The organism is Micromonospora sp. NPDC048947, assembly GCF_040649495.1.
Classification (GTDB): Bacteria; Actinomycetota; Actinomycetes; order Mycobacteriales; family Micromonosporaceae; genus Micromonospora; species Micromonospora alfalfae.
Window position 1 is genome coordinate 122217 of record NZ_JBEZFO010000003.1, and the last position, 57671, is coordinate 179887.

Below are 57671 nucleotides of genomic sequence, written 5' to 3' on the forward strand. Positions count from 1 at the left end.
GCCCTGGCTGACTCCGTTGACGTCGACGACAGGGGTGTACGCCCCGGCGCCCTCGCCGCTGATGAAGCTGTCCCCGAGTGCCACCGCGGCGGTGGGTAACGCGGCGGACGCGGGTGCGGGCAGCGCGACGGCGGTCGACAACGCGGCCATGGCGATCGTTAGTCCCGCGGCGAGCGCGGTACGCCGGAACCTGGGCATGGGGCCCCCATCCATCGAAAGATGAAAGATTCTCTGAGAGCGCGATCAGATCACCCCGGCGCGACGGGCGTCAATGGCCCGTAACAGATTCGTTCGACGAACGACACGCGCACGTAGGCAGGAGGGTCTACGGCGTCGAGAGTGGACCAGCGCTCCGGGTTGCCGAACCCACCGACCCGCGCCCGCCGGCGCGGAGAGTCAGTGACCGGCCGGGCGGTCGCGGCGGTGCAGCAGGGCCGTGCCCACGGCGTTCAGACCGACACCCCAGACCAGGAGTACGCACAGCCACTGCACCCACCGCAGCGCGCTCATCTGCCCCGAGAACAGGTTGCGCACGCTGCCGAACGGGGTGAGCCACGGCTGCGCCGGACGGAGGGCGTCCACGGCACCCAGCAGCGTGAACAGCCCCAGCGGCAGGATGATCGTGGCCAGGAACGCCACCACCACCGAGCGCAGCAGCAGGCCCAGGCCGGTGCCCACCAGGCCGGCGGCGATCTGCACCAGCACACCGCCCACCGCGGTCGTCCCGGCGAACCGCCACGGGTCGTCGGCGACATCGGCCGGGGTGAGCGCCAGCGTCGCGGCGCAGATCAGCACACCGGCCACGCCGATGACGACCGCTGGCAACCCCACCGCAAGCACTGTGGGCAGGACCGGAAGGCGGACGGGCGACCGGCGCAGGTCATGCACCAGCAGGATGCCGAAGAGCGGGGTCGCGACCGACATCAGGCTCTGCACAGTGCGCGAGAGTTCGGTGAAGCTCCGGTCGGCGGGAGCCGCCGCCGCGACCAGCGCCACGGCGGCCAGCAGCCCCGCCACCAGGGTGCCCACCAGCAGCCACCGTCGGGTCCAGGTGCCGAGGGAGCGCTGCAGGGCGTCGTGGATCGTCGCGTCCATCTCGACCGCCTCCTGATCTCCTCGACCCGGACGGCGTGCACCCCGCGCGCAAACCGGCCGCGATCATGAGCGAGCATATCGGTGACGCTGTCTCTGCGTGGTCCCGTGATCACCCGCCGGCTGTTCGTTGGCTCACGTCCGGAGGGGCGCGCGCGGCGGGTCGCGTAGGTCCTCCAGTGGTTGTCCTAGCCTCGGGCTAGGCTCGCTGCGGCGCGCCACGCCGGCTGATGTCGCCGGTGACCGGCAGCACACCGCCGAGACCGGGGAGTACGACCAGTTGACCGCAGAGCCTGACACCCTGTACGGGGCCGATGACCTCACCCACCTTGAGGGGCTGGACGCTGTCCGCAAGCGGCCCGGCATGTACATCGGTTCCACCGACAGCCGTGGCGTGGGTCACCTCGTCAACGAGATCCTCGACAACTCCACCGACGAGGGTGTCGCCGGTCACGCCAGCCACGTCGAGGTGATCCTGCACGCCGACGGCTCGGTGCAGGTCGACGACGACGGCCGGGGCATTCCCACCGACGTGCACGCCAAGTCCGGCATCTCCGGTGTCGAGTTGGTGCTGACCCGGCTGCACGCCGGCGGCAAGTTCGGCGGCTCCGGCTACAAGACCTCCGGGGGTCTGCACGGCGTCGGCGCATCGGCTGTCAACGCGCTGTCCCGCCGCTTCGACGTGACCGTCCGCCGGGCCGGCAAGGTCCACGCGATGTCGTTCCGGCACGGCGTCCCGGGCATCTTCGACGGCGACGGGCCGGACGCCCTCTTCACCGCCGGCCCGGGGCTCCAGGTGACCGGCGCCATGAAGCGCGGCCAGCGCACCGGCACCTCGATCCGCTGGTGGCACGACGCCCGTTACTTCGAGACCGGCGCTGCGCTCGACGTCGACGCCGTCCGGATGAAGCTCCGCAACACCGCGTTCCTGGTCCCCGGCGTGACCTACCTGCTGCGCGACCTGACCGGCGAGACTCCCGCCGAGGAGCGGTTCCACTACCCCAACGGGCTCAGCGACATGGTGGAGTTCCTCGCCCCGGCCGGCGACCGGCCGGTCTCCGGCACCCTGCTGGTCAACGGCGAGGGCACCTACCGGGAGAACGCCGCCGACGCCAACGGCGTCATGCAGTCCAACGTGCAGCGGCGTGCCGAGGTCGAGGTGGCGTTCCGGTGGGGCACCGGTTACGAGCGCACCGTCGAGTGCTTCACCAACACCATCCGCAACGCGCACGGCGGCACCCACCGCAAGGGGTTCGAGCGGGCCCTCGTCCGTGCGCTCGCCGACGCGATCCGCAACACCCGTGGTCTGCTCAAGGCCAAGGAGGAGCCGCCCACCCTTGACGACGTCCTGGAGGGGATGACGGCGGTGGTGCACGTGCGGATCCCCGAGCCGCAGTTCACCTCGCAGACCAAGGACGAGCTCTCCACCACCGGCATCACCAAGGTTCTCCAGTCCCTGGTCGACGCGCACATCAAGGCCTGGCTGGAGGACCGGCGCACCAAGGCCGAGGCGCGCACTGTCCTGCAGAAGATCGTCGACGCCGCCCGGGTGCGACTCACCCAGAAGCAACAGAAGGACGCCGCCCGGCGCAAGACGGCCCTGGAGGGCGCGTCCATGCCGCCGAAGCTCGTCGACTGCCGGGCCACCGGCATCGACCGTAGCGAGCTGTTCATCGTCGAGGGTGACAGCGCCCTGGGTACGAGCCGGATGGCCCGTTCCTCGGAATACCAGGCGCTGCTGCCGATCCGCGGCAAGATCCTCAATGTGCAGAAGGCCAATCTCCAGCAGGTTCTGGACAATGCCGAGTGCGCGGCCATCGTGCAGGTCCTCGGCGCTGGCTCGGGGCGCACCTTCGACCTCTCCGCGCTGCGCTACGGCCGTGTGCTGATCATGGCCGACGCCGACGTGGACGGCGCGCACATCCGGACGCTGCTGATCACCCTGTTCGCCAGGTACATGCGGCCGCTGATCGAGGCGGGTCGGCTCTACGCCGCGATGCCGCCCCTACACAAGATCACCACCAAGGGGCGCAGCCCGCAGACCGTCTACACCTACACCCAGGCCGAGATGGAGACGACGGTCCGCAAGCTGGAGAAGGCCGGCAAGCAGATCGTCACGCCCATCCCACGTTTCAAGGGTCTCGGTGAGATGGACGCCGACGAGTTGTGGGACACCACGATGAACCCGGCCACCCGGGCCGTCCGCCGGATCACCCTCGACGACGTCGACGCCGCCGAACGCATCCTCGAATTGCTGATGGGCGAGAAGGTCGAGCCGCGTCGCAACTGGCTCATCGACTCCGCCGACCGCGTCGACCGGGATGCGATCGACGCATGAGCGCCGCTTCCGTTCCCGTTCCAGTGGAGAGCTGAGTCATGGCACGCCGTAAGGAAAACAAGGTCGACCTCTCCTCGTTCGACCAGGCCGGCGCGCGGGTCTTCGACAACCCGCTGGTCACCGAGGTCTCCGACTCCTACCTGGAGTACGCGTTCTCGGTCATCCACTCCCGCGCCCTGCCCGACGCCCGCGACGGCCTCAAGCCGGTGCACCGGCGCATCCTCTGGTCGATGTACGAGCAGGGCTACCGCCCCGACCGCGGGCACGTGAAGTCTGCCCGAATTGTCGGCGATACAATGGGAAAGTACCATCCGCACGGCGACACGGCGATCTACGACGCCATGGTCCGCCTCGCGCAGGACTTCTCCCTCAACGTGCCCCTCATCGACGGGCACGGCAACTTCGGCAGCCCCGACGACGGCCCTGCCGCCTCGCGGTACACCGAGGCGCGGATGTCCCGCGAGGCCATGCTGCTCGTCGGTGAGCTGGGCGAGGACACCGTCGACGTCGAGCCCAACTACGACGGGTCGCTGACCCAGCCGACAGTGCTGCCGGCGGCCTTCCCCAACCTGCTGGTCAACGGCGCGTCCGGGATCGCGGTCGGGATGGCCACCAACATGATCCCGCACAACCTGGCGGAGGTCGTCTCCGCGGCCCGCTGGCTGATCAACCACCCGGACGCCACCCTGGACAAACTCATGGAGTTCGTCCCCGGCCCGGACCTGCCCAGCGGTGGGGTGCTGCTCGGCCTGGACGAGGTGCGCAGGGCGTACGAGACCGGCCGTGGCGTGGTGCGGATGCGCGGCAAGGTGGAGATCGGCCCGATCGAGGGCAGCCGAGGCCGTCAGGCGATCACAGTGGTCGAGCTGCCCTACGGCGTCGGCGCGGAGAAGGTCATCGCCGCGATCACCAACGAGGTCACCAAGACCAAGCGGCTGACCGGCATCGCGGACGTCAAGGACCTCACCGACCGGGAGAGCGGCACCCGGCTCGTCGTCGAGTGCAAGGTCGGGGTCAACCCGCAGGCGCTGCTCGCCGACCTCTACCGGTTGACCCCGTTGGAGCAGTCGTTCGGCGTCAACAACCTGGTCCTTGTCGAGGGGCAGCCGCGCACGCTGGGCCTCAAGGCGCTGCTGGAGGTCTTCCTGGCCCACCGGTACGAGGTGGTCACCCGGCGCACCTCGTACCGTCGGCGCAAGCGTCAGGAGCGGCTGCACCTGGTCGACGGTCTACTGATCGCGTTGTTGGACATCGACGAGGTGGTCCGGCTGATCCGGGGCAGCGACGACGCGCAGGCGGCGAAGGACGGGCTGATGAGCCGGTTCGGCCTCTCCGACATCCAGGCCACGTACATCCTGGACACTCCGTTGCGCCGGTTGACCAAGTTCGACCGCATCGAGCTGGAGGCCGAGCAGGAGCGGCTGCGTTCCGAGATCGCCGAGCTGAGCAAGATCCTCGACGACGAGCGGGTGCTTCGGAAGGTGGTCTCCGACGAGCTGGCGGCAGTGGTCAAGCAGTTCGGCACCGAACGTCGGACGACGCTTGTCGACGGTGACCTGAAGGAGGTGCTGGCCGCGTCCGCGCCGGCCGGCCCGCTGGAGGTCGCCGACGACCCGTGTCAGGTGATCCTCTCGGCGACCGGGCTGGTCGCCCGGACTGCGGCCGAGTCGGAGGAGAGCTCTGAGGGGCGTCGCCGCAACGGCCGGGTCAAGCACGACACGGTACGCGCCATCGCGCACTCCACCGCCCGAGGTCGGGTGCTGCTGTTGACCAGCGCCGGTCGGGCGTTCAAGGTCGACGTCCTGCCGCTGCCGGTGCTGCCCGAGCAGGCGGGCACCGTGTCACTGCGTGGCGGTATGTCAGCGGCCGAGCTGGTGCCGTTGGCGGCGGGGGAGACCGTCGTCGGCCTGGCCCCGCTGGGCGGGCAGGCGGAGGGCTCACCGGGGCTGGCGTTGGGCACCCGGCAGGGCGCGGTGAAGATCTGCTCACCGGAGTGGCCGGTGCGCTCCGACGAGTTCGAGGTGATCGGTCTGCGCGATGGTGACGAGGTGGTCGGGGCGACCTGGCTGACCGACGGCACCGAGACGCTGACCTTCGTCACCTCGGAGGCGTCGCTGTTGCGCTTCCCCGCCGGGTTGGTCCGGCCGCAGGGCCTCAAGGGCGGCGGTATGGCCGGCATCAACCTGCCGGCCGGGGCGCGGGTCGCGTTCTTCGGCGCGGTGCGCACCGACGACCCGGGGCATGGTGAGCCGATGGTGGTCACCTCCACCGGCGCGACGGTCAAGGTGACGCCGTTCAAGGCGTACCCGGCGAAGGGCCGGGCGACCGGCGGCGTGCGCGCGCACCGCTTCCTCAAGGGTGAGACGGACGTGGCCGTCGCCTGGGTGGGCCCGCGACCGGTCGGCGCGACCGCCACCGGCGACCCGGTGGAGCTGCCCGCCGCGGACCCACGCCGCGACGGCAGCGGCTTCGCGGTGATGCTCGGCCCGACGGTGGTAGGCCACCTGATCGAACGCGACTGACCCGCCCACCTGCGCCGTCGCCCGGTCATGTCCGGCGTGCCAGGTCGGTCGAAGATCGTGCTCGATCCTGGACGTAGTGGTGTCACCGACGCGGTGATGCCACTCGATCCTGGATCGAGCACGATCATGCGGGGTGGGGCGTCCGTCAGCGCGGTATGGTGGTGCCCTCTGTTGTCGGTGAGGGTCCGGGTGCACCGCGAAGCGCCCCTCAACATGATTTCTTCTCTGTCCGGCGGAGTCGCCGGTGCGGCGTGAGCGCCGCCATCCGGGTCCGGCCGAGGCGTGAGCTTCGGGCCGTCCGCCGTCCCCGGCCACACCGCTGTTGGGGTCACCGGATCGCCGCGCCACTCTGGCCGCTGCACGGCGCGAACCTGGGCACCCTGTTGCGTACGTGCGACGCGGTCGGCGCCTGCCTCGCCGTGCCACCGTTCCGCTGGGTGGACGAGGCCGTGGCCCGAGGCAACACGCTACGGCGGCCGGGCTGCGTCCACCGGGTCGGCAGCCCGCTGCGCTGGCTGGCCGCCGAACGGGCCGCCGGCAGCCGGATTCTCGGGGTGGAACTGGCCGACGAGGCCGTCCGGCTCGGTGATCTGCCCGCCGCTCGGGGCCGTACCGTGGTGCTGCTGGGCCACGAGGCGACCGGCATCCCGCCCGAGGCGCTCGATCAGTTGGACGCGGCGGTGGAGATTCCCATGGTCGGCCACGGCCACAGCCTGAACGTCGCGGTAGCCGGCTCCCTGGTCCTCTACAAACTGGCCGGCCTCCTCTAGTACGGCGCCCGGTCGCCGCTGGAGCAGTGGCGATCAGGCCGGAGAACCGCACGGTAGGTCCGCGGACAACGGTTCTGTCGCGTCCGGACCTACCGTGCGGGTCGCTGGTCACCACGCGGGGTCGGGCCACTCGCGATGATGCTCGGTTGGCCAGACCGCCGGGTTGGGCGAGGTCAGCAGGTGCGGGAGTTGTAGGCGGCCCAGTAGGGGCCGCTGCCCTGCGGCGGGTAGAACCGGTAGTTCCCGTCGGGCGAACGCTGTAGGACGAATTGGTGCGAGCCGTACGGGCTCCGGGATCCCGTCGCCCCGTGGTAGACCACGTACAGCCACCCGTTCTGGTTGTCGTGCTGCACCAGCTTGTCGCCGGCCTTCGTCCAGCTGTTCCGGCCTGCGGAGCCATCCGCTGAGAGGCCCTTGTCCCGCTGGAAGTTCCTCGTCGCGGCATCGGTCTGGTCGCCGAAGACACCGTCGACCCCGGACGAGGGCAGGTAACCATTCGCCCAGAGAATGGTCTGCCAGAGACAGGCGACGTTCGAGTTGCGGTGCGTGGTGACGTTGGTGACGCCTTCGTCATCGAAGTCGTCAGACACCGCGCCGGTGCCATGGACGAACGCCCGGCCCGTGTAAGAGCCGCTGGCCGCGGCCGGCGTGGCGATGGTGACGTTGATGCCGATGGCCAGTGCCGCGCCGATGGCGGGCACCGCGACTCTCTTGAGGACGCGGCCTGTGGATCGGTGCGGCGACATGTATCTCCTCTGGTCGGGATTCACGAGGGCGCAACGGTGCTGGGGCGTTGCGCCGGCCGGCGGTGTCAGACCTGGCGCGACGAGGCGAGGTGGCCTCGCGCCACTGTGGACGAACGGTCCCGTCTGGCCTCGCGTCATCGGCGTGCGACCAGGCCTGGCGATTGGTGCTCTTGGATGAGACGGTGAGGACGGTAGAACCGTCCTCACCGCTCCGGGTCCCCCCATGGAGAAGGTACGGTGGGGCCGGTACAACCGCCGCACAACTCACGCACAGCTCGTCCACTCGCCCGCTTGTCCGGGTGCTGTACGCGCGGCGGCACATGGCAGCGCCCACATGTGAGGTGCCTGGTTGCGTTTCGAACTCCTTGGCCCGTTCCGGGTGTACCGCGACGGCCAGCCGGTTCCACTGGGCTCGGTGAAGCAGCGTCTCCTGCTGGCGACCCTGCTGCTGCGCCCGAATGAGGTCGTCGGCACCAACGAGTTGGCCGCGATGCTGTGGGGCGACGAAGAGCCGGCGTCGGCCGCCGCGAACCTGCGCACCTATGTGCGCGGGTTGCGGCGGTCGCTGGGCGGTGGGGCGACCTGGGACGGGATAACCGCTGCGGCCGGCGGCTACCTGCTTCGGGTGGGCCCGGACGAACGGGACGTGGACCTGTTCGACGCCGCGGCGGCGCGGGGCCGCGAGGCGCTCGCCACCTCCGACCTGGACCGGGCCGAGGCCGAACTCTCCGCCGCGGTGCGCCTGTGGCGTGGTGCACCGCTGGCCGATCTGCCGCTGCGCTCGACGCTGGCTCGGCGGGTGGCGCAGTTGGAGGAACGCCGGCTGCTCGTCGAGGAGGACTACGCCGAGGCGGTGCTGGCCCTCGGCGCGTCGGCCGACGTCGTGCACCGGCTGCGCGGCCTGCTCGACCGGTACCCGCTGCGGCAGCGGGCGTGGGGCCAGCTGATGGTGGGCCTGTACCGCATCGGAGACGTGGCCGGCGCACTGGATGCTTTCCGGCAGGCCCGACAGACGCTGGCCGAGGAGACCGGCCTCGATCCCGCACCCGAGCTCGTCACGCTGTACGACGACATCCTGCATCACCGCCCGGGCCTGACGGCGCAACCGCCAACGGGGTCGGACCGACCGGCGCCGGACACGGGAATGGGGCCGCTCATCCAGCGCCCCGAGCAACTGCCGCGTGCGGTGCCGGAGTTCGTTGGACGTAGCACCGAGCTGGCGGGCCTCGACGGGCTTCTGCGTGGCGGGGCCGAGGGGTCGACGAGCGGCGCCATCTCTGTGGTGTCCGGCATGGCCGGAGTCGGCAAGACCGCCCTGGCGTTGCACTGGGCGCACCGGGTTGCCGACCGATTCCCGGACGGCCAGCTCTACGTGAACCTTCGCGGTTACGACGAAGCTGGCGCGGTGTCCCCGCCCGACGCCCTGTCCGGCTTCCTCGAAGCGCTCGGCGTGCCCCACGCCCGGATACCCTCCGACATGGAGGCCCGGACTGGTCTCTACCGCAGCCTGCTGGCCTCCCGGCGGATGCTCCTGGTGCTCGACAACGCTCGTGACGCCGCCCAGGTGCGCGCCCTGCTGCCCGGTGCGGGCCGCTGCATGGTCGTCGTCACCAGCCGAGACCGGCTGGGCGGCCTGATCGCCGCCGAATGTGCCACGCCGTTGACACTGGACGTGCTCACGGCGGAGGAGTCGAGAAGCCTGCTCGCCAGACGTCTCGGGACCAGCCGGCTCGCCTCCGAGTCGGTGGCGGTGGCCGACATCATCGAGGCCGCGGGTCGGCTTCCGCTGGCACTGTCGATAGTCGCGGCGCGCGTCGCGACCCATCCCACCTTTCCGCTCAGCGCGATCGCCGCCGAACTGCACTCGGCCGAGGCGAGGCTGGACGCCCTGGCCGACGGCGACGTCCGGCGCGTCTTCTCGTGGTCGTTCTTGGCCCTGGGGGCGGACGCGGCCCGGCTGTTCACCCTGCTGGGGCTGCATCCGGGCCCGGACCTGACCACCACTGCGGCCTCGGCGCTCGCCGGTGTGCCTGCCGCTGCCGTCACGCCGATCCTGCGGGAACTGACTCGGCTCCATCTGCTGGCGGAGCACGCGCCCGGTCGGTTCGCCTTCCACGATCTTCTGCGCGCCTACGCGGCCGAGCTCGCACAGTCGTCGGAGCGCGGCGACGAACACGTCGCAGCCCGACAGCGCCTGTACGACCACTACCTGCACTCCGCCTATCCGGCCGCCCGGCTACTCCAGCCGCAGTGGCCCACGATCGAGCCGATGCCGCCGCTGCCCGTACCCGCCAGGCGACCGGTGACCGATCACGACGGCGCGCTCGCCTGGTTCACGGCGGAGCATCGGGTGCTGGTCCGGGTGGTCCGACAGGCCGCCGAGAACGGCTTCGAAACGTACGCCTGGCAGATCGCGTGGGCGCTGACCACCTTCGTGGCGCCGCGCGGCCTCTGGCAGGACCAACTCGCCATCCAAGAGGTCGCGCTGGGCGCCGCGGAGAAGATCGACGACCTCGCCGGTCAGGCCGTCGCCAACCGCCTGGTCTCCCGCGCGCTGATCCGACTGGGCGACCGCACCACTGCCGAGTACCGGCTCAAGCGCGCGCTTGAGCTGCACGAACGTCTCGGCGACCCGATCGGCCAGGCCCAGACGCTGCACAACTACTGCGAACTCTGCTACCTGGACGGCCGGCTGGACGAGGCGCTCGCACACGGTCGCGAGGCACTGCGGCTCTACCGGCTGGTCGGCAATCACGCGGGCGAAGCCCGGACGCTCAACGCGGTCGGTTGGCTTCTCGCCACCACCGGCGACTACGTCCAGGCCATCGCCAGCTGCACCGAGGCCCTCCACCAGCAACGACGGACCGACGACCGCAACGGTCAGGCCGCGACGCTGGACAGCCTCGGCTTCGCCTACGACCGCCTTGGTGAACGCGACCGCGCGGCCAACTGCTACGAGCAGGCGATCACACTCTTTCGCGACTCCGCGGACCGGTATCACGAGGCGGAGACCCTCATCCGACTCGGAGACACCCGGGAAGGGATGGGTGACCGGAACGCTGCCGCTGCCGCGTGGCGCCTGGCCGCGCGAATCTATGAGGACGTGGGCGACCCCGCAGCCGAGGAGGTCCGCCGCCGCCTCGAACGTCTGATTTCGCCCTAGTCAGGGGCCACAGTCAGGCGACGTTGTGGGGGCGGAACTGGACGCTCACCCGGGGCCCCACGGGGCGGGTGGTCTTGGGGATGGCGTGTTCCCAGGTGCGTTGGCAGGAGCCGCCCATCACGATCAGGTCGCCGTGGCCCACCGGGAAGCGCAGGCTCTCGCCACCGCCGCGTGGGCGCAGCAGCAGCGGTCGGGGTGCTCCGAACGACACGATCGCGACGACCGTGTCGGTGTGCGCTGAGCGGCCGATGGTGTCGCCGTGCCAGGCCACGCTGTCGCGCCCGGACCGGTAGAGGCACATGCCGGCGGTGACGAAGGGTTCGCCCAACTCGGGCGCGTAGTGCCCGGTGAGCGCGGCCCGCGCGGCGGTGAGCACGGGGTGGGGGAGTGGTCTCGCGCCGTCGTACCAGCAGAGCAGGCGGGGCACGTCGACCTCGGAGTCGAACATGGTGCGCCGTTCGGCACGCCAGGGCACCTCGGTGAGCAGTGTGTCGAGGACCGTGTCGGAGCCGCGCACCCAGCCCGGGAGGTGGTCGACCCAGGCGCCCCGGCTGAGCTGGTGCCGGCGGATCTGGCCGGGCAGCGGCCCCAGGGTCGGCCCGGCGTCGGCCAGGTCGAGCATCGACGGCTGGTAGGCGGCCTGCGTCATACGGCCACCCTAGCAGCACTTTCGTACACCCGTGCTAGCGGTGAATCGTGCGGGCCGGCTGCTTCCCGGCAAGATCGTGCTTGATCCTGGATGTAGTGGCCTGCCGCGCCTTCGTGGGGACTGTTTCCAGGATCGAGCGTGATCTTGGCCTGCCGCGCGGTCAGCCCGGGACGGTGGCGGCGCGGACAGCGTCGAACACCGCGTCCACCACCCGCGCCCGGCCCTGCCCGTCGACGGTGGACCAGGCGCGCGCGGCGAGGGTCGCGCGCCGCTGCGGCGAGCTGAGCAGCCCGTGCAGGGTCCGCGCCGCCGTCGCGCGGGCGGCGCGTCCGGCGACGCCGGCGGCGGTCAGCTCCGGCAGCTCGCCGAGGCCGGCGGCCAGGCCGTGCCGCACCACCCGGGTGTACGACTCACGTTGGTTGTCGACCACGCAGACCAGTGCGCTGGGTGCGCCGAGGCAGCAGAGTTCCCAGGTGGACGTGCCGGCGGCGCTCACCACCAGGTCGGCTTCGGTGATCAGTGCCGGCAGCGAGGTGGTGGGCGGGACCGGTCTGATGGTCTGCCCCCGGCCGGGGACGACATCGTCGACCTCCGCCTCGATCTCGGGTCGCCCGACGATGACCGTGAGGTCCATCGGGTGACCGGTGGCCGCCAGCACCCGGGTCAGGACCGGGGCCGCGCCGACCGCGTCGGTGCCGCCGAAGAAGGCCAGCACCCGGGGGCGACCGACCGCCGCAGCGGGTGGGGCGACCGGCGGCCGGGCGCTGATCACGGTGTCACGCAGCAGGGCGTATCCGCTCCCGGCGAGCAGCCGGCCGGGCAGGGCCGCCCCGGACCTCAGCCCCGGCAGTTCCGCTCCAGGCCCCAGCCTGGGCAGTTCCGCCCCGAAGTTCTGGTCGAGGTAGAGGTCCGCGACCTGGCCTCGGCTGTCGCCGTCGATGATGGCGAGGGTGTAGACGCCGGCGGCGCGCAGGGCGCCGGCTCCGGCCGGGTCCAGTTCGTAGGAGTCGAGGACCAGCACGTCCAGGTGGTGTCGGCGGGCCGCCTCGACCAGTTCGGTCGCCGAGTCCGGGCCGGGGAGTAGCGGGATGCCCCGCGCGGCCAGCTCCGCGGTTGCCCAGTCGAGCCGTTCGACGGTGCCGAACACTGTGACGTCGGCGCCCCGGGCGAGGAACTCCTCGGCGAGCGCCAGGCAGCGGACGAGGTGGCCGACGCCGCGCCGTGGTCCGGCGTCGCAGCGGAACCCGACCCGCAGGGCGCTCAGGACTCCTCCAGGTGCTTCTGTCGTACGTCGGCGTTGAGTGCGCGCAGCCGGGGCTGACCGTCGAGCCAGTCGGCGAGCTTGGCCAGCGGCACGCTGACGTCACCGAAGTGGTCGATGATCGCGCTGACCAGCGCCCAGTCCTGCTCGGTGTCGAGGGTGAGCCGCAGCGCGGAGCGGTCCGGGGTGAGCGTCACCCCGAGCACCCGGAACAGCTCCGGATGGGTGTACGCGTACGAGGTCACGTGCACCCGGTGGTGGTCGGTGGCGAGCCGGCCCAGCGTGCGCAGCGTCTCCGCGCGGATGATCTCGACGTCCAGCCCTCGGGGCAGGGTCCGGGCGATCGACGTGCTGGCGTAGTCCAGCCCGGGGACCGCCCGGTACACCGACGCGACCACTGTGATGATCTCCGGGTCGAGCAGGGGGCAGTCGGCGGTGAACCGCATGACGGCGTCTCCCGGGTGCGCCGCGAGGGCGCCCACGAACCGGTCCAGCACGTCGTCGACCGGCCCGCGGTGGCACGGTACGTCGAGCCGCGCGCACTCGGCGGCCACCGCGTCGTCGACCGCGTCGGTGCTGGTGGCGACGACCAGGTCGGCCAGGACGCCGCTGTCCTGGGCGGCACGGACGACCCGGCCCAGCACGGAGCGTCCGGCGAGCGGGCGGAGCACCTTGCCGGGCAGTCGGGACGAACCCATCCGGGCCTGCACGATGCCGACGATCCGTGGCCCCGCGGCGGTTCCGGGCGGCGCTATGCCGGTCACTGCTGCTCCTCCTGCTTCGGGGCCAGCACCGCGGTGGCCCGACGCTTGGCCGCGCGGGCACCACGCTTGGCCAGCCGGGCCGGGGTGATGGCGAGCCGACCCACCCGGTAGCTGAGCGACCCGCTGAGCAGGCCGATCGTCGTCTCGGCCCGGCGTAGCGCCCGTTCCCGCGAGGTGAGCAACTCCTCGGTCCACGCGGTCAGCGCGGTCAAGCGGGTGAGTTCCTCGCGCTGGCGCAGCCACGCCTCGCGTAGCTGCTGGTAGCTGTGCCCGCCGAGCGGCGGGTCGGTCGGCGCGACGGCCTGTAGTTCGGTGGCGAGGCCGACAGTGGCGTCGCCGTCCAGCCCGTGCAGCGCGGCGGCGATGGCCGCCTCAACCTCGACCGCCTCGCTGACTGTCGCCCGGTCGAGGTCGTGGCCGGCGAGTCCGCCGAGCACCACTGTCAGGCCCGCGATGTCGAGAGTGGACGACCACGGGTGGGCGTACCCGCCGGTGAGCAGGCCCGCCGCGAAGCGCCACAGCCCGCGGGCGAGCACCACGTCGCCGGGCAGCTCGGCGGTGGCCCGCCAGCTGGGGTCGAGCACCGCGTACCGCTCGCCGTCGACCACCACGTTGTCGGTGCCGGCCAGCGCCGCCGCGCCGGCGATCCGGCCGTCGCTGTCGGCCTGGTCGGCGAGCCAGCCCGCGTACCCCCGCAGCAGCGCGCGCACTGTGGCCAGGTCGCGGCGCAGGGCCGCGTCGAGCAGCAACGTACGCAGCAGCCGGCCGGACGGCACCGGTCCGGACAGCGCGTCGGCGTCCCGGTACGCGGCCTCGCGGCTGGCGAACGGCGCGACGGCCGGCGTCGTCGCGTCGGTGGGCGGGACGAGTCCCCAGCACCAACCGGAGGGGCCGTGCAGCACCTCCAGCACGCCGATCCCGGGACGACCGGTCTGCACCAGGGCCACCGGCAGGTCCGCCTCAACGGTCGGCGTGGTCGGGTCCGTGGGTTCGGCGGGCCGGTGGGCGAGGGTCAGCCAGCCCGGTGCGAGGTCGGCGGCGCGCCCGGCGTGCAGCGCGTCCACCGCGAGCCGGGCCGGGTCCTGGAGCACTGTGGCGCTGGTGAAACCCCCGGCGCAGGCGCCGTGCAGCACCGCGTCGAACAGGCCGGAGCCCGCGTCCCGGTCGAGGTGGTCGGCGTCCAGCAGCGCCGTCGGGGTGCTGACACCGGGGTACGCGGCCCAGCACGCGGCCGGCCGTAGCCCTGCCGCGCCGAGCCGCTCGCGCAGTTGGTCCCGGTTGGCCGGGTGGGCCCGGTCCAGCACGCCGCCGATCACCCAGGAGGAGTCGTCGCGGCGGGCGTACCAGGGGGTGGTGTCGACCAGCCGGTGCAGGCCCAGGGGGTTGTCCAGGCGCAGCAGCAACGCGCCACCCGGTCGCACCGCGGCGACGAGTCGCGCCAGCACACCGTCCCAGCCGAGCCGAATGCCCTCCACCGACTCCACCGGGTCCAGCCCGGCAGCCGCGATCACCACGTCGTACGTCTCGTCGTCGGGCAGCCCGGCCGGACCACCCACCACCACGCGGGCGGCCCGGTGCGCCAGCGCCACCGCGTCCGGGTGGCTGCGCAGCAGGCAGGTGACCTCGGCGTGGGTGAGCTGGTCGAGCAGCGCCGGGTCGTGTGGACCGGCCACCAGGACCCGGGCGCCGGGCGGGACCAACCGGGCTGCCAGCGCGGCGAGCGGCCCACCGTTGGCCAGCCGTTCCTGCGGCAGATCCGACCAGGCCAGCATCTCGCCGCCCGGCAGGGTGATCCGGTCGGCGGGTGCCGTCTCAGTCGTCACTGTCTTCCTCTTCCTCCTGGAGGTTCACCCAACCGAGCAGTTCGCGGAGCTCGGCCGGCGTGCAGCGGTGGTCGGTACCCAACTCGGCGCGGGCGATCTCGACAGCGGTGGGCAGGTCGACGGTGGTGCCGTGCAGCTGCGGCCACTGCCGTCGGATCCGAGCGGTGCCGCCGAAGGTCGGGTCCTCGTTGGACAGGATCATCGGGTCGCCGTAGACCGCCGGCTCGCACCCGGCCGCGATGCCGTAGAAGATCGCGCTGGTCAGCCGGTTGGAAGCTACCCGGCGGTGACGGCGCAGCTCGGTGAGCTGTCGGTCGAGGAACTCCGGATCGGTGTCCTTCCACCAGTGTCCCCGGTAGCCGTGGCAGATCACCCGGAACCCGGCGCGCTCGTAGAGCCGGCGCACGTTGCGCATCCGGTACTCGTGCCAGTAGAGGCAGACAGTGACCGGGCCGGGCTCGGTGTCCTGGATGAGGGCGATCAGTTTGCGGTGGTCGCCCTTGACGTGCTGACCCTCCCAGCCGTGGAACGGGTACCAGATCGTGCCCTTCCGCTCTTCGACAGATGGTTCCTCGGGTCGCATGGCCAACAGGTAGCTGAACGGCGCGCCGATGACGACCACGTTGCGTCGCCCCACCGACCAGGCCCGGCGGCGGGTCTGCTCCGACCAGAGCAGGCTGGGGGTGCGTTCGGCGTACGGGTGGCCGGGGGCCAGGCCGTCACCGATGTTCCAGCCGTGCTGCACGTACCCGTTGATCCGGGGTGGGTGCCGGTCGCCGAGGCCGGCGTACCGGGCCAGTACGTGCGCGTGGCCGTAGAAGTGGTTGGCGTGGTGCATCAGGTTCCCATCAGGCGGCGGGACGCACCGAGCCGCCTCGTAGCGCGGCGGTCAGCGCGTCGATGACGCGGTCCTGGTCGGCGTCGCTGAGCCCCGGGTAGAGCGGCAGCGACAGCTGCTGGGAGTAGAACAACTCGGCCACCGGGCAGGACCCGCGCCGGTAGCCCAGGTCGGCGAAGGCCGGGTGCCAGTGCACCGGGATGTAGTTGACCTGCACACCGATGCCGGCGGTCCGCATCCGGTCGTACACCTCGCGGCGTCGTCCGTCGAGCACCCGGATCGGGTAGAGGTGCCAGGCCGGGTCGGCCCACGACCTGCGCTTCGGCAGCAGTACGCCGTCCAGGTCGGCCAGCGCCTCGTCGTATCGGGCGACCAGGGCGCTGCGGCGGGCCGTGAACTCGCCGAGCCGACGCAGTTGGCTGCGGCCCAGGGCGCAGAGCACGTCCGGCAGTCGGTAGTTCAGCCCGAACTCGTGCACCTCCTGGTGCCAGCCGCCCTCGTCCGGGAAACGCAGGTCGTCGCGTTCGCGGATCACGCCGACGCCACGGAACCGGCGGGCCCGCTTCAGGATCTCCGGGTCCAGCGCCGCGACGGCGCCGCCCTCGGCGGTGGTCAGGTTCTTCGTGGGGAAGAACGAGAACGTGGTCAGGTCGGCGAGCGAACCGACTGGCCGACCGTGGTACGTCCCGCCGATCGAGTGCGCCGCGTCGGCGAGCAGCAGCGCGTCGCTGCCCTCGACCGACTTGCGCAGCGCGTCGTAGTCGGCGGGGTGGCCGGCGTAGTCGACAGCGGCGACGACAGTCGTCCGCGAGGTGACGGCGGCGGCGGCCGCCGCCGGGTCGAGGCAGAACGTCTCGTCGTCGACGTCGGCGAACACGATCTTCGCGCCGAGGGCGACAGCGCTGCTGGCGGTCGCCACGAACGTCATCGGCGGGACGACCACCTCGTCGCCCGGCCCCACCCCGGCCGCCGCGTACGCCACGTGCAGCGCCGCGGTGCCGTTGGAGACGGCGGCGACACCGACCCCGCCGGTCCACCGGGCGAGGTCGGCCTCGAAGGCGTCGACCTGCGGACCGGTGGTGAGCCAGTCGCCGCGCAGCACGTCCGCGACGGCTGCGACGTCGTCCTCGCTGATCGACTGCCGGCCGTACGGGAGCATCCCCGTCATCCGTTGATGCCGAGCATGTCGCGCAACTGCTCGACGGTGAGCCACTCGTCGTTGGTGTCCGACTGGTAGGCGAAGCCGTCCGGGACCGGGTCGCAGTCGACCGGCGCCTGGTAGCCCCAGGTGGCGATGGTCGGCTGGACGATGAACCGGCCGTCGGCGCGCAGCGTCCGCCGGCTGTCGTCGGGGGCGATCATCTCCTCGTGCAGCTTCTCGCCCGGCCGGATCCCGATCTCGTGGGTGGTGGCGTCCGGGGCCACGGCCTCGACCAGGTCGAGGATGCGCATGCTCGGGATGCGCGGCACGAACAGCTCGCCGCCCTGCATCTGGTCGAACGAGTCCATGACGAACTGCACGGCCTGGTCCAGGGTGATCCAGAAGCGGGTCATCCGCTTGTCGGTGATCGGCAGGCTTTTGCCCTCGGCGGCCAGCCGGCGGAACAGCGGGACCACCGATCCGCGGCTGCCCACCACGTTGCCGTAGCGCACCACCGAGAACCGGGTGGGGTGCTGGGCGGCGTAGTGGTTGGCCGAGACGAACAGCTTGTCGCCGACCAGCTTCGTCGCGCCGTACAGGTTGATCGGGCTGGACGCCTTGTCGGTGGAGAGGGCGATGACCTTCTTGACACCGGCCTCGATCGCCGCGTCGACGACGTGCTGTGAGCCGGTGATGTTGGTGGCGATGTACTCCGAGGGGTTGTACTCCGCGGTGTCCACCTGCTTCAACGCGGCGGCGTGCACCACGTGGTCGACGCCGTGCATGGCCCGGGTGAGGCGGTGCCGGTCCCGGATGTCGCCGATGAACCAGCGCAGCCGCGGGTCGTCGCCAAGTTGCTGGCGCAGCTCGTACTGCTTGAGCTCGTCGCGGGAGAACACCACCACGCGGGCGGGGTCGGCCTCGTTGAGGATGTGCCGGAGGAACGTCCTGCCGAAGGAACCCGTTCCCCCGGTGATCAGAATGGACGATCCATTCAACTCACTCAATGTGGTGCTCCCGTGTTCGTGGATGAACGAGCGGCCCTGGGCCGGCCGACCGGGGTGACACGCTAGCCATGGCGGGTTAACTCCCCGGCGCTCGCGGGTGAACCACAACCTCTGCTCCCGTGAATGCCGAACACCGCGTAGGCGAACACTTCCGACCGCCCCGGATGTGGGCTGACCTGGCCGGATCGGGCCGCTACAGTGACCGCGCGAACGACCCGGCGGCCCGGCGCGCAGCCGGTACCCACGTTCACCCGACATCCACACCGGCTCGGTGCGAACGGGCCACAGCGGGCGTCACCGACGCCGGCCGGCAGGCCCGTCGGATCAGCGCGGGCCCGGTACGGCCGGCAATTCTGGAGGCGTTCATGGCACCCGGTAGTGACGTGACCGAACGGCCGGCGGTGGTGGCCGAGACGCCGAGCGGCCCGCCCGCCCGACGTTGGCTGGTGCCGCTGCTGCTGCTCGTCGGTTGGGTGCTCAGCGTGGCCTGGCGCATGTGGTGGTCCCGGCACATCGTGCTGCCGATCGCGCACACCGACGAGGACAGCTACCTGAACACCGCCCGCGCGTTGGCCGGCGGTCCGGGGGGCTTCAGCAGCGAGAACGACCTGCTGCGCCGGGTCGGCTACCCGATGCTGATCTCGCCGGCGTTCCTCGGGGACCGGGATTTCACCGACAGCTACCGGTTCGTCCAGCTGATCAACGCGATGGTGAACTCGACGCTGCTGCCGCTGGCGTACCTGTTCGGTCGTCGCCTGTTTCAGCTGCGCCGCTCGTACGCGCTGCTCGGCGCGGTCGCGGCGGCGACCCTGCCGGCCACCGCCTTCTACGCGGGCGTCGCCATGATCGATGCGGTGATGGCGCCGCTGGTGGTCGCCTGGCTGCTCGCCGTGCACCGCTGGATCACCCGGCCCGGCCCGCTCGCCGCCGCCACCGTTGGCCTGCTCGTCGGCGGGTTCCACCTGCTGCACTCCCGCGGCCTGGTGATCGTGGCAGTGCACGCCGGGTTGGTCCTGCTGCTGTTCGTCCGCCGCCGGATCAGCCCGCCAGTGGTGCTCGCGGCGCTGCTGCCGGTGCTCGCCATGGCGCTCGTCAACGAGGCCGCCATCCGTCATCTCGGCGGCAAGGTCTACCTGCTCGGCAGCACCCCCGGCGGCAGCACCCTCGACGCGGTCGCCTCCGCCCAGGGCGTGGTCCGGGTGAGCGCCGCGGTCACCACCCAGCTCTGGTACCTCGTCGTGATCACGTTCGGAGCGGCCGGGGTGGCCTGGGCCGGTGCCGTCCGCGAGCTGTGGCGTCCACGGCACGGCGACGCGGCCCGCTGGACGATGGGCGTGGCGCTCGCGGTGACCGTCGGGGTGGCCGGCGGCGCGTCGGTGATCCTGTCCGGCATCACCGGCAAGCCGCTGGACGCGATCTACGGCCGCTACGTGCAGATGCTGGCACCGTTCTGGCTGCTGGTCGGGTTGGGGGTGCTGTTCACCGCCGGGTGGCGGGTGGTGCTGCACCGGGCGGCGGTCGCGGTGGCGCTGCTGGTCGGTGGCGGCGCGCTGGTCGCCGCCCGACTCGCGTACGTGGCCGGCCAGGGCCACCGGTTGCGCTACGGCGGGTTCAGCGCATCGGACCTGGCGGCGTTGACCGGGGGCTGGCGGGAGCTACGACCGGTGGTCGGGTCGCTGGTCGGCATCGCCGGCTGCGTGCTGCTCGTCGCCACGGTCCGGTTGCCCCGCCTGCGGCTGCCCGTCCTCGGTGCCCTCGTGGTGGTCAACCTCATCACGATGCAGGTGATCGACCAACGGATCGTGCGACCGACTGCTGCGAGCACCGCCCCGACGCCCCGGGTGGCCGACGTCGGCGTACGCCCCGGCGAGCGGGTGTGGGCCTCGACGGGCGTGCACTACGTCCTCCGGTTCAATCTCAGCCACCAGGTGACCTGGAGCGACGTCCGGTGGTTCGGCGACAAACAGCCGCCGGCCGCGGCGCAGGTCGTGTTCGCCCGCTGGGCACCGGGGCAGGTCGACGACTGGGACGGCGCGGCGTACGGCTTCGTCCGACTCGGCGGCAACCCGGAGCAGCACTGGGCCGCCTGGCGGCGGGCCTGACCCACCGCATCCCGGTGGACACCGTTGTTCGTTAACGGCGGATGTCCACCGGGAGCACTGCCGGTTAATCGTTTCCGTCTATTGCGGAAAGGATCCGAGAATCAGCGTTGGCGGCGGTCCTCCCGGGCCAGGGAAATCGGGATGACGGTGATTTCCCGGCCGCCGGACAGCTCCTGTCGCGGGGTGCCCTCGACGAATCGGAAACGTCGGTTCATCTGTCGTACGACGGTATTGTGGCCGAGCACCTCGCCGTCGAGTCGGTCCAGGTGCAGCCCGTCGAAGGCGTACTCGACGGCCTCCCGCATGACCCCCAGCCAGGCGGGCAGTGTCTCGCCCCGCCCGTCCAGCCCGTCGGCGTCGAGATAGAAGCCCCACGCGCCGGTGCGGGGGCCGTCCAACCGCAGGTCGAAGAAGGTGACCACACCACAGGGCCGGTCGTCGCGGACGTACACCAGCACTCGCCGGGACGGGTCGTCGCGGACCGCCGCCCACCACCGGTCATGCTCGTCGGCGGTGATCTCGTGACTGGTCTTGCTGACCTGCCGGTTGGTTTCCTGATTACGCCAGGACAACATCAGATGAACGTCGTCCGTCGTCGCTTCGCGTAGCACGCGCGTCTCGCTTTCCTGGCTGTTCACATCGGGTTCCGGCACCTTACCCGGGCCCACCGGGAAATCAGATATGCATTCGTTGGGTTGTAGACTGCGACGCATGAACGAATTGAGTCGCGCGCAGATCCGCGACCTCATGGCTCAGGTGCTGAAGAATCAGGACAAGGAGCTGCCCGCAGACGACGCGGCGCAGTTGCGGGAGATCGGCTTCCGGTCGCTCGACTTCTCCGAACTGGCCCTGCGGGTGGAGGACGAGACGGGGGAGGAGCTCAACTTCGACGCCCCCGGGCTGCGTCGCATCGCCACCGTCGGGGACGTCCTCGACTTCCTCGTCGAGCTTCAACACCAGTGACTGTCGCGACGTCGCGCCACCCCACCCCCGCCAGCCCGCAGCCAGCCGGTGTCGACAACCGGCTCGTCATCGGTGGCGCGGCGGTGACCTGGCGTTCGCTGCCGACCCCCAACCTGCCCGACCCGGCGGCGGTGCTCGCCCGCTCCGCAGTGCACGCGCTCACCGCGGCGCGGCAGCACGCCGTGCACGGCACCGAACTGCTGCTCAGCACAGCGGGTCGGGTCGACGCGGTGCTGCGCACCGAGCTGCTGGAGGCCGGGTTCACAGTCGGCGTCCTCGACGACGACGGCGTGCACCCGAGCGCACCGGCCCGGCCGCGAGCCGCCGAGCCGGGCCGGCTCTGGCTGCTGACCTCGGGCTCCACCGGGCGTCCGAAGCGGGTCGGGCACACCCTCGACACGCTGACCACGGTGCGGGCCGACCAGCCTGAGCGGACCTGGCTCTGCCCGTACGCCCCGGGCACGTACGCCTGGTGGCAGGTCGTCACGCTGTCGCTGACCCAGCCCGGCCAGCACCTGGTGGTGGTCGAGCCCGACGAGTTGGACGACTGGCCGACTGTCGCGGCCACCCACGGGGTGGACGCGGCCTCCGGCACCCCGACCTTCTGGCGGCGCACCCTCTACCGCGACGCCGAGGCGCTGGCCCGAGTGCCGTTGCGCCAGATCACCCTCGGCGGGGAACCGGTGGACCAGGCGATCCTGGACCAACTGCGGGAGGTCTTCCCGACGGCCCGGATCTCCTGGATCTACGCGTCCTCCGAAGTGGGGGCGTCCATTGTGGTGCACGACGGGCGAGCCGGGTTCCCTGTCGACTGGCTGGACCGGGAAACCCCGGGCCGGCCGACGCTCTCTGTCCGCGACGACGAGCTGGTGGTCACCTCCCCGTACCACGGGGCCGGTCTCGCCGGGCCGATCCGCACCGGGGACCGGGTGCAGGTGCTCGACGGCCGGGTGCTGATCACCGGCCGACGTGACTCCGACGAGATCAACGTCGGTGGTAGCAAGGTCTCCGCCGGCGTGGTGCGCGGCGTGCTCGCCGGTCATCCGGCGGTCGCCTGGGCCCGGGTGACCGGCCGCCGCGCCCCGGTGCTCGGGCGGATGGTTGTCGCCGAGGTGGTTCTCGCCGCCGTCGACCCGTCCGGCGCCGACACCGGTGTGCCGGACGAGGCAGCGCTGGTCCGCTGGTGCGCCGACCGGCTCCCCGAGCACGCGGTGCCGCGCCGCATTCGCGTCCTGACCGACATTCCCGTCAAGGAGACCCTGAAGAGCGATGTCTGAGCCAGCCGACACCCAGCTCGTCCCGCCCAGCTCCGTGGTCCTCGTCTCCGGCGGTTCCCGTGGCCTGGGCCTGGCCATCGTCACCGACCTGCTCGACGCGGGCGTACGCGTGGCCGCCTTCGCCCGCACCGTCACCCCGGAGTTGGAGAAGCTCGCCGCCGAGCACCCGGACCGGGTGCACGTCGGCTCGGTGGACGTCACCGACCTGCGCGCCGCGCAGAGCTTCGTCCGCGAGGTGGAGCAGCGCCTCGGCCCGATCGACGGCATCGTCAACAACGCCGCCATGGGGCAGGATTCTCTGCACGCGCACACCGCAACCGACGACATCGCCCGGATCATCGAGACCAATCTGACGGCCCCGCTGCAGCTGACCCGGCTGGTGATCCGCCGGATGCTCACCAAGGGGCTGCGCGGGCGGATCGTGAACATCACCTCGATCTGCGGGCAGCGCGGTTTCCCCGGCCTCGTCGCGTACTCGGCCACCAAGGGCGGCATGGACGCCGCCACCCGCTCGCTCGCCCGCGAACTGGGCGGCCGGATGCTTGTCAACTCGGTCGCGCCAGGGTTCTTCGCCTCGGAGATGTCCGCCGTGCTCGGTCCGACCCAGCTCGACCAGATCGTGCGCCGCACCCCGACCGGTCACCTGACCGAGCCGGTGGAGGTCACCCCGGTCGTGCGGATGCTGCTGCGCGAGCACACCAACATCAACGGCCAGGTCATCGTGGTGGACGGTGCCGCCGCCATCTGACCTGCGGCCGGTTCCCCTGCCTGTGCGACCGGCACGGCACAGCGGGGCGGCCGTGCCGCGTCCGGTGCCGGGGCTGCTCGCCGCCGCCGAGCAGCATCTGCGCATCGGGTCGCCGGCCGCGATGGCCGACGCGGTGACCCGCAGTCACCTCGACGATGGACGGTGCGTCGGCTGGTACGGCCCACCGGCGCCCCGCTGGCGGGTGGCCATCGACGCGGAGCGCGCCGACGCCCCGGTGCCCCCGGCGCTGGCCCGCCGGTTCGGCACGGCTGACTTCTGGGCCCGCTGGACCCGGGCCGAATGCTGGTGCAAGTTGGCCGATGTGTCGGTGATGGCCTGGTGGCGGCGCCATGGTCTGGGCTCGCCGGCCGGCGGATCGGCGATCTGGCGGACCCTCGCGGTGGACGACCTGGTGGTCACCGTCGGCTTCGCCCCGACCCTCCCACCCCGCGATCTTGCACTTTCTGACGGCGAATAGCGGCTTACGCACCTTTCGCCGGGACAGTAAACGCAAGATCGCGGGGCGGGGCGGGTTAGATCAGGTTCCAGGTCAGGGGGGTGCCGCGGGGGACGTCGGTGGTGAAGGTGCGGCCCAGGACCCGGTCGATCTCCACGGGCGCCAGCCCGCCGGCCGGCCGGATCGAGCGGACGTTGTGCGCGGTCACCGGATCGCCGGCCCGGACATCCTCGACCACGAAGAGCGACCGGCGGAACCGTAGCCCCTCCCGCTCCGCAGGGGTCGGTCCGACAGCGGTGCCGCCCAGCGCCTCGTACGCGCGGCCGGACTCGGCGACCAGGGCCGTGAGCTCCGCCGGGTTCAGGGAGAAGTCCGAGTCCACGCCGCCGTCGGCCCGGTCCAGCGTCACGTGCTTCTCGATGAAGCAGGCGCCGAGCGCCACCGAGGCGACCGCCACCCCGATGCCGGGCGTGTGGTCGGAGAGCCCGACCGGCACGTCGAACGCGCCGGCCAGCACCGGCAACCGGCGCAGGTTGCTGTCGGCCGGCGGCGCCGGGTAGGACGCGGTGCAGGCCAGCAGGACGATGCCCGCCGCGCCACCGGCTCGGGCGGTGCGTACGGCGGCGTCGATCTCGGCGACGGTCGCCATCCCGGTGGAGATCACCATCGGCTTGCCGGTGCTGGCCACCAGTCGGATCAGCGGCAGGTCGACCAGTTCCGACGAGGCGATCTTGTACGCGGGCGCGTCCAGCGACTCCAACAGCTCCACGGCTGTCGCGTCGAACGGCGACGAGAAGACGGTCAGGCCACGCTCGCGGGCCCGCTCGAAGATCGGGGCGTGCCACTCGTACGGGGTGTGCGCGCGTTCGTAGAGGCGGTACAGGTTCTCCCCGCCCCACAGCTCGTGCCCGCTGGAGATCCGAAACGCCGGGGTGTCGACGTCGATGGTGATGGTGTCCGGCCGGTACGTCTGGAGCTTGAGCGCGTGCGCCCCGCTCGCGGCCACCGCGTCGACGATGGCCAGCGCCCGGTTCAGATCGCCGTTGTGGTTGCCGGACATCTCGGCGACCACCAACGGTCGCTCCCCGGCACCGACCGCGTGCGGTCCGATCTTGATTGTCGCTGTCATTCCGACCTCTGCTCAGGTACGCCCGCACCGGGGTGCGGTGGTGCTGTCGTCGTCCACCCGGCGGGCGGACGACCTGGGAAATCAGGGCGCCGGGAGCTGCCCCGGGTCCCGGTGTGCTCCGCCCTGGGGTCGGTCACGGCAACCGGCCGACGGCCAGCGCGTCGCGCCGCTCCGGCGCGAGCCCACCCTCGCGCGTCGGCCCGGCGCTCGCCCCTCGCCCCGGGTCCTCGTCGGCGGCGAGCGAACCGCCCTCGGCGCCACCCACCGGGGCGGACCGACGCAGGAGACCAGCGACCCGGTGGGCCCGGCGCAGCGCCGAGTACGCCACCCAGTCACCCCGCCCGACGAGGCGGTGCTTGAGCCCGGTCACGCCCGGGGGCAGCGGGTAGCCACCGGTGGGCAGGTAGCGACGGTAGTGCGCGGCGGCCCGGTGGAAGAAGTCGCGTCGCAGGTGTGGGTGCAGCCGGCCATCGTTGCCCACCACCACCAGGTAGTGGCTGATCATCAACTCGAACAGCTCGGCCTGCAACCGCTCGTCAGGGTGCTTCCGGGCGACCCAGTCCATCAGCCGCTCGTACTGGGTGAAGGCGTCGAAGTGCCGGCCGCTGCGGGTGGAGGTGATCGCGCCCTGGCGGCCCTGGCGGTACAGGTAGCAGACCCGGTCCAGCACGGAGATCTTCTCGGCCCCGATCAGCAGGGGGTGGCTGAACGGGATGTCCTCGTACCAGCCGGGGAAGAACCGCAGCTCCAGCTCGTCCATGAAGTCCCGGCGGACCACCTTGTTCCAGGCGGTGTGCTGCACCCGCAGCAGCTGCGGCTGGTCGGCCAACCGGGTCACGCCGGTGATCCCGCCCAGCAGCGGGCTGCTCGCGTCGACCTCCCGCCGGCCGTCCTCGTGCACCCGCAGGTGGTCGAGCATCAGCACGTCGGGCTGGTGCTGGCGAAGCCGGTCCAGCACCGCCGCGATCGTGCCGGGTGGCAACCAGTCGTCGCTGTCGACGAACCAGACGTACCTGCCCGTGGCCACGTCGAGCCCGGCGTTGCGGGCCAGCCCCAGACCCACGTTGCTGCTCAGGTGCACGACACGTACGCCGTCGCGGCTGACCGCGTACGAGCGGAGCATGTCGCCGCAGCCGTCCGGGGAGGCGTCGTCGACGGCGATCAGCTCGACCGCGTCCGACTCGCCCGCCGGGATGTCGGACCGGATCGACTCGAGGCACTGGTACAGGTACGCCTCGACGCCGTACACGGGCACGACGATGCTCAGCAGCGGTGCGTGCGTCGGCTCATTGACCACGTCCGCCACCTTCGACGACCCGGGTGGCCGGCCCCGGAACCTGACGTTGCCGCCGATGGTGGACTCTCTGAACTCCCGCCCAGCGGAAGGTTAACGCCGGGCCGGTGGGCGGTTTCCGGCCCGGGGAACGCGGGCTCGTGGGGCGGGTGGGATGCGTCCGGTTCACCCGGGACTGACCCGGTAGGGTGCCTCGGTGCGGCCCTGCCGGGTCGTCGTGGGCGTCGCCGTCGCGCCGTCCGACGCCGCGACGAGGAGGCTACGACCGTGTTGGTGACCCTGCCGAGCGCCGGGATCCCGGCATGACGAGCGTCGCCGCGACGTCGGCCGCCCGGCCCGCGCCGACCCTGTCCCGGCTGCCCTCGCTGACCGGGCTGCGGTGGATCGCCGCTCTGCTGGTCTTCGGCTTTCACGCCGGCACCATGCGGATCATTGCCGAGCCGGACTACAAGGCCGTCGTCGACGCGCTGTTCACCCTCGGTCTCTCCGGGGTGCAGTTCTTCTTCATCCTCAGCGGTTTCGTGCTGGTCTGGTCGGCCCGCGAGGGGGACTCCCGGCGTACCTTCTGGCGGCGACGGATCGCCAAGATCTACCCGAACCACCTGGTGCTGTTTGTGGCGACGGTTGCCGTCGCCTGGTGGTTCGCCGACCCGGTCCTGCCGGCGGCGGCGTTGGAGAACCTGCTGCTGTTGCAGGCGTGGGACCCCCGTCCGGGCTGGTTCTACAGCATCAACACCGTCAGCTGGTCGTTGTCCTGTGAGTTCTTCTTCTACCTCTGTCTGCCGCTGGCGCTGCCACTGCTGCGCCGGGCCAAACCGAAGCTGCTCTGGGCGCTGATCGTCGCGCTGCCGCTGCTGATCCTCGCGCTCTGGCCGGCGCAGGAGTTGGTGCCGGAGGTGAGCCGCTGGTGGTTCACCCAGATCTTCCCGCCGGTGCGGTCGCTGGAGTTCTGGCTGGGCGCGGTGGCGGCCGAGTTGATGCGTCGGGGGCTCTGGCGCGGCCCCGGTCTGACAGTGGCCAGCGGCATCTTCGTGGTCACCTGGGTGGCGGCCGCGCAGTGGATCCGCGCCGAGCTGTGGACCACGCTGCTCGCTGTCGCGTACCTCCTGGTGATCACCGCGGCCGCGGACGCTGACGTGCGGGGTCGGCGCTCGCCGTGGCGGTACCGGCCGCTGGTCTGGCTCGGTGAGGTGTCGTTCGCCTTCTACCTGGTGCACGTACTGGTGATGACGAGCGTGCTGCGCTGGAGCGGGACCTGGGGGATCGGCTTCGCGGGCTGGCGTGGCCCGGCCGTGGTGCTCGGCTTCCTGGCGGTGAACCTGATCCTCGCCGGGCTGCTGCACCGCTTCGTCGAAACCCCGATGATGCGCCGGCTCGCGCCGCGCCGCGCGGCCCGTCCGGCGCCCGTGCCCCGACAACGTGCGGGCGGCGACGACGACGCACGTGACAGTGCAAGCAGCGCCCGCGGCGAGGTCGACGGACCTGCCGACGAGGTCGGTCAGGCCGGCGGACGATCAACGTACGTCGACCTGCGCTGACAACGTCCACCCTGGTCAACAGGGTCGGCGCGGCGTGATCCGACACGCCCGGGGTCGGTGCGCCCGGGTCGGCGCGACGGTAGCGTTGGGGCGTGCTTCCGGTCGCGTTCACCTGTCCGCTGTGGTGGGTGGCGCGCTGGGCGACCCGGGTGCTGACCAGCCTCGCCGTCGTCGCGGCCCTGGCGCTCGGCGCAGGCCCGGCCACGGCCGCCACGCCACCACCCGGCCCGGTGCCGACGTCGAGCGCGGTGCCGGCCACTGTCGCCGCCGGCTCGCCGGCGGCCTCCTACCGGCACCCCGGGTCACCCCGAGCGGCCCGGCCGGCCCTGGCGGTGGCGCCGCAGGCCGCCGAAGAGGCGATCCCGACATGGTCGATCGACGCGCCGGTGGCGCTCCCCGGCGATCAGAACACCATCGTGGCCGACGCACTGCCGGTCCGCGCGGCCAAGGCTGACCTGCCGCCCCTCGTCGACGCCGCGAGCGGTCGGGCTTCCCGGGCCCCACCCGGGCGCTGAGCCACCGGGACGACCGTCCCGTCACCGCGCCCTGTCGACCCACCCGCTCTCTGACCCGCCGACCCGTGGCCACAGTGGCCCGCAGGTCGGCGTGGCTCCCCATCGCACTGCTCTCTCCCCGAGGTGCCGACCATGGAGACCGTCGTCTTCTACCAGTTCGTGACCGAGATGCCGCGGGCCGCCGCCATCTGGTCGACGCTGTTCCTGCTGACCCTGGGCCTGCTCACCGTGCTGGCCGCCCGCCCCGAACGGAACCGGCCCACTGACGACCCGCTCCCGGCCGGGCCCACTGCTCGGGAGTTGGCCGCCGCCGAGGCTGTCGACAGGCGCCGCTACGCCGAGGAGGTGGCCGTCGCCGCGGCCGGCGCGGCCACCACAGCCAGGAGGCGACGCGCCGCCTGGCTGACCGCTCAGGAGCAGCTGGAGCGGGCCTGGATCGGGTACGACGAGGCGGACACCGCCGCGCGTCGCTTCGCTGGCGCCGGTGCGCTGCCCACCCCGCAGACCCCGCACACCCCCGCCGAGTACGCCGCCCGGGAACGCTATCTGCACCGGGCGGCGATGGCGGCGTACTGGCGGGGCGACCTGACCATGGCGCAGCTCGGCGACGTGTTCGGGCACCGGCGCTGCTGGGATCCCCGGCGACACCCGGTCGAGCAGGAGGTGCTGATCAGCCGGGTGGTCAGGGATGCGCGGCTGGCCGACTACCAGGTGGCCGCCGACAGTGAGCGGGCCGCCTGGCGCGACGCCGAGTTGGCCGCGGAGTCGGCTCGTGCCCTCGCCGAGGAGGCGTACGCGGCGGCGGCCCGGCTCCGCCCGACAGTGGTCCCCGCGCGCCGCACCGTGGCCGGGGCGCTGCGTCCCGCCGTCGTGGCGCTGTGGCGCCCGGCCCGGGTGGGTTGAGCCCAATCCGTGATGTGAGGCCGGTCACCCAATCGTGAATTAGGACGTCCGACGCGATCGGCGGGATTGTTCCCGCGATTCTGGTCGCATTCTCTGCGGCCTGTCCGGTTGTCGCCCATAGGCGTCGCCGTAACCGGTTGTCCCATCGAGTCACATCATCGGCAATACGCGGAGAAATTGTCTCACCGATTGGGGTTTACGCAGGTGAACCTGGCTTGGCAGGGCGCGGAGCCGCCAGTACTGTCGTCCTGTCCGATGCGGTAACCGATCGCAAGAGGCGACGCCGCATCGACCCGCTTAATCGTGATCAACGAACCGGGGACCCACCAGTAAGTCCGGGGTGAATCCGCGAGCCACGGCCCGCGGTAGGGCGATCTTCCCGCCCGAATCCGTCAGCTAACCCGGTAGGCGGTGTCGGAAGGAGTCAACTCCTCGTGCAGCACCTTTCCACCCCTCGGTTGTTCCCTTGCCTCCACGGCGCGGCGATGCACCCGCTCATTCGTCCAGTGACGGTGAGCTGACCCCCCGGGTCATCGCCTTCCCCGCCCGGCCGCGCCGGGCGTTCCCCTGAGCGGTTCACCATCCGCGGACCACGGTCCGCGCGCTGGCGCCTGCCCGGATACCGGTCCGGCCCCGGTGTGCCGCTCTCCCCCCGATCCGTGGAGGACCCCGTGAAGCACACCCTGAAGCGTCAGCTCCGCCGCCTCGCCACCGAGCGCCCGTACCAGATCGTGGCCGCCTCGGCCGCGGCCCTCGCGATCGCCACCACCACCGGCGCCCTGCTCACCACTGCCGACGACGCCCCGGCCGGCCAGCGCACCGCGACCACTGTCGCCGAGATGCGCAGCGACGTCGCCGCCTCCCGCGGCGAGGCTCGGGACGCGTCCCCCTCGGCCAGCGCCGCCCCGACCACTGCCGCCCCGGCCACCAGCGCCGCGTCCCCCGCCGCCAAGGCCAGCAGCAACCCGGACCTGACCCGTAAGCCGACGCCGCCGAAGCCGCCCGCGACGAAGGTGCTCGACTACGACTACGAGGCGCAGAACACCTACTACAACTGCGGTCCGGCGGCCACCCGCAACGCGCTCAGCGCCGCCGGCATCGACCGCACCCAGGAGCAGCTCGGCGCCAAGCTGGGCACCACCGAGATGGGCACCAACTCGGCCGAGGACACCACCCGGGTGCTCAACGCCGAGGTGAAGGGCTCCCCGTACCGGACCCGGATGTTCCCCGGCGCGCCCAGCCCGGCCCAGATGGACCGCCTCCAGGCCGACGTGGTGAAGGCCATCACCGACGGCCGCGGCGTGGTGGCCAACGTCGTTGGGGACGCCACCGACACCGACGGCGGCTGGCACTCCTACGGCGGCGGGCACTACATCGCCGTCGTGGGCTACAAGGACAACGGTCGCACCGTGCGGATCGCCGACTCGGCGAACCCGGCCGACCCGTCGTACTGGATCACCACGATCGACCTGGCCAACTGGATCACCAGCCGGGGCTACTCCGCCTGACCCGGGCACGCTGACCGCCGCGGGCGCCGTCCCCCACAAGGGGCCGGCGCCCGCGGCGTCTTCGGCTGTGCGGTCAGTAGGTGATGAAGCCGTACAACGCCTTGTGGTTCGACTTCGTCCCGACCACAGTGTGGTCGACGGCGGACGACTGCACACCGCCCCTGACGAACAAGTAGTCGATCTTGCTGGAACCGTTGGTGGCCGCCGATCCGTACCCGGTCATGCCGTAGCCGCTGAGCGTGCCGGGGGCGATGCCGGTGCGGTTCGCGTCGATGCCCACCACGCGGATCGTCGACGCGTTCAACAGCGTGGTCGCGTCCGCACCGAGGTGGATGCCGCTGTTGGCGATGCCCCGGTCGCCGTCGCCGGCGCAGGCGTTCTGCCGATTCTCCTGCGGCAGGTGCATCGTCGCGGCGAACACGCTGGTGCCGGTCGCCTTGATGGTGAAGCGCGCCGCGATCGCGCTGGTCCGCTTCCACTTGTAATAGTCGGTGCTGTCCGGGTCGCTGTTCGGCGGCTTGTACAGCGTGCACCCGGCGCCGTTCGCGTACGCCGTGCCCGGCCTGAGCCAGCCTGCGCTCCAGTACTTCGAGATGTCGCCACTGGCGAGGTTGAGCGTGCGCTTGTTCCAGATGATGGCGTTGGTCTGCTTCTTCTTCAGGTCGCCGAGCGACTGCGAGCTGCACTTGTGCGTGCTGCCCCACGGCTCCGGGTCACTCCACGCCACGATCGCCCCGTAGCTGCCCGCCGGGTAGCCGAACTTCGCCGACAGCTGGTCGGCGTACGCCTCGGCCTGGCCGGTGCCGCGCACCTGCTGCACGATCAGGATGTCGGGTGCCACCACGCCGCTGGTGCCCGTGCGACCGGCGTCGTCGACCAGGATCGAGGTCAGGTGGTCAGGTCCGGAGATCCGGGTGCAGCTCCCGTCGGAGTTGTTCACCACCAGGTTCTCGATGTTGTTGTTGTAGACCCGCAGCACCCGGTCGGCCGCCGCGGGCGCTGCGCCGTTTGGTGCGGCCACGTCCGATGGCGTCGCGGACGCCCGGTGCGGTACGCCGAGCGTGACGGCTGCCAGTGCCGCGACCAGCGCCAACCTGTACATCCTGTACACAGTGGCTCCCCTCCGGACGGAATCGACAGGTGACTCTCTCCGTCCGGCCCGGAACTTTACAATGGATCAACCTTTGGTGGGTGCGGTGTGGATGACGGCTCTCGTACCAGGTCGTGAACCGTGGGAGACTGCGGCCGTGGTGGATGAATCGGGTGGTCACGCCGGTCGCGGGCGGGTCCTGCTGCTCCTGCACGGGATGGGCACGACCGGGGACGTCTGGTTGCCGTGGGCGCCGCTGCTGGAGCAGCGCTGGGCGGGGCGGTGGCTGGCACCGGACCTCGCCGGCCATGGCTGGGCGGCACCGCTTCAGTCGTACACCTTCGCGGGATTCGCCGACCAGGTAGCGCGCGGCCTGGCACCCGGCGACCGGCTCGTCGTGCTCGGGCACTCGCTGGGCGGGGTGGTCGGCCTCGCGCTGGCCGCCCGCGCCGCCGGTACGCCCGTGGACGCCGTGGTCGGGCTGGGCATCAAGGCCGTCTGGTCACCCGACGAGCTGACCCGCGCCGCCGACCTCGCCGTCCGGCCGGTGAGCTGGTTCGCCACCCGGGCCGAGGCGGCTCGCCGCTACCTGCGGGTCTCCGGGCTGGCCGGCCTGGTCCCGCCGGACCACCCGGTGGTGGACGCCGGGCTGCGTCAGGTCGACGGCCGGTGGCGCCTCGCCATGGACCCGACCGCCTTCGCCGTCGGTGAGCCCGACCTCGCCGGGCTGCTGGCGGCGACCGACGTGCCGGTGGTGCTGGCGCGCGGGGAGAACGATCCGATGGTCACCGACGAACAGCTCAAGGAGTACGGCGTACCGGTAGCCACGCTGCCCGGTCTCGGGCACAACGCGCACGTGGAGGACCCGGCGGCGGTGCTGGCGCTGCTCGACCCGTACCGCTGAGCGGCTACGCCGGTGTGGACGCGGCCAGTGTCTCAGCCGGTGCCAGCTCCCGGCGGGCGGCGGTCAGGAACGCCTCGGCGTACGCCTCGGCCGGGAAGTCGCCCAGGTAGCGGCGGCGGGTGGCCCAGCGGGCCTCGGCCAGCGGGTCGGTGTCCAGCAGCGCGGTCAGCACCTCGTCCACGTTGGACATGTCCCGACGCAACACGTAACCCGACCCGGCCAGCGGGAACCGCTCCACGAACCGGTCGCCCTCGTCGCCCATGTCGGTGACCGCGTACGGCTTGCCGGAGTAGAGGAAGTCCGAGATCACGCCGGACACGTCGGAGACCAGCGCGTCGGCGGAGTTGACGCACTCGGTCAGGCTCAGCTTCCGAGCCGACGCGCCGACCACGTGCTGGCGGCCGGTGCGGGCCCGGTCGGCGACGAGCAGCTCGGTCAGGCGGCCCAGTTGGCGGGCCGACGCCGGGTTCTGCGCGGTGTACGGGTGGGCTCGCAGGATCACCGTCGCGCCGCGCTCCAACAGTCGGCGCAGCAGGCTTTCGGCCACCGGCAGCGAGCAGTAGTCGGCGTCGGCGTTGTGCCCGGTCCAGGTTGGCGTGTAGAGCACGGTCGGGTGCGCCAACCCTCTTGCGGGCTCCGGGCGTACGTCGATCGACTCGACCTGTGGGCGACCCACCACCACGAACTTGTCCGCCGGGATCTGCACTCCGGCGCGGGCGTACCTGTCGATCGCCGCCTGCCCGGCCACGAAGATCCGGTCGAAGATCCCCGACACCGGGTTGGCGCTCGGCGCCTTGTCGCTGTCGCCGTGGTGCAGCTGGATGTGGGTGAGCTGGGTGAAGCGGACACAGTGGCTGTTCTTCGCACCGTGGTTGACGTAGAACGCCGCCCGCAGGGTCGGCACCAACGCCTCGTCCAGCGCCCCGAGGGTGGGGCAGTAGACCACCGGCGCGTCGGTGGCCGCCGCGATCGGGGCCAGGAACTCCGGCTCACGCAGCACGACCAGGAACGGCCGGCCGATCCGTTGCAGGTACGGCAGCCACATGGTGACCTGGTATTCCGAGCCGGGAGGCGCGGAGAAGTAGAGCAGGAATTCCGGCTGGTGCCGGCGCAGCGCGGCGGCCACCGACCCGCCCCCGGACCGTGGGCGGAACCGTCGCCGGGCCAGGTCCAGAGCGACCGCACCGGCGCCCGCGCCGACCAGCAGGCTGGCGGCCAGCGCCACACCGGCCGGCAGGGCGAGCGCGGCGGCGAGCGCCACGGCGGCGAGCAGCCCGAGCAGGGCTGTGCCGAGCCGGTCGGCGATCAGTGGCGTCCAGGCGCGTACCGGAAGGTTGGCCGCCCGGATCTCCAGAGCACCGGCGGTGCGCAGCGGCCCCACCAGCAGCACCAGCCCCAGCAGGACCAGCCCGGTGGCGACAAGCGCGAGGTCGAGCCCGTCGTCCAGCCGCCGGGAGTAACCGACCAGGATCGCCGCGGCGATCAACGCGGTCTCCGCCACCAGGTCGGCGCTGGGCCGGATCCGCTGCTCGGCGGCCGAGGCGGCCAGCGCGGCGACCGCCAACGCCAGCCCCCAGCCGGTGGCGCCGGTCAGCGCCAGCACGACAAAGGCCAGCACCGCCAACCCGGTGGTCAGGCACCGGGCGGCCAGCTTTCGGACCAGGTCGCCGCGCATGTCGCTCCGTTCGTGGTTCCGCAGCCGTCGACGTCAGTTGGTGGACGTCGCGCCGGCCGGTGCCTCGACCCGACCCGACCCGGACTGCGTCGGCACGCTCGGCGTGGGCCCGTCGCCGGGCGCCCGGCGTACGTCGATCACCTGACCGGTCAGGTCGGAGATCAGCACGTCCAGCGACGACTGGGCGACGGCCTCCGCGGCGAGCAGGGTGTGCTCCGGCTCCTCGCCGAAGGCCCGCGTCCGCATCGGGGTGGCGGTGCGCTCCGGGTTGATGCAGTTGACGCGGACGCCGACGTCGGCCCACTCGTCGGCGAGCGCCTGGGTGAGGTTGACCAGGGCGGCCTTGGTGGCCGAGTAGAGCGCGTAGCGGGCCCGGCCCCGGGTGTAGGAGCTCGAGGTGTAGAGCAGCAACTGGCCCTTGGTCTGCTGGAGGTACGGAAGGGCCTGGCGGGCGATGGTCACCGGGCCGACGAAGTTGACCTGGAGCAGCCGGTCCATGGTCTCCTCGTCCATCTCGGCGAGGGCGCCCTTCTCCAGGATGCCGGCGGTGACCACCACGTGGTCGATCCGGCCGGTGGCCTCGAAGGCGGTCGTCAGCGCGGCCTCGACGTCCTCGGCCCGCTCCACGTGGGTGCCCGTGCTGGAACGGCTGAACGGGAAGACCTGGGCGCCGTAGCGCCGGGCCAGCTCGGTCAACTCGTGGCCGATGCCGTAGCTGCCGCCGAACACCACGATGGTCCGGCCGGTCAGCTCCTCGCTGTAGCTGCGGTGGTCGGTGAGTCGGGGCGCCTGCGCGGCGGCGAGCTGGAAGAGCTTGTCCGCCAGGTGCACGTCGACCGGGTGGGTGACCTTGATGTTCTCGTCCGAACCGTCGATCACCTTGATCGGGGTGCCGGGCAGGTAGCGCAGAACCACGCCACAGTCGTCGGTGGCGGCGAAGTCCCTGTCGTCCTCGGCGATCTGGTACGCCGCGCGGATCGTGGGGGAGCGGAACGCCTGCGGGGTCTGACCACGGCGCAGCCGGGAGCGCACCGGGATGTCGGTGATGCAGTCGTTCTCGTCGACCTGGATGATCGTGTCCGCGGAGGGGATCGCCACGTCCACGGCGTCGTAGCTCCAGAGCGCGTTGACGCACTCGCGCACGATCCGGCCGCTGAGCAGCGGGCGCACCGCGTCGTGGAAGAGGATGTTGCAGTCTTCCGGGCCGACAGCGTCCAGCGCGATCCGGGTGGTGGCGTTGCGGGTGTCACCGCCCTCGATCACCTTGGTGACCTTGCGCAGGCCGGCCTTCTCGACGATCTGCTGGGCGTCCTCGACGTGGCCGGTGGCCATCAGCACGATGATCTCGTCGATCTCCGGTGCCGCCTCGAAGACCGCCAGGGTGTGCTCGATGATCGGCTTACCGGCGATCTTCAGCAGCTGCTTCGGGATGCCGAGGCCCAGTCGGGTCCCGGTGCCGCCGGCCAGAACCACCGCCACTGTCCGTGCGGGCCGCCACGGTGTCGGGGTCTCCGCTTCGGCGTCCGGGCCAGGGGTCTGGTCCTGCGTCATTGCCGGATCCTCACTCTCAGGGATGCGTTAACGGAAGGTTCCGCCCGAGCGGCGACGGAATGAACCTTAACGCGCGGACCGCGTCGCCCCAACGCGGGCGACGCGGTCCTCGGGTGCCATGTCGGCGCTGGACGTTCGGCGGAACTCTACTTGCTGTTCGCGTACGCCTCGTACGCCCGGATGACCTCGTCGGTGGGGCCATCCATCCGGATGACGCCCGATTCCAGCCAGATCGTCCGTTCGCAGGTGTCCCGTACGGAGGAGAGCTGGTGGCTGACCAGGAACACCGTTCCCGCGCCCTCCCGCAGCTCCCGCACCCGCTGCTCGCTGCGCTTACGGAAGCCCTTGTCGCCGGTGGCCAGCGCCTCGTCGATGAGCAGCACGTCGTGCTTCTTGGCGGCGGCGATGGAGAACCGCAGCCGGGCCGCCATGCCCGACGAGTACGTCCGCATCGGCAGGCTGGCGAAGTCACCCCGCTCGTTGATCCCGGAGAAGTCGATGATCCCCGCGGCCTGTTTGGCAACGTCGTCGGGGTGCATGCCCATGGCCAGGCACCCGAGGACGACGTTGCGTTCGCCGGAGAGGTCGTTGAGCAGGGCGGCGTTGACGCCCAGCAGCGACGGCTGCCCCTGGGTGTGGATGGCGCCCCGGTTCACCGGCAGCAGACCGGCGATGGCCCGCAGAATTGTGGACTTGCCGGAGCCGTTGCTGCCGATCAGCCCGATCGCCTCGCCCCGGTACGCGGTGAAGGAGATGCCCTTGACCGCGTGCACCTCCCGGACGTTCGGCGCATGGGTGCGCTTGACCAGCCGGCGCAGCGCTGCCACCGGCGTGGTGCCACCGGCGGCGCCCTGGTGCACCCGGTAGATGATGTGCGCGTCGTCCACGACCACTGTCGGGATGCGCTCCTGAGTGCGGGTCATCGTCGCGCTCGCCTCGGTGGGGGCGTCGAAGTGATCAACCACGGCCGTACTCCTGTTCGCCGCGCCAGAAGTAGATGAAACCGCCGATGCCGGCGACCAGCGCCCAACCGGCGCCGACCAGCCAGAGCTGGGCCAGCGACTCGTTGAGCAGCGGCGCCTCCTCGAGCAGCGCGTACCGCGCCAGCTCGATGTAGACAAGCAGCGGGTTGTACTGCACAAGGGTCGTCGCCCAGCCGGGCAGCCGGTCGAAGAGGCTGACGCTGTAGAGGACGCCGGAGCCGTACATCCAGGTCCGCATGATGAACGGCATGACCTGCTTCAGGTCGCTCGACTTGGCGCCCAGCCGGGCCACCAGCAGCACCACGCCGGCGTTGAACACCGCCTGCAGCAGCAGCGCCGGCACCAGCAGCAGCCACTCCCAGGTGAGCGGCTCGCCGGTGACCAGCACGATGCCGACCAGCACCACCATCGAGGCCAGCAGTTGCTGGAACTGGGTGATCGTGGTGGACAGCGGCAGGCTGGCCCGGGGGAAGTGCAGCGCCCGGATCAGCCCGAGGTTGCTGCTGATCGACTGGGTGCCGGCCAGGACCGCGCTCTGGGTGAAGTTGAAGATGAACAACCCGGTGGTCAGGTAGGCGATGAAGTTCGGGATGCTGTTCTGTGCGAGCACCACCCCGAAGATCAGGTAGTAGACCGCCGCGTTGGTCAGCGGGGTGAGCACCTGCCAGAGCTGACCCAGCTTGGCGTTGCTGTACGAGGCGACGAGCTTGGCGTTGGCGTACGCGGCGATGAAGTGCCGGTAGGTCCAGAGTCGGCGGCTGTACTCGACGAGGCTGGGTCGCTCACCGGCGACCCGTAGCCCGTGCCGAGCGGCCAGCTGCGCCTGGGTCAGGCCCGTGTCGGGGTCGACCAGCGCGGTGGTGGCCATGGAAATGGCGCTCCGATCTTTCGTGCAGACGGGGGTTGCTCGCGACGATCGAATCCTAGTGGGAAATTTGCGCGGGGCGCCGCCTCGTCGCTGCGAGGACAGTAGTCCGAAACACGTCGGGACGCAACCGTACCGTCGTTGCGCTACGCTGTCCGGCGTGACCTGCGATAAGAACCCTCGATGACCACCGAAAAGAGGCGGGCGCCGGCCGGCGCCGCGGTGCTGCGTGACGAGATCACCACGGCGATCCGCCGGGCACTGATGCAGGAGCTCGCCGCGGTCGGCTACGGCCGGCTCTCCATCGAGGCGGTGGCCCGGCGGGCCGGCGTCAGCAAGACGGCGATCTACCGACGGTGGAGCTCGAAGCTCGACCTGGTGCTGGAGGTCGTCGCCGCTGCGGCACACGGCAAGCTCCCCGCACTGGACACCGGCACGCTGCGCGGTGACCTCGCGCTGCTGTTCCAGGCGGTGGCGCACGCGCTGCGCCACCCACTGGCGTCGCAGATCATCCCGGATCTCCTGGCCGAGGCGGCGCGCAACCCCAGCATCGACGCGACACTGCGTCAGGTGCTGCACGCCCGGCAGCAGGAGATCGGCGGTCACCTGGTCACCCGGGCCGTACAACGTGGCGAACTGCCCGCCGACACGGAGCTGGACGCCGCCGTCGACCTCATCGTGGGGCCGCTCTACTGGCGGCTCGCCATCGCCCGTCTCCCACTCACCGACGGCTACCTCGACAATCTTGTCGAATCAGTGGCGGCCGGGCTGGGCGCCGACAGCGCGCTGCCCCGTCCCCGGGCGGCCCCGGTCTCCGGCTGACCACGCCCGCGACACCCACCACACGGAAAATGGTTCGGCTACCGGTCTCCGCTACGCTGCCCCATTGACACCCGGCCGTAACCGTGCCGAAGCCCGCCCTGCTCCCCAGATGAGAAGGACACCCGTGGCCAACGTCGACAGCATCGCCGTCGCGCCCACCGGTTCGGACCCAGCACCGAGGTCCGACCAGGCTCCCCAGCCCTCCAACGGCACCGGCCGGGCCCCGACGGCCCGGGTCCGCGCGCTGGTCGCGGCCGCCCCGGTGCTGCTCACCGATGGCGCCGTGGTGGCGTTCGCGCTCTGGACCGTTCTCTACCACCTGGCCTTCCTGTTCGGCCTGGCGCCGTCGGCGACGTTCCTGATCTGGGTCGGCGGCTGCCTGGTGGTGCTCGCGGGTTGGCTGTGGCGCCGCCGCCGGGGCCGTACGTCTTCCGCCGCTGGTGGTCCTGCTGATCAGGAGGTCGTCGAGGGCGCCGCCCCGACGTATCCGCGTCCGCTGTTCGCAGTGGTGCTCGGCGCGGGCACGGTCGCCGCGGTCACGGCGGGACTGACCACCGTCAACGACGGCGTCGGGGACGGAATCCCCTGGTGGATCCCCGGTGGCTTCGGCGCTGTCGCCGCGGCGGGGGCCATGTTCCTCGTCCGACGTCGCTGGCTCGCCACCCCGGCCGGCGAGGCCCCGGCGGCCGCCGCGACCCCGCTCTCGTCGGCGTACGCGGTGATCGTTGCTGTCCTGGCCGCGATCTCGGGGCTCTTCTTCGCGCGCAACTCAGTCGACGACGCCTTCTTCCTCGGTAAGTCGGTCTGGGTGGCCGAACGCGACGAGGTGCCGCTGCGGGACTTCCTGTTCACCGACGGCGTCGCACCGGCGATGAACTCCCAGCCGCCTGTGCCCTCGATCGAGGTCTTCTACGGCGCCTTTGCCCACGTCTTCCACCTGCACGCCGCCTCCGCCACGTGGTTCATCGTGACGCCGGTCATGTCTGTCCTGGCGGTGCTCGCCCTGTGGCGGCTGGTGCAGCGCTGGGCGCCGCGCCGCGCCGTGCTCGCCTTCAGCGTCGCTGTGGCCTACCTCTATTTGGTCGCCGGCGAGGACGCTGCCCTCGGCACCTTCCACCTGACCAGGCTGCACCAGGGCAAGACCATGTTCGTGGCGGCGGTCGTTCCGCTGATGTGGGTCTACCTGACCGAGTGGTTCGACTCGCGTTCCCGCCGAGGGCTGATCCTCATCGCAGCGCTCTCCATCGTGGCCACCGGCCTCTCCACCACCTCCGCGATCGTCCTTCCGCTGCTGGTCGGCGGCGCGGTGTTCGCGATGATGCTGGTCGGCCGTTGGCGGGACGCGATCCTGGCCGGGGCGGCCGCGCTGGTCTACCCCCTCGGCGCGACGGTCTGGTCGCGGCTCAACGCCGGCCCCATCACCGAGAACGCCGCCGCGGCCTTCTACGACGCTGAGGTCACCTACCGGCGGACCATCCTGTTCGGTGTGCTCGGCGTGATCGGTGGCCTGGCCCTGTGGCTCGGCCCCCTGGTCACTCGTCGGCGGACGCCCCAACTGCTCGTCGCGGGCAGCACACTGGCGATGAGCGTGCTGCTCTTCCCCGGTGTCCTCGAGGCGCTCAACAGCCTGACCGGCATCGGCGTCGTGCTCTGGCGGATGCCGTGGATGTTCGCCCTCCCGGCGGTGATCGGCATCCTCTGCACCGTCGACCTGCCGCGCCTGCGGGCGTTCGGGAGCGCCGCGATCGCTGTGGCACTGGTCGCTGGCTTCGCCGTCCTCGGCACGCCCATGTGGTCGCCGAAGAGCTATGTGACGGTGCACGAGCAGCCGGTGTGGAAGCTGCCCCAGCAGCGCAAGTTGATCGTCTTCTGGATGACGCGGCTCGACCGGCCCGACGGCGTGGTGCTGGCCCCGTCCACCCTCATGCACACCGCCCCGATGGTGACCAGCAGGATGCGGGTGGTCAGCCCCAACGACCGTTACCTGCCCGACTACGGCATCGACTCGCCGTTCGCCCAGGACCGGCTGAAGTTGGTGGCGCTCGCCAACGGCAAGCCGGAGCTCGCGCCGGTCCCTGAGTTGGCCGGCGCGATCGAGCGGCTCAATGTCACCACCATCTGCGTCTATTCGGGCAACCAGGTGGCCCGGGACCTGGCTCCGCAGCTGGGTTTCCAGCAGTTCGCCACCCGCAAGCGGCCGGGAGCGATGACCTGTTTCCGTCGCGGATGAGGTCTGGCACCCACCCCTCGTGCACAGCGCGTGGCGAGGCGCGCCGGACCGTACGGCTACCGAGTTTCTGACCGGAAAGGGCATTGATACCTGAGCGGCGTCCCGATGTCCCCTCGCGTTAAGGTCATAGGTGCACGAGCGGCACGTAGGGGATGTGGTCACCGCCGTGCGGGCTGTAATGCGGGAGTTCAGACATGGGTTGAGGCTGCCAGCTGTCGACAGCTGTCCAGTTCCGCAACAGTCACTCAAGGTGATGGGCGGCGAGCCGGGCGCGACGCCTCAGTTTGTCCTCGTCGGGTTATGCCGTGACGAATCCAGGCCCTGCCCGTAACCGATCTAGTAGGGAGCGAAATTCGTTGTTCGGCACGTTGACAGGACGCCTCGGGGTGGCCGCCCAGAGTGCGCTACTGGTACTGGCCTACCTGGTCATGCTCGTCGGTGGCGTATTCGGTTGGGTCGGCCTGTTCGCCGTCGCCGGGTTGGCCGCCATTCTCGGCGAGTTCGCCGTCGCCCGCTGGTCACCGCCATCGCAACTGCTGTTGGAGAAGGTGGGCCTGCACTGGTCGTACCGGCAACTGACCCGCGACCTCGCCGCCGTGTTGCTGGTCGTCGCCGAGGTACGCCTCAGCGGCGGCGAGCTGACCCTCCTGCTGGTGCTGCCGGCCGCGGTCTGGGTCGTGTCGGTCTTCGCCGGTGCGCTCTCCACCATGATCGAGCGTCGTAACCCGCTCTCCGCCATGGTGCGCAACATCGAGCTGGGTCCACTGTCCAGCGCCCCCCAGCCGCCCGCCTGGGCAGCGGCGGTCGCCGGTGACCGGATGCCCCTGCTCAACCTGCTGCTGGTGCCGGCCGGCGTGGCCGCCGCGGTGCAGCACGATCCGACGCCGTTCTTCGTGGCCGGCGCGGTGGCGGTCGTGGCGACCGGTCTGGTGGGCGCCATCATCGCGCTGACCTGGCTGCGGGGTCGGGGCGCCGGGCAGGGCCCGTTGCTGCCGGCGGTCCAGCGCTGGCTGGACAACTACCGGCCGGAGGTGGCGCTCTACTTCGCCGGCCCGGCCAAGGACGTCTACCAGGCGAACATGTGGCTCGCCCCGGCCGAGGCGCTCCAGCAGCGCGCGGTGGTGCTGATGCGCAGCCGGGAGGCGTTCCTGGAACTGGCCGACACCCGGCTGCCGGTGATCTGCGTACCGGCCGGCGTCGACTTCATGAACCTCGACCTCGGCGGCATCCGTGCGGCGCTCTACGCCGCGAACGTGGGCGCGAACATCCACATGCTCCGCGAGCCGGGCACGAAGCACGTCTTCGTCGGGCACGGCGACAGCGACAAGCAGGCCAGCGTCAACCCCTACAGCAAGGTGTACGACGAGGTCTGGGTCGCCGGCCTGGCCGGCCGGGAGCGCTACGCGCGGGCCGGCGTGGGAGTGCTCGACTCGGACATCGTCGAGATCGGTCGGCCGCAGCTCGCCGGGGTGCACACCTTCGGCGCCGAGTCGGTGGACCGGCCGTTCACTGTGCTCTACGCGCCCACCTGGGAGGGTTGGCTCGACGACGACCCGTACCACACCTCGCTGGTGCTGATGGGTGAGCGGATCGTCAAGGGACTGCTCGCCACGAATCCGCGGGTCCGCCTGATCTACAAGCCGCACCCGCTCACCGGTTCGCGGTCCAGGGCGGCGAAGGCAGTGCACGACCGGGTCGTCACGGCGATCCGCGCGGCCGGCGGCAACCCGGACGCGTCCTCGCTGGACGGCACCGAGCACCTGGTGGTCACCGGCCGCACGCCGGCGCTGTTCGACTGCTTCAACCAGACCGACCTGCTGATCAGCGACGTGTCCAGTGTGGTGTCCGACTTCGTGCAGAGCCAGCGGCCGTACGTGGTGGCCAACCCGGCCGGCCTGTCCGAGGACGACTTCCGCCGCGAGTACCCGACTGCGCGGGCCGCGTACCTGCTCTCCAAGGACTGCGGCGAGCTGGAGAAGATCGTGTCGGTCACCCGGGCTGGTGACGACCCGATGACCGAGGCCCGCCGGGAGCTGAAGACCTACCTGCTCGGCCCCGCCGAGGCGAATCCGATGGACCGGTTCCAGCAGGAGATCGACCGGCTCTGCCACTGAGCCCCGTCGCTGCGGCACGGCGCCCGGCCCGACACCGTCGGGTCGGGCGCGTGCGTGTGAGCTGGTAGGGCGGCCACGGATCAGGCCAGCAGAGTGGCCACCGGGTCAGCCCAGCAGGGCGGCCACCGCGTCGGCGGCCGGAAGGCCCGCCGGCAACGCCCGCGCCGCCACCACCGCCGCGACCGGCAGCGGGCCGTACACGTGCGGGAAGAGCTGACCGCCGCGCGACGGCTCCCACCGCAGCGCGTCACCCAGTCGCTCCTCCTCGACGCTGAGCAGAGTCAACCCGGTCGCCCCGGTGAAGTGCCGTCGCGCCGTCTCGACCACCTGGTCGGCCCCGGAGAGATGGATGAACCCGTCCTGCCGGTCGACAGCGGAACCGGTGAAGGAACCGGCGGCGAGGGCGTCGTCCCATTCGGCGCTCGACAGCAGTTTGTAGATCACCACGGCAGCTTACGGTGCCGTGGTCGGCGCGCCCGCCCGGTTTTCGCCGGTACCGCCGCGCCCGTCGCCTCCCGCCGGGCATGCTCAGGTCAAGGGCCGCGGAGGGATGGGCGATGCAGAGCTACGACGATGACTGGACCGACAGCCAGCGCGCGCTGTACGACGAGTGCTACCAGGCCGGCGGCGAGTGGGCCGATGACCCGGACACGTCGTCCGACGACGTGCAGCACGTGATCAACCTGGCCGAGGCGGACGATGACGCCTTCCAGGATGCCGAGATCGACTATCCGGCCCTGGTCGACGCGGTCACCCAGGCCAGCGGGGTCAGCGTCACCAGCGTGCCGGCCAGCCACGAGGACCCGGGCTTCCGCGGGTTCACCGACGGCGTCCGGGACGCCATCGCCGACGACACCTTCGGCCTGTAGCCCACCCGGCGCGGGTGGGCGGCCTCCCGGTCCGCGCGCACTTCTGCCACCATTCGCAGAACAGCGCTGCGACGGACGGGGGCACGGGTGCGGATCCTGCTGGTGGAGGACGACCGCCGGGTGGCCGCTGCGCTGTCCTCCGCCCTCACCCGCCGGGGGTACGAGGTCGAGCACGCCGCCACCGTCGCCGCCGCGCTCTCCGCCGCCCCCTGTGACCTGGTGCTGCTCGACCTGACCCTGCCCGACGGGGACGGCACGGACCTGTGCCGGGAGCTGCGTCGGCGCAGCAGTCAGCTCGGCATCATCGCGGTGACCGCCAGGGGTGAGGAACGTGACCGGGTGCTGGGTCTGCGCCTGGGCGCGGACGACTACGTGGTCAAGCCGTTCTCGATGGTGGAGTTGCAGGCCCGGATCGAGGCGGTGTTGCGCCGCGCCGCGAACGCCGCGCCCGAGCGGCACCTCATCGAGGCCGGGCCGGTCCGCATCGACGTGGCCGCGCGCACGGTGACAGTCGACGGCCGTGCCGTCACGTTGACCCGCAAGGAGTTCGACGTGCTGCTCTCGCTGGCCCGCCAGCCCGGGGTGGCGGTGCCCCGCGATCGGATCCTGCTCGACGCCTGGGGCACCACCTGGGCCGACCGGCACACCGTCGAGGTGCACGTGGGGTCGCTGCGCGGCAAGCTCGGCGACGCCCGCCTGGTCGAGACCGTACGCGGCGTCGGTTACCGGCTGCGCGACGCGTGAGGAGCTGACGTGCGCCGTCGCCTGGTGATCAGCTATCTGCTGCTGATGGTCCTCGTCCTCATCGCGTTGGAGACCCCACTGGCCGCCACCATGGCCAGCCGGGAGACCGAACGGGTCCGCGCCGACCGGCTCGCCGACGCGACCCGGTTCGCCTCGCTGGCCGGCCCGGCGTTGCGGGACGGCGGGCCCGGCCCGATCGAGTCGGAGCTGACCAGCTACGACGACCTGTACGCGATCAGCGCCGCGATCGTCGACCGGGACCGGAACATCCCGGTCTCGTCGCCGAGGTGGCAGGCCAGCCCGGGGACCACGACGGTGCTGGACGTCGCGCTGTCCGGGCAGCAGACCAGCGCCCCCGAGTCGGTCTGGCCCTGGACGACCGACCCGGTGGTGGTGGCGGTACCGATCAACGACGGGGGTGAGGTGCTCGGAGCGGTGGTGATCGTGACCCCGGCCGGCCCGATCCGCCGAGCCGTCGTCGCGTGGTGGCTGCTGCTCGCCCTGGCCGGCCTGCTCGCCGTGCTGGCCTGCGTGCTCACCGCGTTCGGGCTGGCCGGTTGGGTGCTGCGCCCGGTCACCGAACTGGACGCGGTCACCCATGAGATCGCCGAGGGCGACCGGGGCGCCCGGGTGCAGCACCGGTTGGGACCGCCGGAGCTGCGGCGCCTCGCGGCCAGCTTCAACCACATGGCCGACGTGGTCTCCGACGTGATGGACCGCCAGCGTGCCTTCGTCGCGCACGCCAGCCACCAACTGCGCAACCCGCTCACCGCGCTGCGGCTGCGGGTGGAGGAGTTGGGGCCCAGCCTCACCGACCCGGACGGCCGGTCCGAGCACCAGTTGGCCCTGGAGGAGACCGACCGGCTCGCGCTGGTGCTCGACGCGCTGCTGACCCTCGCCCGGGCCGAACGGGAGGAGAACGAGCGCGTCACAGTGGACGCCGCCGCGGTGGCCGCCTCCCGGGTGGCCGCGTGGGCGCCGCTGGCCCGGCACCGGTCGGTCGCGTTGCGGCTGGCCACGACCGACGCCCCGGCGTACGCGCAGACAGTGCCGACCGCCGTCGACCAGGCGTTGGACGCCCTCATCGACAACGCTGTGAAGTTCAGCGGGGCGGGCGGGGCGGTGACGGTGACCGTGGCGCGCCGCGACGGCGGGGTGGCGCTGGAGGTCCGCGACTCCGGCCCCGGCATGACCGAGAGTCAGCTCGGTCAGGCGACCGAGCGCTTCTGGCGGGCCCCGGACGCGCAGAACGTGGAGGGCGCGGGGCTCGGTCTGACCATCGCCGCCGTGCTGGTGGACGCCTCGGACGGGCGGCTCACCATGCGCCCGGGGGAGTCGCGGGGGCTGATCGCCGCCCTGTGGTTCCCGACGCCGACCCTTCCGGTGGAGCCGGCGGAGGAGGAACCGGCCGCTGACCTGCGACCCTCTCCGGCGCGGTGAGGGTCGGCCGTCACGGTTTGGTGGCGCGGTACCAGGACGCCGCGCCGGGGTGCAGCGTCAGCGGCGCGGTGACGATCGCCGAGCGAGGGCTCATCCGTCCCGCCGCCGGATGGGCGGCGGCCAGCTCGGCCCGGCGTTCCATCAGCAGCCGGGTCACGTCACGGACCAACGGCTCCGGCAGGTCGGCCCGGACGATCAGGTAGTTCGGGTCGGCCACTGTGGTTACCGCGTCCACCCCGTACACCGAGCGGGGGATGTCCCGGGAGACGTAGACCTGGCCGTAGCGTGAACGCAGTGGCTCGGTCCACTCGCTGAGGTCCACGATCCGAATGGCGCTGGCGTCGGCCAACTCCTCGATGCCCCGCACCGGCAGCCCGCCGGAGAAGAAGAACGCGTCGATCCGTCCGGAGCGCAGCGCCGCCACCGAGTCGTCCAGTCCGAGCCGTTCCCGGCGCACGTCGTCGCCACCGAGGCGGGCCACCTCCAGCAGCCGGGTCGCGGTGATCTCGGTGCCCGAGCCGGCCGCGCCGACGGAGACTCGCCGGCCGCGCAGGTCGGCGACAGCGCGGACCGGGCCGCCGCTCGTGGTGACCAGGTGCAGTTGGTCGTCGTACACCCGGGCGACGGCGTCGACAGTGGGACTTCCCGCCGTGCTGGCGGGCAGTACGTCGGCCTGGGTGAAGCCCAGCTCGGCCCCGCCGGAGCCGACGAGTTGAACGTTCTCCGCCGAGGCGGCGGTGATCACCACGCTGGCCCGCACGTCGGGGAGTTCCCGGTTGAGGATGGCCGCCAGGGACTGCCCGAACGCGTAGTAGACAGCAGTGGGGCTACCGGTGGCGATCCGGATCGACGTCGGGTCGATCGGGGTGTCCCGGCAGCTGGCGACGGCCAGGTTCGCGATCAGCAGCACCGTCGACAGGGCGGCCAGGCCGGCGCGGCGGGACGAGGTACGACTCACGCGGTGCACTGTGCGCCGTCGGGCGGGTGCGCGCAAGCCCGGGTCGGCGATGCGCCGGACGGTCGGAACCCGATCAACACGCCGCGCGGGCTGCCGGTGCCAGGCCCGCGCCCCGCGCCGACGCCGGGGTCACCCCGCGCGCCGTCGCCGTCCCGGGTTCCGCCACCGTGCCGCGTGCCGGCTCCAACGCCGCGCTGCGCAGGATCCGTTGCCGGTCCGGGCCGTCGGCCACGCTGACCAGGAAGCAACCGGTGCCGGGGCGGAGCCGGGCCGGCACGTCGAGCACTGCCGCGCCCCGGATCAGCACAGCGGCCAGCTCCCGGTCGGTGAGCCGCACACCGAGGATGTGCCGCCGCACGTGCCGTCCGGCGGCCAGCAACGCCGAGCGCCAGGCTGCCTCCGCCAGGCGGGTCACCAACCGTCGGCGGGCCGGTGAGGCGCCGGGCAGCGGCCCGCCGAGCAGCTCGCGTCGCCCCTGCCACCAGCCCGCGTCCAACATCCGGGTGTACGCGCCCTGGTGCTCCCGGGGCACCCACAGCCGGTGCAGCTCGTAGCGGCGACGCAGGCCGCCGACGGCCACCTCGTGGGTGACCGGGATGTCCAGCCGGTTGAGCAGTTGCCGCATCCGCTGCGCGGCGTCCTCCCGGTTGAACTCCACCCCGGCGGTGTGCTCGGCGCGTACCGCGCTGGGCCGGGCGGCGGTCGGTGGCGGTGTGCACCGCAGCAGGCAGGCGGCCTCGAACGCGTCGCCCAATGTCAGCCAGCCCAGCGGGGATGGGGTGGTCGGGGTGTGGGGCCGGTCGAGCAGGGCGGGTTCGTGGGTCAACGGAGGCTCCCTTGTCGGAGTCTGGGTTGCCCTACCGTGGCCCCTGGCACGCCGTTACGGAACTCCTCCGGCCCAGCCTTGAGCAAATCTTGCGGCTGGGGTGCCGCTAAAGGTCGGTGACCACCAGATCCACCTGGCGCACCCGGCCCGCGGCGGTGGCTTGCTCCAGCACTGTGTGCTTCAACTCCCGCAGGGTGCCCACCAGCTCCGCAGCGGTGCGCGGACGGGCGCCGGCGACGAGCAGGTCCCGGACCAGACGCCCCTTTGTCGCCTTGTTGAAGTGGCTAACCACGGAGCGGACCGGCACGCCGTCGACCTCCCGCTCGTGCAGAACCCGCACTGTGACAGTGCGCTCGGCCGCTTCACCGCGCGGCGTCCAGGTGGCCGCGTACGCGCCGGAGCGAAGGTCCAGCACCGGGCCGCGCCCGGCGGCGGCGTCCACCGCCGGCGTCAGCTCCCTGCGCCAGTACGTCGACAGCGCCCCGACGTCGGGCAGGCGGGCGCCGATCGGGCAGCGGTACGGCGGAATCCGGTCGGCCAGTCGGACCGCGCCCCACAGCCCGGAGCTGATCAGGATCGACCGGCGGGCCGCCCGTTGCGCAGTGGGCGGCAACGAGGCCAGGTCCAACGCCTCGTAGAGCACCCCGGTGTAGAGCCGCTCGGCCGGCGCGGTGGCCGCCTCCCGCAGGCGGGCGTTGCGCCGCAGCTCGCCCCGCTGGCCCTCGCTGAGGCCGAGCGCCGCTCGCGCGGCCTCCTCGTCCGGCCCGGCGCTCAGCGCCACCAGGGCGTCCAGAACCCGCTGGCGGGCCGGGTTCAGCTCGGGCAGCGAGAGCCGGTCCGGGGCCCAGCGCCGTCCGGTGCCGGCGTCGGCTTTCCCCTCCGAGGGCGGCAACAGGATGAGCATGGGTCTCCTCGACTGGCGAAGCGGCGGCGCCCCACGCGCCGGCCCGGCCAGCGTACGACCAGCCCCTACCGCCAGGGCCGCACCGGGGTGTCGGGGTGGTACACGCGATAGCCGCCGACCTCCCGTACCGGCGCGGCGTCGGCCCGGTCGGCGAGCAGCCTGCGCAACCGCCGGTCCATCGGCGAGTCGATCTCCACCACGTAGCCCGGCCGCTCGGCCCGCCCCACCTGCCGCCAGTACGGCCGGTAGCGGTTCTGCCCCGGCGACAGGTCACCGTCGAGCACCCCGCAGACCACCGACTCATCCGTGTTGAAGATCAACCGGTTGCAGGTCCAGTAGTCCCCGTACACCTCGTGGGGTCCGTCGGCGCGCAGCGCGGCGGCCAACTCCCGCGCCTGGCGCTCCTCGGTCCGCGACGCCGCGGTGCCGGTGGCCGCGAACAGCACGGTGGTCACCAGGGTGATCACTGTCAGCGCGGCAAGCACGGCGGCGGACAGCGCGCCGGTGAACCGCCCCAGCACGCTGCTGGTGCCCCGCCAGGCGGTCAGCGCCGCCACCCAGAGCGGCCAGAGCACCGCCGGCAACGACAGTTGCAGCACCGACAGGTAGCGGGCGTTGTCCAGCGGGCTGGTCGCGGCGAGCGGACTGCGCACGTACGACAGCAGTGTCAACGCCGCGCCGGCGATCAGCGCGAGCTGCACGACCGGCCCGACCCGCTCCCCGCGCAGCCCTCCGGCCCCGCGTCCGGCCCGCTCCCCGCGCGGTGCCCCGGCGGCGCGACGGTACGCGAGCACAGCGAGTGCGGCGCCGGCCAGCAGCAGCACCGGGTACAGCACGCCGAACCACTGTTGCCAGCGTCCGCAGCCGTCCACCGGGCAGAGCCCGTGCGCCAGCGGCACCCCCTCCAGCAGGCCGCCCCGGATCCGGTCGGACCACTGCGGTTGCGGCCCGGCCTTGGTGCTGACCTCCCGGAACACCGACAGCGAGTCCTCACCGGGCCCGGCCCGCAGGTTGTCGACGATCATCGGGGCCACACCGACGACCACCCCCGCCACCAGCAGCAGACCGGACCATCCGAGCAGCTCCCGCCGTACCGCCCAGACCAGTGCCAACCCGGCCACCGCGAGGTACGGCAGGATCAGCCAGTCCGACCAGACGGCAAGTCCGACGAGCAGCCCGAACAGGCCGATCGCGAGCCGACGGCGGTGCACGGTGCCGGCCGCCAGCCCCACGGTGATCAGCAGCATCAGCAGCACCGCCGGCTTCACCTCCGGCCTCCCGCCGACGACGGTGAGCTGGTCGCGCACCACCCGCTCCGGCCCGAGCGCGAGCAGACCCACCACGAAGGCGGCGAACCACGGGGTGCCGAGCCGGCGGGTCAGCCGGTGGATCAGGTAGAGGAAGATCGCGTACAGCGCGAGCATCGGCAGGCGCAGCACCGGCCAGCTCGGCCCGGCCAGCGCCACCAGGGGAGCGGCCAGGTACGACTCCAGCATCCCCATGTAGTGCTGGCCGTAGAGAAAGACCGGGTGTTCCCGACCCTGACCGATGTGCAGGGCCGCGAGGCCGAAGGTCGCCTCGTCGCTGTTCGACACCGGCACCGTGAACAGCGTCAGGACCAGCCGGTAGACGACACCGGCGAGCCCGAACAGCAGCGCGACGAGCGCCGGCCGATCGAGTCGCGGGCGCCGTCGCCCACTGTGCTGCTCTGGATGCGACACGACCAGCGCCCCCGTCGTCGTCCCGACCGGAGTGTTTCACGTTCGGCAGGGTCGCCGAGGTGGATCGGCGCAGCCGGGGTGGGGCCGAACCGACTCCACGGCGGCCGGGCCGCAGCGGCGCGGCCGGGGTCGGCTCGCGTGGCCGTGGCTGTCGACGTGTGGCACTGTTGGCGCGTGCCACCCACTCCCGCCGGCCAACTGGCCGTTCCGAACCTGCACCGGGCTGCGCGGATCGAGGACGCCGTGCACCAGCTCGTCGAGCGCCGGCTGCGGCGCACCGGCTGGCGGGTCAACATCGTCGCGTACACCGGCTACGGCGCGCCGGGTTGGGTGCGGGTGATGTGTCGGGTGCTGCTGGGTCGTCCGGACACCCGCCAACGGGGTCGGCTGGACAAGGTCCGCGGCTGGCGCAGCTTCACGACGCTGCCGAACAAGCACGTCACGGTGACCATCGAGGCCGGCGGGGTGCGGCACGAGACGCGGGCCGACCGCAGCGGCTTCGTCGACACGCTGGTCGAGGCGGACCTGCCGCCCGGTTGGGGCACGGTCCGGCTCAGTGTCCCGGACGCCGAGCCGGTCGACGCCCCGGTGCGCATCCTCGACCCGGAGGTCAAGTTCGGCATCATCTCCGACATCGACGACACGGTGATGGTGACCGCGCTGCCCCGGCCGCTGCTCGCCGCATGGAACACGTTCGTGCTCGACGAGCACGCCCGCAACGCGGTGCCCGGCATGGCGGTGCTCTACGAGCGGCTGGTCACCGCGCACCCCGGCGCACCGGTCTTCTACCTCTCCACCGGGGCCTGGAACGTGGCGCCCACGCTGACCCGCTTCCTGTCCCGGCACCTCTACCCGGCCGGGCCGCTGCTGCTCACCGACTGGGGCCCGACCGCCGACCGCTGGTTCCGCAGCGGCATGGAACACAAGCGGGTCACCCTCGCACGGCTGGCGAAGGAGTTCCCCGACGTGCGCTGGCTGCTCGTCGGCGACGACGGCCAGCACGACCAGGAGATCTACCGGGAGTTCGCCGCCGCCCACCCGGAGAACGTCGCCGGGGTGGCGATCCGCAGGCTCTCCCCCACCCAGTCGGTGCTGGCCGGCACCCTGCCCGCCCCAGCCGGCCGCCCATCGTCGGGGCCGGTGGGGCAGAAGTGGCTGTCCGCCCCCGACGGCGCCGGCCTGTGGCAGTTGCTGCGCGACGCCGGCCTGGTCTGACGGTCCGGCCGCGTCAGCTTCGGCGCAGCCAGATCGCGCCCAGTGGCGGGACCTGGAGGGCCGCCGAGGCGACCATCCCGTGCCACGGCACGTCCTCGGCGCGTACCTCGCCGAGGTTGCCCACCCCCGACCCGCCGTAGTGCTGCGCGTCGGTGTTGAGCACCTCCTGCCACGTCCCGCCGGCCGGCAGGCCGATCCGGTAGTCGTGCAGCGGCTGGGCGGAGAAGTTCGCCACGCAGACCAGCGTCGAGCCGTCCGGGGCGATCCGGACGAACGACACGCTGTTGTTGGCGACGTCGTCGCCGGCGATCCAGCGGAACCCGGCCGGTTCGGTGTCCTGTGCCCAGAGCGCCGGGGTGTCCCGGTAGACCCGGTTGAGGTCACCGACGAGTCGTTGCACTCCGGCGCGGGCCGGGTCGTGCAACAGGTACCAGTCGAGGCCGCGTTCCTCGCTCCACTCCCTGTCGTCGGCCAGCTCGGAGCCCATGAAGAGCAGTTGCTTGCCGGGGTGCGCCCACATGTACGCCAGCAGCGCCCGCACGTTCGCCAGCCGCTGCCAGGTGTCGCCGGGCATCTTGCCGGCCAGTGAGCCCTTGCCGTGCACCACCTCGTCGTGGCTGATCGGCAGCACGTAGTTCTCGCTCCAGGCGTACGCCAGGGAGAAGGTGAGCTGGTGGTGGTGGTGCTGGCGGTAGATCGGGTCCTTCGAGGTGTAGAGCAGGGTGTCGTGCATCCAGCCCATGTTCCACTTGAAGCCGAAGCCCAGCCCGCCGTCGGCGGTGGGGCGGGTGACACCCGGCCAGGCGGTGGACTCCTCGGCGATCATGACGACGCCGGCGTGGTGCTTGTAGACGGTGGCGTTCACCTCCTGCATGAACGCGATGGCCTCCAGGTTCTCCCGGCCCCCGTACTTGTTCGGGGCCCACTCGCCGTGGTTGCGGGAGTAGTCCAGGTAGAGCATCGAGGCGACAGCGTCGACCCGCAGTCCGTCGACGTGGAACTGGTCGCACCAGTAGAGCGCGTTGGCGACCAGGAAGTTGCGGACCTCGTTGCGGCCGAAGTCGAAGACGTACGTGCCCCAGTCGGGGTGCTCGCCGCGCCGCGGGTCGGGGTGCTCGTAGAGCGGGGTGCCGTCGAAGCGCGCGAGGGCCCACTCGTCCTTGGGGAAGTGCGCGGGCACCCAGTCCAGGAGTACGCCGATGCCGGCGGCGTGCAGTTGGTCGACGAGGTGGCGGAACTCGTCAGGGTCGCCGAACCGGGAGGTCGGCGCGTAGTAGCCGGTGACCTGGTAGCCCCAGGAGCCGCCGAACGGGTGCTCCATCACCGGCAGGAACTCCACGTGCGTGAAGCCCAGCTCGGTGACGTACGCGGTGAGTTGTTCGGCCAGTTCGCGGTAACCCAGGCCGGGCCGCCACGAACCGAGGTGCACCTCGTAGACGCTCATCGGCTCCTGGTGCGGCTGCCGTTCGGCCCGCCGGGCCAACCAGTCCGCGTCGTTCCACCGGTACGTCGAGTGGTGCACCACCGAGGCGGTGGCCGGCGGCACCTCGGCGTACGCCGCGAGCGGGTCGGCCTTGTCCCGCCACTGCCCGTCGGCGCCCAGCACCCGGTACTTGTAGCGGGCCCCGACCCGGGCGTTGGGGACGAACAGCTCCCACACGCCGCTGGAGCCGAGTGACCGCATCGGCCAGCCGTCGTCGGGGCCCCAGCCGGTGAAGTCGCCGATCACCCGCACCCCACTGGCGTTGGGCGCCCAGACGCTGAACGCCACGCCCTCGTCGAAGACCCGGGCGCCGAGCGCCTCCCACAGCCGCTCGTGCCGGCCCTCGCGGATCAGGTGCAGGTCCAGTTCACCGAGGGTCGGCGGGTAGCGGTACGGGTCGTCGTGGGTGGTGCCGTCGACCTCCACCCGGTAGTCGAGCACAGTGCCGTCGACCTGCGCCTCGAAGACGCCCACGTCGTGCACCCGCTTCATCGGGTACCGCTCGTCGCCGACCAGCAGCGCGACGTCGCCGGCGCCCCGGCGCATCGTGCGGATCGTCGTCGAGTCGTCGGCGGGGTGCGCGCCGAGCAGCGCGTGCGGGTCGTGCGTCGCGCCGGAGATCAGCTGGTCCATCGGTCGTCCTTCGGGGCGGGAGCGGTCGGCGCGGAACGGGACGAGCGGGCGGCAGCCGAACGGGCGGCGGACAGCCGGGACGCCACGGTGGCCGGGGTCGTCGCGGCAGCGGTCGTCGTGGCAGCGGTCGTCGTGGCCGGGGTCGTCGGCGCGGTGCCGCCGGAGAGGTCGTCCGGCACCTCGGCGACTGTGAGGTCGGCCGGCTCGGCGCCCGCCGGCTGCGGCGCGGTCGGCAGGGTCGGGCGACGCACTGTCAACACGTGCGCGGGTTGCAGGTACGGGTCGAGCCGTACCGCGTTGCGCTGACCCCAGTCGTAGCTGGTGCCGGTCAGCTCGTCGTGCACGGTGAACCGTTCGTGCCAGTCGAAGCCGAGCGCCGGCATGTCGAGCGTGGTGTTGCCCCACTGCACGACGCGCGGGTCGAACGAGCAGATCACGATGACGGTGTTGCCGGTCTCCGGGTCGTGCTTGGACCAGCAGAGCAACGCTGGGTTGTCGATCTCGTGGAAGCGCAGGTTGCGGAGCTGGTGCAGGGCCGGGTTGTCCCGGCGTACCCGGTTGAGGGTGGCCAGGAACGGCGCCAGCGAGCGGCCCTGCGCCTCGGCGCCGACCCAGTCCCGCGGTCGCAGCTCGTACTTCTCGTTGTCCAGGTACTCCTCGGCGCCCGGTCGGGCCACGTGCTCGAACAGCTCGTAGCCCGCGTACAGGCCCCAGGAGGGGGAGAGCAGCGCGGCCAGCACCGCCCGGATCTTGAACATCGGCGGGCCGCCGTGCTGCAACGACTCGTGCAGGATGTCCGGGGTGTTCGGCCAGAAGTTCGGCCGCATGTAGTCGGCGGCCTCGATCAGCTCCTCGCAGTACGCCCGCATCTCGGCGGCCGTCGTGCGCCAGGTGAAATAGGTGTACGACTGGGTGAAGCCGATCTTGCCGAGGCCGTGCATGATGGCGGGCCGGGTGAACGCCTCGGCCAGGAACAGCACGTCCTCATCGACCGCCTTCACCTCGGCGATCAGCCAGTGCCAGAAGTCGAACGGCTTGGTGTGCGGGTTGTCCACCCGGAAGATCCGGATGCCCTCGCCGACCCAGTGCAGCACCACCCGCAGCACCTCGGCCCGGATGCCCTCCGGGTCGTTGTCGAAGTTGACCGGGTAGATGTCCTGGTACTTCTTCGGCGGGTTCTCCGCGTACGCGATGCTGCCGTCGGCCCGGGTGGTGAACCATTCCGGGTGCTCGGCGACCCACGGGTGGTCCGGCGCGCACTGCAACGCCAGGTCCATCGCCACTTCCAGGCCCTGTGCCGCCGCCGCCTGGATGAAGGCCCGGAAGTCCGCCAGCGTACCCAGATCGGGGTGGATGGTGTCGTGGCCGCCCTCGGCGGCGCCGATCGCCCACGGCGAGCCCACGTCGGTCGGCCCGGCGGTGAGCGCGTTGTTCGGACCCTTGCGGTTGACCCGGCCGATCGGGTGGATCGGCGGCAGGTAGAGCACGTCGAAGCCCATCGCGGCAACCCCTGGCAGCCGCTCGGTGGCGGTCGCGAAGGTGCCGGACCGCCCGCCTGCCGCTCCTTCGGAGCGGGGGAAGAACTCGTACCAGGCCGAGTAGAGCGCCCGCTTGCGGTCCACCCAGATCGAGTACGTGTCACCGGCGGTGACCAGTTCCCGTACCGGGTGCTCCCAGAGCAGGTCGGCCAGGGCCAGCGCCGGGTCGACCCGCTGCGCCAGCGGCAGGTCGGTGTCGACAAGAGCGGTGAGCGCGTCGGCGACCCGGGGCCGGTCGGCGGTCGGGACGAGACCCCGGGCGGCGGCGAGCACCCGCGCGCCATCGGCCAGGTCGTTTGCCAGGTCCTCCGGCCCCTGCCCGGCGGCGATCTTCTTGGTCACCGCGTTCTGCCAGGTCAGGTACGGGTCCTGGAACGCCTCCACGGTGAAGGTCCACGAGCCGACGGCGTCCGGTGCGATGGTGGCGTGCCAGCGGTCCTGGCCGGGCTCGCCGGGGCGCATCCGGGTGAACGGCCGGCTCGCGCCGTCCGGACCAGCCCACACCACGTTGCAGCCCAGCGCGTCGTGCCCCTCCCGGTAGGCGCGTGCCGACACCGGAACGGGCTCGTCGACCACCGCCTTGGCCGGGTATCGCCCGCACGAGACGACGGGGGAGACGTCTTCGATCGGGAACCGTCCAGTCACCCCGCCAACCTACTGCGCGAGATCCGTTCGCGCGCGGCCAAGCCGTCAAGATCCACACGGGTTCCCGGAATGGGCGGGTCCGCGGCCGTCCTGGTTCATGCCCGGACCGCCTGCGCGGCGGCGGCCCGGTGGCGGCCCGGCGGCGGCCCGACACGATTGGCTGGTGGCCGGTGAGGAATGGCGGTCGGACTCTCCCTGAACCAGGCCTGTTGCTCGCTTCGGCGGGTCGAGCCCTGGGGACGGACGTTGCGGTGAGCGTGATGACACAGAGGCATATTGATGACTCAGGGGCATCACGCTCGCCGTGGTGTTCCCTCGCGCGGAGATCACTCACCGTTCCGCACCGCCGCAACGCGCGGAGGTGACGTAGCCTCCGGCCATGATCGAACGGGTGAGAGTCGCGGTTGTCGGCGTCGGTAACAACACCTCGGCACTGGTGCAGGGGCTTGCTCTCTACCGCCAGAGCGGCAGCCTGGTCGGCATCCGCAGGCCGACGATCGACGGGCTCGGGGTGGGGGACATCGACATCGTGGCAGCCTTCGCCACCTCCGCGGAGAAGATCGGTCAGGACCTGACCGAGGCGATCTTCCTGCCGCCCAACAACTTCCCTCGGCTGAACTGCGATCTGCCCCGGGCGGGTGTGCCGGTCACGAAGGGCCTCATCGACGCGAGCGGGGTACAGCGGGTGGCGGCGGCGCTGGCAGGGGCGGAGGTGCTGCTCTACTCGGCACCCAGTGGCCGGCCGGAGACCGCCCAGGCGTACGCCGAGGCGGCCCACACCGCTGGCGTCGCCTTCATCAACACGACCTCCGACCCGGTCGCCCGCGACTCACGGCTGCTGGGCAGGTTCGAGGCAGCCGGGCTGCCGTTGCTCGGTGACGACCTGGCCAGCCAGTTCGGCACCTCGGTGCTGCACAACGCGCTGCTGCGGCTGCTCCAGGAGCGGGGCCTCACCCTGGTCAGCTCCTACCAGGTCAACCTGGGCGGCACCGAAGACTTCCGTAACCTGGTCGAGAACCCCGACAGCAAGAAGCAGTCCAAGCTCAACGCCCTGTCGGCCGGTGGCGACGTCGAGGTGGCCCCGCTCGGGTACCTGCCGCATCTCGCGTCGCAGAAGGTGGCTCACCTCAACCTTGAGGCGCAGGGCTGGGGTGAGACAGCGGTGAGCCTCGACGTGAAGCTGAAGGTGCACGATCCGAGCGGTGCCGCCGGCGTCAACATCGACCTGATCCGCATCGCGGCCAGCGCGCTACGCAACGGGCGTGGTGGTCACGCTGCCGAGGCGACGTCGTTGCTCAAGTCGCCACCGGGAACGGCGATCTGAAATCCGTCCCGCTCAGGCCGCGCCGACGGAGCGGTAGACCTCCACTGTCTGTCGGGCGATCGCGTCCCAGGAGAAGTGCTGCACCGCGCGCCGTCGGCCGGCCAGGCCGAACCGCTCGGTGCGCGCAGGGTCGGCGAGCAGCGTGTTGATCGCGGCCGCCAGGTCGGCCACGAAGCGGTCCGGGTCCAGTGGGGTGCCGGAGCCGTCGGTGGCCTGCGCGATCGGCACCAGCAGACCGGTCTCGTCGTCGGCCACCACCTCGGGGATGCCGCCGGTCGCGGTCGCCACCACCGCCGTCTCGCAGGCCATCGCCTCCAGGTTGACGATGCCCATCGGTTCGTAGACCGACGGGCAGGCAAAGACTGTGGCGTGCGTGAGCACCTGGATCACCTCGGGCTTGGGCAGCATCTCGGCCACCCAGACCACCCCGGAACGGTTGGCCCGCAGCTCGGCCACCAGCTCCTCGACCTCGGCGGCGATCTCGGCCGTGTCCGGCGCGCCGGCGAGCAGGACCAGTTGGGTGTCCGCCGGCAACTCCCGGGCGGCGCGCAGCAGGTACGGCAGACCCTTCTGCCGGGTGATCCTTCCC

General features: G+C 71.7%; 48 protein-coding genes and 1 riboswitch (2 of these 49 cut by a window edge). Of the genes, 22 read left to right on the plus strand and 26 right to left on the minus strand.

What is annotated here, in order from left to right; all coding sequences use genetic code 11:
• Window positions 1-198 carry the start of a hypothetical protein gene (locus tag AB0B98_RS06055; protein WP_357361222.1) on the minus strand. The gene continues 1059 nt to the left of window position 1, outside the view, so the window shows 198 of its 1257 coding nt (coding positions 1-198); the start codon lies at window positions 196-198; its stop codon lies off the left edge, out of view.
• A 198-nt stretch (window positions 199-396) separates the two neighbouring features.
• Window positions 397-1095, minus strand: a complete 699-nt coding sequence (locus AB0B98_RS06060; protein WP_357361223.1) for a hypothetical protein — start codon at window positions 1093-1095, stop codon at window positions 397-399.
• Window positions 1096-1372: 277 nt separating this feature from the next.
• On the opposite strand from AB0B98_RS06060, the gene AB0B98_RS06065 reads away from it, so the two are divergent.
• From AB0B98_RS06065 to AB0B98_RS06075, 3 genes are all read left to right on the plus strand, one after another.
• Window positions 1373-3430 carry a DNA topoisomerase IV subunit B gene (locus AB0B98_RS06065; RefSeq protein ID WP_357361224.1) on the plus strand — a complete coding sequence of 686 codons (2058 nt, stop codon included), beginning with the start codon at window positions 1373-1375 and terminating at the stop codon, window positions 3428-3430.
• A 38-nt stretch (window positions 3431-3468) separates the two neighbouring features.
• Window positions 3469-5952: a DNA topoisomerase IV subunit A gene (locus AB0B98_RS06070; RefSeq protein ID WP_357361225.1), complete on the plus strand. Its 2484-nt coding sequence runs from the start codon at window positions 3469-3471 to the stop codon at window positions 5950-5952.
• Window positions 5953-6203: 251 nt separating this feature from the next.
• Window positions 6204-6722 carry a TrmH family RNA methyltransferase gene (locus AB0B98_RS06075; protein ID WP_357361226.1) on the plus strand — a complete coding sequence of 173 codons (519 nt, stop codon included), beginning with the start codon at window positions 6204-6206 and terminating at the stop codon, window positions 6720-6722.
• 173 nt (window positions 6723-6895) lie between these two features.
• Here AB0B98_RS06075 and AB0B98_RS06080 read toward each other — a convergent pair whose 3' ends face one another.
• Window positions 6896-7468, minus strand: coding sequence for a peptidoglycan-binding domain-containing protein (locus AB0B98_RS06080; RefSeq protein WP_357361227.1), 573 nt, complete (start codon window positions 7466-7468; stop codon window positions 6896-6898).
• 349 nt (window positions 7469-7817) lie between these two features.
• Between AB0B98_RS06080 and AB0B98_RS06085 the strand changes: the two genes are divergently transcribed.
• Entirely contained in the window at window positions 7818-10631 is a 2814-nt protein-coding gene (locus tag AB0B98_RS06085; protein WP_357361228.1) for a BTAD domain-containing putative transcriptional regulator, read from the plus strand.
• Window positions 10632-10644: 13 nt separating this feature from the next.
• Here AB0B98_RS06085 and AB0B98_RS06090 read toward each other — a convergent pair whose 3' ends face one another.
• The 7 genes from AB0B98_RS06090 to pseB all read right to left on the minus strand — a co-directional run bounded on the left by AB0B98_RS06090 (window position 10645) and on the right by pseB (window position 18114).
• On the minus strand, window positions 10645-11280 hold the full coding sequence (locus AB0B98_RS06090) for an alpha-ketoglutarate-dependent dioxygenase AlkB (protein ID WP_357361229.1): 636 nt from the start codon (window positions 11278-11280) through the stop codon (window positions 10645-10647).
• Window positions 11281-11440: 160 nt separating this feature from the next.
• On the minus strand, window positions 11441-12544 hold the full coding sequence (locus AB0B98_RS06095) for a glycosyltransferase (RefSeq protein ID WP_357361396.1): 1104 nt from the start codon (window positions 12542-12544) through the stop codon (window positions 11441-11443).
• The gene (locus AB0B98_RS06100; RefSeq protein WP_357361397.1) at window positions 12541-13296 is read right to left on the minus strand and encodes a glycosyltransferase family protein; all 756 of its coding nucleotides are present in this window, start codon (window positions 13294-13296) and stop codon (window positions 12541-12543) included. The genes AB0B98_RS06095 and AB0B98_RS06100 overlap by 4 nt, the downstream gene beginning before the upstream one ends.
• Window positions 13297-13301: 5 nt before the next feature.
• On the minus strand, window positions 13302-15128 hold the full coding sequence (locus AB0B98_RS06105) for a class I SAM-dependent methyltransferase (protein ID WP_357361230.1): 1827 nt from the start codon (window positions 15126-15128) through the stop codon (window positions 13302-13304).
• Entirely contained in the window at window positions 15118-15966 is an 849-nt protein-coding gene (locus AB0B98_RS06110; protein ID WP_357361231.1) for a hypothetical protein, read from the minus strand. Before AB0B98_RS06110 ends, AB0B98_RS06105 begins: the two co-directional genes overlap by 11 nt.
• A gap of 10 nt (window positions 15967-15976) precedes the next feature.
• Complete coding sequence (locus AB0B98_RS06115; RefSeq protein ID WP_357361232.1) at window positions 15977-17134, minus strand: aminotransferase class I/II-fold pyridoxal phosphate-dependent enzyme; 1158 nt, start codon at window positions 17132-17134, stop codon at window positions 15977-15979.
• Window positions 17131-18114 (minus strand): UDP-N-acetylglucosamine 4,6-dehydratase (inverting), encoded by a 984-nt coding sequence (gene pseB, locus AB0B98_RS06120; protein ID WP_210816822.1) that lies wholly within the window; start codon window positions 18112-18114, stop codon window positions 17131-17133. The genes AB0B98_RS06115 and pseB overlap by 4 nt, the downstream gene beginning before the upstream one ends.
• Before the next feature lie 365 nt (window positions 18115-18479).
• Here pseB and AB0B98_RS06125 point away from each other — a divergent pair, with 365 nt between their 5' ends.
• Window positions 18480-20216: a hypothetical protein gene (locus AB0B98_RS06125; RefSeq protein ID WP_357361233.1), complete on the plus strand. Its 1737-nt coding sequence runs from the start codon at window positions 18480-18482 to the stop codon at window positions 20214-20216.
• A 101-nt stretch (window positions 20217-20317) separates the two neighbouring features.
• On the opposite strand, the gene AB0B98_RS06130 is transcribed toward AB0B98_RS06125, so the two are convergent.
• Window positions 20318-20854 (minus strand): GNAT family N-acetyltransferase, encoded by a 537-nt coding sequence (locus tag AB0B98_RS06130; RefSeq protein WP_357361234.1) that lies wholly within the window; start codon window positions 20852-20854, stop codon window positions 20318-20320.
• A gap of 73 nt (window positions 20855-20927) precedes the next feature.
• Between AB0B98_RS06130 and AB0B98_RS06135 the strand changes: the two genes are divergently transcribed.
• The 4 genes from AB0B98_RS06135 to AB0B98_RS06150 are packed head-to-tail and all read left to right on the plus strand — an operon-like array spanning window position 20928 to window position 23682.
• Window positions 20928-21179 (plus strand): acyl carrier protein, encoded by a 252-nt coding sequence (locus AB0B98_RS06135; RefSeq protein WP_091401397.1) that lies wholly within the window; start codon window positions 20928-20930, stop codon window positions 21177-21179.
• On the plus strand, window positions 21176-22456 hold the full coding sequence (locus AB0B98_RS06140; protein WP_357361235.1) for an AMP-binding protein: 1281 nt from the start codon (window positions 21176-21178) through the stop codon (window positions 22454-22456). Before AB0B98_RS06135 ends, AB0B98_RS06140 begins: the two co-directional genes overlap by 4 nt.
• Entirely contained in the window at window positions 22449-23204 is a 756-nt protein-coding gene (locus AB0B98_RS06145) for an SDR family NAD(P)-dependent oxidoreductase (protein ID WP_357361236.1), read from the plus strand. Before AB0B98_RS06140 ends, AB0B98_RS06145 begins: the two co-directional genes overlap by 8 nt.
• A gap of 52 nt (window positions 23205-23256) precedes the next feature.
• Complete coding sequence (locus tag AB0B98_RS06150) at window positions 23257-23682, plus strand: hypothetical protein (protein ID WP_357361237.1); 426 nt, start codon at window positions 23257-23259, stop codon at window positions 23680-23682.
• Window positions 23683-23737: 55 nt separating this feature from the next.
• Here AB0B98_RS06150 and pseI read toward each other — a convergent pair whose 3' ends face one another.
• On the minus strand, window positions 23738-24790 hold the full coding sequence (gene pseI, locus AB0B98_RS06155) for a pseudaminic acid synthase (RefSeq protein WP_357361238.1): 1053 nt from the start codon (window positions 24788-24790) through the stop codon (window positions 23738-23740).
• A 133-nt stretch (window positions 24791-24923) separates the two neighbouring features.
• Window positions 24924-26087 carry a glycosyltransferase gene (locus AB0B98_RS06160; RefSeq protein ID WP_357361239.1) on the minus strand — a complete coding sequence of 388 codons (1164 nt, stop codon included), beginning with the start codon at window positions 26085-26087 and terminating at the stop codon, window positions 24924-24926.
• Between the two features lie 299 nt (window positions 26088-26386).
• Between AB0B98_RS06160 and AB0B98_RS06165 the strand changes: the two genes are divergently transcribed.
• From AB0B98_RS06165 to AB0B98_RS06180, 4 genes are all read left to right on the plus strand, one after another.
• On the plus strand, window positions 26387-27622 hold the full coding sequence (locus AB0B98_RS06165; protein WP_357361240.1) for an acyltransferase: 1236 nt from the start codon (window positions 26387-26389) through the stop codon (window positions 27620-27622).
• Window positions 27623-27714: 92 nt separating this feature from the next.
• Window positions 27715-28137: a hypothetical protein gene (locus AB0B98_RS06170; RefSeq protein WP_357361241.1), complete on the plus strand. Its 423-nt coding sequence runs from the start codon at window positions 27715-27717 to the stop codon at window positions 28135-28137.
• A 132-nt stretch (window positions 28138-28269) separates the two neighbouring features.
• Entirely contained in the window at window positions 28270-29040 is a 771-nt protein-coding gene (locus AB0B98_RS06175) for a hypothetical protein (RefSeq protein WP_357361242.1), read from the plus strand.
• A gap of 284 nt (window positions 29041-29324) precedes the next feature.
• Window positions 29325-29466, plus strand: a riboswitch (cyclic di-AMP (ydaO/yuaA leader).
• A gap of 233 nt (window positions 29467-29699) precedes the next feature.
• On the plus strand, window positions 29700-30548 hold the full coding sequence (locus tag AB0B98_RS06180) for a C39 family peptidase (protein ID WP_357361243.1): 849 nt from the start codon (window positions 29700-29702) through the stop codon (window positions 30546-30548).
• Between the two features lie 73 nt (window positions 30549-30621).
• On the opposite strand, the gene AB0B98_RS06185 is transcribed toward AB0B98_RS06180, so the two are convergent.
• Window positions 30622-31650 (minus strand): hypothetical protein, encoded by a 1029-nt coding sequence (locus AB0B98_RS06185; RefSeq protein WP_357361244.1) that lies wholly within the window; start codon window positions 31648-31650, stop codon window positions 30622-30624.
• A 145-nt stretch (window positions 31651-31795) separates the two neighbouring features.
• Here AB0B98_RS06185 and AB0B98_RS06190 point away from each other — a divergent pair, with 145 nt between their 5' ends.
• Window positions 31796-32542 carry an alpha/beta hydrolase gene (locus AB0B98_RS06190; RefSeq protein ID WP_357361245.1) on the plus strand — a complete coding sequence of 249 codons (747 nt, stop codon included), beginning with the start codon at window positions 31796-31798 and terminating at the stop codon, window positions 32540-32542.
• A gap of 4 nt (window positions 32543-32546) precedes the next feature.
• Here the strand turns inward: AB0B98_RS06190 and AB0B98_RS06195 are convergent, their stop codons facing one another.
• The 4 genes from AB0B98_RS06195 to AB0B98_RS06210 form a co-directional block, all read right to left on the minus strand.
• On the minus strand, window positions 32547-34217 hold the full coding sequence (locus AB0B98_RS06195; RefSeq protein WP_357361246.1) for a CDP-glycerol glycerophosphotransferase family protein: 1671 nt from the start codon (window positions 34215-34217) through the stop codon (window positions 32547-32549).
• A 33-nt stretch (window positions 34218-34250) separates the two neighbouring features.
• Window positions 34251-35768, minus strand: coding sequence for a bifunctional cytidylyltransferase/SDR family oxidoreductase (locus tag AB0B98_RS06200; RefSeq protein ID WP_357361247.1), 1518 nt, complete (start codon window positions 35766-35768; stop codon window positions 34251-34253).
• 146 nt (window positions 35769-35914) lie between these two features.
• Window positions 35915-36691 carry an ABC transporter ATP-binding protein gene (locus tag AB0B98_RS06205; protein ID WP_036412239.1) on the minus strand — a complete coding sequence of 259 codons (777 nt, stop codon included), beginning with the start codon at window positions 36689-36691 and terminating at the stop codon, window positions 35915-35917.
• Window positions 36692-36725: 34 nt separating this feature from the next.
• Window positions 36726-37619, minus strand: coding sequence for an ABC transporter permease (locus AB0B98_RS06210; RefSeq protein ID WP_357361248.1), 894 nt, complete (start codon window positions 37617-37619; stop codon window positions 36726-36728).
• Between the two features lie 180 nt (window positions 37620-37799).
• On the opposite strand from AB0B98_RS06210, the gene AB0B98_RS06215 reads away from it, so the two are divergent.
• The 3 genes from AB0B98_RS06215 to AB0B98_RS06225 all read left to right on the plus strand — a co-directional run bounded on the left by AB0B98_RS06215 (window position 37800) and on the right by AB0B98_RS06225 (window position 42782).
• Complete coding sequence (locus AB0B98_RS06215) at window positions 37800-38438, plus strand: TetR/AcrR family transcriptional regulator (protein WP_238669349.1); 639 nt, start codon at window positions 37800-37802, stop codon at window positions 38436-38438.
• Between the two features lie 109 nt (window positions 38439-38547).
• Window positions 38548-40668 (plus strand): DUF6077 domain-containing protein, encoded by a 2121-nt coding sequence (locus AB0B98_RS06220; RefSeq protein WP_357361249.1) that lies wholly within the window; start codon window positions 38548-38550, stop codon window positions 40666-40668.
• 356 nt (window positions 40669-41024) lie between these two features.
• On the plus strand, window positions 41025-42782 hold the full coding sequence (locus AB0B98_RS06225; RefSeq protein ID WP_238669351.1) for a CDP-glycerol glycerophosphotransferase family protein: 1758 nt from the start codon (window positions 41025-41027) through the stop codon (window positions 42780-42782).
• A 105-nt stretch (window positions 42783-42887) separates the two neighbouring features.
• Here the strand turns inward: AB0B98_RS06225 and AB0B98_RS06230 are convergent, their stop codons facing one another.
• Window positions 42888-43226, minus strand: coding sequence for a DUF952 domain-containing protein (locus tag AB0B98_RS06230; RefSeq protein WP_238669352.1), 339 nt, complete (start codon window positions 43224-43226; stop codon window positions 42888-42890).
• Between the two features lie 113 nt (window positions 43227-43339).
• On the opposite strand from AB0B98_RS06230, the gene AB0B98_RS06235 reads away from it, so the two are divergent.
• From AB0B98_RS06235 to AB0B98_RS06245, 3 genes are all read left to right on the plus strand, one after another.
• The gene (locus tag AB0B98_RS06235) at window positions 43340-43651 is read left to right on the plus strand and encodes a hypothetical protein (RefSeq protein WP_357361250.1); all 312 of its coding nucleotides are present in this window, start codon (window positions 43340-43342) and stop codon (window positions 43649-43651) included.
• An 87-nt stretch (window positions 43652-43738) separates the two neighbouring features.
• Window positions 43739-44395, plus strand: a complete 657-nt coding sequence (locus tag AB0B98_RS06240) for a response regulator transcription factor (RefSeq protein WP_091401433.1) — start codon at window positions 43739-43741, stop codon at window positions 44393-44395.
• A 9-nt stretch (window positions 44396-44404) separates the two neighbouring features.
• Window positions 44405-45835, plus strand: a complete 1431-nt coding sequence (locus AB0B98_RS06245) for a HAMP domain-containing sensor histidine kinase (protein ID WP_357361251.1) — start codon at window positions 44405-44407, stop codon at window positions 45833-45835.
• 10 nt (window positions 45836-45845) lie between these two features.
• Here AB0B98_RS06245 and AB0B98_RS06250 read toward each other — a convergent pair whose 3' ends face one another.
• From AB0B98_RS06250 to AB0B98_RS06265, 4 genes are all read right to left on the minus strand, one after another.
• On the minus strand, window positions 45846-46802 hold the full coding sequence (locus AB0B98_RS06250; protein ID WP_357361252.1) for a TAXI family TRAP transporter solute-binding subunit: 957 nt from the start codon (window positions 46800-46802) through the stop codon (window positions 45846-45848).
• A 64-nt stretch (window positions 46803-46866) separates the two neighbouring features.
• Window positions 46867-47619: a hypothetical protein gene (locus AB0B98_RS06255; protein ID WP_357361253.1), complete on the minus strand. Its 753-nt coding sequence runs from the start codon at window positions 47617-47619 to the stop codon at window positions 46867-46869.
• A gap of 106 nt (window positions 47620-47725) precedes the next feature.
• Window positions 47726-48523 carry a peroxide stress protein YaaA gene (gene yaaA / locus AB0B98_RS06260; protein ID WP_357361254.1) on the minus strand — a complete coding sequence of 266 codons (798 nt, stop codon included), beginning with the start codon at window positions 48521-48523 and terminating at the stop codon, window positions 47726-47728.
• A gap of 65 nt (window positions 48524-48588) precedes the next feature.
• A complete protein-coding gene (locus AB0B98_RS06265; protein WP_357361255.1) occupies window positions 48589-50244 on the minus strand; it encodes a hypothetical protein in 1656 nt (551 codons plus the stop codon).
• A gap of 174 nt (window positions 50245-50418) precedes the next feature.
• Here AB0B98_RS06265 and AB0B98_RS06270 point away from each other — a divergent pair, with 174 nt between their 5' ends.
• Entirely contained in the window at window positions 50419-51459 is a 1041-nt protein-coding gene (locus AB0B98_RS06270) for a phosphatase domain-containing protein (protein WP_238669359.1), read from the plus strand.
• A 13-nt stretch (window positions 51460-51472) separates the two neighbouring features.
• Here the strand turns inward: AB0B98_RS06270 and glgB are convergent, their stop codons facing one another.
• Both glgB and AB0B98_RS06280 read right to left on the minus strand, forming a co-directional pair.
• Window positions 51473-53575 carry a 1,4-alpha-glucan branching protein GlgB gene (gene glgB, locus AB0B98_RS06275; RefSeq protein ID WP_357361256.1) on the minus strand — a complete coding sequence of 701 codons (2103 nt, stop codon included), beginning with the start codon at window positions 53573-53575 and terminating at the stop codon, window positions 51473-51475.
• Window positions 53563-55758, minus strand: a complete 2196-nt coding sequence (locus AB0B98_RS06280; protein ID WP_357361257.1) for a maltotransferase domain-containing protein — start codon at window positions 55756-55758, stop codon at window positions 53563-53565. The genes glgB and AB0B98_RS06280 overlap by 13 nt, the downstream gene beginning before the upstream one ends.
• A gap of 379 nt (window positions 55759-56137) precedes the next feature.
• Between AB0B98_RS06280 and AB0B98_RS06285 the strand changes: the two genes are divergently transcribed.
• Window positions 56138-57082 carry an inositol-3-phosphate synthase gene (locus tag AB0B98_RS06285; RefSeq protein WP_357361258.1) on the plus strand — a complete coding sequence of 315 codons (945 nt, stop codon included), beginning with the start codon at window positions 56138-56140 and terminating at the stop codon, window positions 57080-57082.
• Between the two features lie 12 nt (window positions 57083-57094).
• On the opposite strand, the gene glgA is transcribed toward AB0B98_RS06285, so the two are convergent.
• Window positions 57095-57671 carry the 3' portion of a glycogen synthase gene (gene glgA / locus AB0B98_RS06290; RefSeq protein ID WP_357361259.1) on the minus strand. Its footprint extends 641 nt past the window's final position, so 577 of the gene's 1218 nt are visible here — the last part of the coding sequence; the start codon falls outside the window, past its right edge — the gene reads right to left on this strand; its stop codon occupies window positions 57095-57097.

Coding starts and splice junctions, on each gene's coding strand:
- AB0B98_RS06060 (WP_357361223.1), bottom strand. CDS start 1,095: ATGGACGCGACGATCCACGACGCCCTGCAGCGCTCCCTCGGCACCTGG.
- AB0B98_RS06070 (WP_357361225.1), top strand. CDS start 3,469: ATGGCACGCCGTAAGGAAAACAAGGTCGACCTCTCCTCGTTCGACCAG.
- AB0B98_RS06080 (WP_357361227.1), bottom strand. CDS start 7,468: ATGTCGCCGCACCGATCCACAGGCCGCGTCCTCAAGAGAGTCGCGGTG.
- AB0B98_RS06090 (WP_357361229.1), bottom strand. CDS start 11,280: ATGACGCAGGCCGCCTACCAGCCGTCGATGCTCGACCTGGCCGACGCC.
- AB0B98_RS06110 (WP_357361231.1), bottom strand. CDS start 15,966: ATGCACCACGCCAACCACTTCTACGGCCACGCGCACGTACTGGCCCGG.
- AB0B98_RS06115 (WP_357361232.1), bottom strand. CDS start 17,134: ATGACGGGGATGCTCCCGTACGGCCGGCAGTCGATCAGCGAGGACGAC.
- AB0B98_RS06125 (WP_357361233.1), top strand. CDS start 18,480: ATGGCACCCGGTAGTGACGTGACCGAACGGCCGGCGGTGGTGGCCGAG.
- AB0B98_RS06135 (WP_091401397.1), top strand. CDS start 20,928: ATGAACGAATTGAGTCGCGCGCAGATCCGCGACCTCATGGCTCAGGTG.
- AB0B98_RS06145 (WP_357361236.1), top strand. CDS start 22,449: ATGTCTGAGCCAGCCGACACCCAGCTCGTCCCGCCCAGCTCCGTGGTC.
- pseI (WP_357361238.1), bottom strand. CDS start 24,790: ATGACAGCGACAATCAAGATCGGACCGCACGCGGTCGGTGCCGGGGAG.
- AB0B98_RS06165 (WP_357361240.1), top strand. CDS start 26,387: ATGACGAGCGTCGCCGCGACGTCGGCCGCCCGGCCCGCGCCGACCCTG.
- AB0B98_RS06175 (WP_357361242.1), top strand. CDS start 28,270: ATGGAGACCGTCGTCTTCTACCAGTTCGTGACCGAGATGCCGCGGGCC.
- AB0B98_RS06185 (WP_357361244.1), bottom strand. CDS start 31,650: ATGTACAGGTTGGCGCTGGTCGCGGCACTGGCAGCCGTCACGCTCGGC.
- AB0B98_RS06195 (WP_357361246.1), bottom strand. CDS start 34,217: ATGCGCGGCGACCTGGTCCGAAAGCTGGCCGCCCGGTGCCTGACCACC.
- AB0B98_RS06200 (WP_357361247.1), bottom strand. CDS start 35,768: ATGACGCAGGACCAGACCCCTGGCCCGGACGCCGAAGCGGAGACCCCG.
- AB0B98_RS06205 (WP_036412239.1), bottom strand. CDS start 36,691: ATGACCCGCACTCAGGAGCGCATCCCGACAGTGGTCGTGGACGACGCG.
- AB0B98_RS06210 (WP_357361248.1), bottom strand. CDS start 37,619: ATGGCCACCACCGCGCTGGTCGACCCCGACACGGGCCTGACCCAGGCG.
- AB0B98_RS06215 (WP_238669349.1), top strand. CDS start 37,800: ATGACCACCGAAAAGAGGCGGGCGCCGGCCGGCGCCGCGGTGCTGCGT.
- AB0B98_RS06220 (WP_357361249.1), top strand. CDS start 38,548: ATGAGAAGGACACCCGTGGCCAACGTCGACAGCATCGCCGTCGCGCCC.
- AB0B98_RS06235 (WP_357361250.1), top strand. CDS start 43,340: ATGCAGAGCTACGACGATGACTGGACCGACAGCCAGCGCGCGCTGTAC.
- yaaA (WP_357361254.1), bottom strand. CDS start 48,523: ATGCTCATCCTGTTGCCGCCCTCGGAGGGGAAAGCCGACGCCGGCACC.
- glgB (WP_357361256.1), bottom strand. CDS start 53,575: ATGGACCAGCTGATCTCCGGCGCGACGCACGACCCGCACGCGCTGCTC.
- AB0B98_RS06285 (WP_357361258.1), top strand. CDS start 56,138: ATGATCGAACGGGTGAGAGTCGCGGTTGTCGGCGTCGGTAACAACACC.